The sequence below is a fragment of the Candidatus Thermoplasmatota archaeon genome, from assembly GCA_038884455.1.
Classification (GTDB): domain Archaea; phylum Thermoplasmatota; class E2; order DHVEG-1; family DHVEG-1; genus JAWABU01.
Map to the genome: position 1 here is coordinate 1 of JAWABU010000001.1, position 57,671 is coordinate 57,671.

General features: G+C 40.7%; 46 protein-coding genes, 3 tRNA genes and 3 rRNA genes (1 of these 52 running past the window's edge). 29 read left to right on the top strand and 23 right to left on the bottom strand.

The window, feature by feature from the left end; translation table 11 throughout:
* Window positions 1-923 (bottom strand): hypothetical protein (locus QXL17_00005; protein MEM4257528.1); only part of this gene is annotated, 923 nt, incomplete at its 3' end.
* A gap of 267 nt (window positions 924-1,190) precedes the next feature.
* Here QXL17_00005 and QXL17_00010 point away from each other — a divergent pair.
* From QXL17_00010 to QXL17_00035, 6 genes are all read left to right on the top strand, one after another.
* The gene (locus QXL17_00010) at window positions 1,191-2,408 is read left to right on the top strand and encodes a hypothetical protein (GenBank protein ID MEM4257529.1); all 1,218 of its coding nucleotides are present in this window, start codon (window positions 1,191-1,193) and stop codon (window positions 2,406-2,408) included.
* A 5-nt stretch (window positions 2,409-2,413) separates the two neighbouring features.
* Window positions 2,414-4,306 carry a type II/IV secretion system ATPase subunit gene (locus tag QXL17_00015; protein MEM4257530.1) on the top strand — a complete coding sequence of 631 codons (1,893 nt, stop codon included), beginning with the start codon at window positions 2,414-2,416 and terminating at the stop codon, window positions 4,304-4,306.
* Window positions 4,303-5,166: a type II secretion system F family protein gene (locus QXL17_00020; protein ID MEM4257531.1), complete on the top strand. Its 864-nt coding sequence runs from the start codon at window positions 4,303-4,305 to the stop codon at window positions 5,164-5,166. Before QXL17_00015 ends, QXL17_00020 begins: the two co-directional genes overlap by 4 nt.
* Window positions 5,166-6,065, top strand: a complete 900-nt coding sequence (locus QXL17_00025) for a type II secretion system F family protein (protein ID MEM4257532.1) — start codon at window positions 5,166-5,168, stop codon at window positions 6,063-6,065. Before QXL17_00020 ends, QXL17_00025 begins: the two co-directional genes overlap by 1 nt.
* 80 nt (window positions 6,066-6,145) lie before the next feature.
* Complete coding sequence (locus tag QXL17_00030) at window positions 6,146-8,887, top strand: laminin G domain-containing protein (GenBank protein MEM4257533.1); 2,742 nt, start codon at window positions 6,146-6,148, stop codon at window positions 8,885-8,887.
* Between the two features lie 5 nt (window positions 8,888-8,892).
* The gene (locus QXL17_00035; GenBank protein MEM4257534.1) at window positions 8,893-10,869 is read left to right on the top strand and encodes a choice-of-anchor L domain-containing protein; all 1,977 of its coding nucleotides are present in this window, start codon (window positions 8,893-8,895) and stop codon (window positions 10,867-10,869) included.
* Between the two features lie 13 nt (window positions 10,870-10,882).
* On the opposite strand, the gene QXL17_00040 is transcribed toward QXL17_00035, so the two are convergent.
* A complete protein-coding gene (locus tag QXL17_00040) occupies window positions 10,883-11,611 on the bottom strand; it encodes a hypothetical protein (protein MEM4257535.1) in 729 nt (242 codons plus the stop codon).
* Between the two features lie 117 nt (window positions 11,612-11,728).
* On the opposite strand from QXL17_00040, the gene QXL17_00045 reads away from it, so the two are divergent.
* Window positions 11,729-11,801, top strand: a tRNA-Asp gene (locus QXL17_00045).
* A gap of 62 nt (window positions 11,802-11,863) precedes the next feature.
* On the opposite strand, the gene QXL17_00050 is transcribed toward QXL17_00045, so the two are convergent.
* From QXL17_00050 to QXL17_00115, 14 genes are all read right to left on the bottom strand, one after another.
* Window positions 11,864-14,932 (bottom strand): DUF2341 domain-containing protein, encoded by a 3,069-nt coding sequence (locus QXL17_00050; protein MEM4257536.1) that lies wholly within the window; start codon window positions 14,930-14,932, stop codon window positions 11,864-11,866.
* A gap of 43 nt (window positions 14,933-14,975) precedes the next feature.
* Complete coding sequence (locus QXL17_00055; protein MEM4257537.1) at window positions 14,976-17,657, bottom strand: hypothetical protein; 2,682 nt, start codon at window positions 17,655-17,657, stop codon at window positions 14,976-14,978.
* 331 nt (window positions 17,658-17,988) lie between these two features.
* Window positions 17,989-18,107 (bottom strand): 5S ribosomal RNA (gene rrf, locus QXL17_00060).
* A 47-nt stretch (window positions 18,108-18,154) separates the two neighbouring features.
* Window positions 18,155-21,083 (bottom strand): 23S ribosomal RNA (locus QXL17_00065).
* Between the two features lie 187 nt (window positions 21,084-21,270).
* Window positions 21,271-21,342 (bottom strand) — tRNA-Ala (locus QXL17_00070).
* A 123-nt stretch (window positions 21,343-21,465) separates the two neighbouring features.
* Window positions 21,466-22,933: ribosomal RNA gene (locus tag QXL17_00075) — 16S ribosomal RNA — on the bottom strand.
* The 16S, 23S and 5S rRNA genes sit together here with 1 tRNA gene alongside, the layout of an rRNA operon.
* A gap of 495 nt (window positions 22,934-23,428) precedes the next feature.
* Window positions 23,429-23,776 carry a hypothetical protein gene (locus QXL17_00080; GenBank protein ID MEM4257538.1) on the bottom strand — a complete coding sequence of 116 codons (348 nt, stop codon included), beginning with the start codon at window positions 23,774-23,776 and terminating at the stop codon, window positions 23,429-23,431.
* A 213-nt stretch (window positions 23,777-23,989) separates the two neighbouring features.
* Window positions 23,990-24,061 (bottom strand) — tRNA-Ala (locus QXL17_00085).
* 56 nt (window positions 24,062-24,117) lie between these two features.
* On the bottom strand, window positions 24,118-25,356 hold the full coding sequence (gene pgk, locus QXL17_00090) for a phosphoglycerate kinase (GenBank protein MEM4257539.1): 1,239 nt from the start codon (window positions 25,354-25,356) through the stop codon (window positions 24,118-24,120).
* Between the two features lie 114 nt (window positions 25,357-25,470).
* Window positions 25,471-25,707, bottom strand: a complete 237-nt coding sequence (locus QXL17_00095; GenBank protein MEM4257540.1) for a DUF5654 family protein — start codon at window positions 25,705-25,707, stop codon at window positions 25,471-25,473.
* A gap of 70 nt (window positions 25,708-25,777) precedes the next feature.
* The gene (gap, locus tag QXL17_00100) at window positions 25,778-26,824 is read right to left on the bottom strand and encodes a type I glyceraldehyde-3-phosphate dehydrogenase (protein ID MEM4257541.1); all 1,047 of its coding nucleotides are present in this window, start codon (window positions 26,822-26,824) and stop codon (window positions 25,778-25,780) included.
* A 32-nt stretch (window positions 26,825-26,856) separates the two neighbouring features.
* Complete coding sequence (locus QXL17_00105; GenBank protein MEM4257542.1) at window positions 26,857-28,107, bottom strand: tRNA (N(6)-L-threonylcarbamoyladenosine(37)-C(2))-methylthiotransferase; 1,251 nt, start codon at window positions 28,105-28,107, stop codon at window positions 26,857-26,859.
* A 33-nt stretch (window positions 28,108-28,140) separates the two neighbouring features.
* Complete coding sequence (gene lysS, locus QXL17_00110; protein MEM4257543.1) at window positions 28,141-29,691, bottom strand: lysine--tRNA ligase; 1,551 nt, start codon at window positions 29,689-29,691, stop codon at window positions 28,141-28,143.
* 39 nt (window positions 29,692-29,730) lie between these two features.
* Window positions 29,731-30,312 (bottom strand): orotate phosphoribosyltransferase-like protein, encoded by a 582-nt coding sequence (locus QXL17_00115; protein MEM4257544.1) that lies wholly within the window; start codon window positions 30,310-30,312, stop codon window positions 29,731-29,733.
* 197 nt (window positions 30,313-30,509) lie between these two features.
* Here QXL17_00115 and QXL17_00120 point away from each other — a divergent pair, with 197 nt between their 5' ends.
* Window positions 30,510-30,680: a preprotein translocase subunit Sec61beta gene (locus tag QXL17_00120; protein ID MEM4257545.1), complete on the top strand. Its 171-nt coding sequence runs from the start codon at window positions 30,510-30,512 to the stop codon at window positions 30,678-30,680.
* 10 nt (window positions 30,681-30,690) lie between these two features.
* On the opposite strand, the gene alaS is transcribed toward QXL17_00120, so the two are convergent.
* Complete coding sequence (alaS, locus tag QXL17_00125; protein MEM4257546.1) at window positions 30,691-33,429, bottom strand: alanine--tRNA ligase; 2,739 nt, start codon at window positions 33,427-33,429, stop codon at window positions 30,691-30,693.
* Window positions 33,430-33,592: 163 nt separating this feature from the next.
* On the opposite strand from alaS, the gene QXL17_00130 reads away from it, so the two are divergent.
* Entirely contained in the window at window positions 33,593-34,291 is a 699-nt protein-coding gene (locus QXL17_00130; GenBank protein ID MEM4257547.1) for a helix-turn-helix domain-containing protein, read from the top strand.
* 6 nt (window positions 34,292-34,297) lie between these two features.
* Window positions 34,298-34,444: an orotate phosphoribosyltransferase gene (locus QXL17_00135; protein ID MEM4257548.1), complete on the top strand. Its 147-nt coding sequence runs from the start codon at window positions 34,298-34,300 to the stop codon at window positions 34,442-34,444.
* A gap of 8 nt (window positions 34,445-34,452) precedes the next feature.
* Here QXL17_00135 and QXL17_00140 read toward each other — a convergent pair whose 3' ends face one another.
* Window positions 34,453-34,818 carry a response regulator gene (locus QXL17_00140; GenBank protein MEM4257549.1) on the bottom strand — a complete coding sequence of 122 codons (366 nt, stop codon included), beginning with the start codon at window positions 34,816-34,818 and terminating at the stop codon, window positions 34,453-34,455.
* A 164-nt stretch (window positions 34,819-34,982) separates the two neighbouring features.
* Here QXL17_00140 and QXL17_00145 point away from each other — a divergent pair, with 164 nt between their 5' ends.
* The 11 genes from QXL17_00145 to QXL17_00195 all read left to right on the top strand — a co-directional run bounded on the left by QXL17_00145 (window position 34,983) and on the right by QXL17_00195 (window position 45,247).
* On the top strand, window positions 34,983-36,182 hold the full coding sequence (locus QXL17_00145; protein MEM4257550.1) for a hypothetical protein: 1,200 nt from the start codon (window positions 34,983-34,985) through the stop codon (window positions 36,180-36,182).
* Between the two features lie 210 nt (window positions 36,183-36,392).
* The gene (locus QXL17_00150; protein ID MEM4257551.1) at window positions 36,393-37,778 is read left to right on the top strand and encodes a HAMP domain-containing sensor histidine kinase; all 1,386 of its coding nucleotides are present in this window, start codon (window positions 36,393-36,395) and stop codon (window positions 37,776-37,778) included.
* Window positions 37,779-37,803: 25 nt separating this feature from the next.
* Window positions 37,804-38,985 carry a PAS domain S-box protein gene (locus tag QXL17_00155; protein MEM4257552.1) on the top strand — a complete coding sequence of 394 codons (1,182 nt, stop codon included), beginning with the start codon at window positions 37,804-37,806 and terminating at the stop codon, window positions 38,983-38,985.
* 98 nt (window positions 38,986-39,083) lie between these two features.
* Window positions 39,084-40,286, top strand: a complete 1,203-nt coding sequence (locus tag QXL17_00160; protein MEM4257553.1) for an aminotransferase class I/II-fold pyridoxal phosphate-dependent enzyme — start codon at window positions 39,084-39,086, stop codon at window positions 40,284-40,286.
* Window positions 40,287-40,333: 47 nt separating this feature from the next.
* Complete coding sequence (locus QXL17_00165) at window positions 40,334-40,579, top strand: hypothetical protein (protein ID MEM4257554.1); 246 nt, start codon at window positions 40,334-40,336, stop codon at window positions 40,577-40,579.
* A 317-nt stretch (window positions 40,580-40,896) separates the two neighbouring features.
* On the top strand, window positions 40,897-41,187 hold the full coding sequence (locus QXL17_00170) for an MTH1187 family thiamine-binding protein (GenBank protein ID MEM4257555.1): 291 nt from the start codon (window positions 40,897-40,899) through the stop codon (window positions 41,185-41,187).
* A gap of 84 nt (window positions 41,188-41,271) precedes the next feature.
* Window positions 41,272-41,850 (top strand): 2-oxoacid:acceptor oxidoreductase family protein, encoded by a 579-nt coding sequence (locus QXL17_00175; protein MEM4257556.1) that lies wholly within the window; start codon window positions 41,272-41,274, stop codon window positions 41,848-41,850.
* Complete coding sequence (locus QXL17_00180; protein MEM4257557.1) at window positions 41,847-42,119, top strand: 4Fe-4S binding protein; 273 nt, start codon at window positions 41,847-41,849, stop codon at window positions 42,117-42,119. The genes QXL17_00175 and QXL17_00180 overlap by 4 nt, the downstream gene beginning before the upstream one ends.
* A complete protein-coding gene (gene porA / locus QXL17_00185) occupies window positions 42,116-43,276 on the top strand; it encodes a pyruvate ferredoxin oxidoreductase (protein ID MEM4257558.1) in 1,161 nt (386 codons plus the stop codon). Before QXL17_00180 ends, porA begins: the two co-directional genes overlap by 4 nt.
* Before the next feature lie 2 nt (window positions 43,277-43,278).
* Complete coding sequence (locus QXL17_00190) at window positions 43,279-44,184, top strand: thiamine pyrophosphate-dependent enzyme (GenBank protein ID MEM4257559.1); 906 nt, start codon at window positions 43,279-43,281, stop codon at window positions 44,182-44,184.
* Window positions 44,185-44,311: 127 nt separating this feature from the next.
* Window positions 44,312-45,247: a type IV pilin N-terminal domain-containing protein gene (locus QXL17_00195; protein ID MEM4257560.1), complete on the top strand. Its 936-nt coding sequence runs from the start codon at window positions 44,312-44,314 to the stop codon at window positions 45,245-45,247.
* Between the two features lie 6 nt (window positions 45,248-45,253).
* Here the strand turns inward: QXL17_00195 and QXL17_00200 are convergent, their stop codons facing one another.
* The 4 genes from QXL17_00200 to QXL17_00215 form a co-directional block, all read right to left on the bottom strand.
* A complete protein-coding gene (locus QXL17_00200) occupies window positions 45,254-46,117 on the bottom strand; it encodes a pantoate kinase (GenBank protein ID MEM4257561.1) in 864 nt (287 codons plus the stop codon).
* Window positions 46,118-46,123: 6 nt separating this feature from the next.
* Window positions 46,124-47,329, bottom strand: a complete 1,206-nt coding sequence (gene coaBC, locus QXL17_00205) for a bifunctional phosphopantothenoylcysteine decarboxylase/phosphopantothenate--cysteine ligase CoaBC (GenBank protein MEM4257562.1) — start codon at window positions 47,327-47,329, stop codon at window positions 46,124-46,126.
* 27 nt (window positions 47,330-47,356) lie between these two features.
* Window positions 47,357-47,797, bottom strand: coding sequence for a universal stress protein (locus QXL17_00210; protein MEM4257563.1), 441 nt, complete (start codon window positions 47,795-47,797; stop codon window positions 47,357-47,359).
* A gap of 63 nt (window positions 47,798-47,860) precedes the next feature.
* Window positions 47,861-48,370, bottom strand: a complete 510-nt coding sequence (locus QXL17_00215) for a Holliday junction resolvase (protein MEM4257564.1) — start codon at window positions 48,368-48,370, stop codon at window positions 47,861-47,863.
* Between the two features lie 76 nt (window positions 48,371-48,446).
* On the opposite strand from QXL17_00215, the gene QXL17_00220 reads away from it, so the two are divergent.
* The 6 genes from QXL17_00220 to QXL17_00245 all read left to right on the top strand — a co-directional run bounded on the left by QXL17_00220 (window position 48,447) and on the right by QXL17_00245 (window position 55,059).
* Window positions 48,447-49,001 (top strand): CBS domain-containing protein, encoded by a 555-nt coding sequence (locus QXL17_00220; protein ID MEM4257565.1) that lies wholly within the window; start codon window positions 48,447-48,449, stop codon window positions 48,999-49,001.
* A 43-nt stretch (window positions 49,002-49,044) separates the two neighbouring features.
* The gene (locus tag QXL17_00225) at window positions 49,045-49,833 is read left to right on the top strand and encodes a CBS domain-containing protein (GenBank protein ID MEM4257566.1); all 789 of its coding nucleotides are present in this window, start codon (window positions 49,045-49,047) and stop codon (window positions 49,831-49,833) included.
* Window positions 49,834-49,869: 36 nt separating this feature from the next.
* Complete coding sequence (locus tag QXL17_00230) at window positions 49,870-50,259, top strand: hypothetical protein (protein MEM4257567.1); 390 nt, start codon at window positions 49,870-49,872, stop codon at window positions 50,257-50,259.
* A 168-nt stretch (window positions 50,260-50,427) separates the two neighbouring features.
* Complete coding sequence (locus QXL17_00235; protein ID MEM4257568.1) at window positions 50,428-53,193, top strand: C45 family autoproteolytic acyltransferase/hydrolase; 2,766 nt, start codon at window positions 50,428-50,430, stop codon at window positions 53,191-53,193.
* Window positions 53,194-53,940: 747 nt separating this feature from the next.
* Window positions 53,941-54,447, top strand: a complete 507-nt coding sequence (locus QXL17_00240; GenBank protein MEM4257569.1) for a type IV pilin N-terminal domain-containing protein — start codon at window positions 53,941-53,943, stop codon at window positions 54,445-54,447.
* Window positions 54,448-54,564: 117 nt separating this feature from the next.
* Complete coding sequence (locus QXL17_00245; protein MEM4257570.1) at window positions 54,565-55,059, top strand: type IV pilin N-terminal domain-containing protein; 495 nt, start codon at window positions 54,565-54,567, stop codon at window positions 55,057-55,059.
* A 265-nt stretch (window positions 55,060-55,324) separates the two neighbouring features.
* Here QXL17_00245 and QXL17_00250 read toward each other — a convergent pair whose 3' ends face one another.
* The gene (locus QXL17_00250) at window positions 55,325-56,587 is read right to left on the bottom strand and encodes an ATP-binding protein (protein ID MEM4257571.1); all 1,263 of its coding nucleotides are present in this window, start codon (window positions 56,585-56,587) and stop codon (window positions 55,325-55,327) included.
* 29 nt (window positions 56,588-56,616) lie between these two features.
* Between QXL17_00250 and QXL17_00255 the strand changes: the two genes are divergently transcribed.
* Together QXL17_00255 and QXL17_00260 are read left to right on the top strand one after the other, a co-directional pair.
* The gene (locus QXL17_00255) at window positions 56,617-56,775 is read left to right on the top strand and encodes a hypothetical protein (GenBank protein ID MEM4257572.1); all 159 of its coding nucleotides are present in this window, start codon (window positions 56,617-56,619) and stop codon (window positions 56,773-56,775) included.
* Window positions 56,776-57,056: 281 nt separating this feature from the next.
* Window positions 57,057-57,671: the start of an ATP-binding protein gene (locus QXL17_00260; protein MEM4257573.1), read on the top strand. Its footprint extends 669 nt past the window's final position; 615 of the gene's 1,284 nt are visible here — the first part of the coding sequence; it begins with the start codon at window positions 57,057-57,059; its stop codon lies off the right edge, out of view.

Sequence of the window (57,671 nt, forward strand, 5' to 3'; positions counted from 1 at the left end):
GCATCAACCACCAACACCGTCACCGGCGGCGCAATCGCCACACCAGCAACCGTAGCAGTCGGCTGCTGCGTAATACTCATAGAAGCAGCACCAGCAGCAACTACATTGAAAGCATCCGACGTCACATTACTAATACCACTCACACTGAAATTCAACCGATACCCAGTACCCGCAGTATCAATCACCAGATCATTAAACGTCGCAACACCATTCCCAGCTGTCGTCCGAGTCGTCGTACCAGAAGCAAACGAAAAATTACCATAATACGGAGCAACCACAACATTCACACCAGACACCGGATTCGAAAACGCATCAACCACCAACACCGTCACCGGCGGCGCAATCGCCACACCAGCAACCGTAGCAGTCGGCTGCTGCGTAATACTCATAGAAGCAGCACCAGCAGCAACTATCGTATAACCTACCGATAATACAGATACTGGTTCTTTGCTTGTATTAATCGATAAATTATAGGAACCAGCAATAGTCGGATTCGTGATTCCTTTTGTGAGATTTATCCAAATCTGACCACCATTGGATACGTTTATAGGCATGGTGATGTTGAGTGTGTGGTCAACGTCAACGATCGTGAAATTCGTTTCAATAGGTCTGGTCGTAGTATCATGGGAGACGGTTCCTTCCAGATACGTGTTGTTCAAAATTGTACCTGCAGGAAACGTAATGTTTACCCAATCTTCATTCAATGTTAAGCCGCCCCCGGCTCCAAGTGTAAATGCTATATTGTAGGTTGCATTTTCTGTTCCTGCAACTGGAGGAGTAACGCTGACCGTTGCAGCCGACACATCCGCAAGCGCTGTTGGCATAAAACCGACAAGCAACGCTGACATGGTTGACAACAGTAGCATAGCCGATATAAGTGGTGAAAAAAACTTGCCTGATATCTTTCTAGTTGTATTATTCATATTTTTCTCTCCTTCTCCTTCTGCCCCCTAAAAAGGGAAAATCTCTAGGTAAGAAACAAGTATTCATTTATAAAAATTTGCTTAAATCATAAAACGAAATTCTCAATGAAACTGAAATTCGTTCGGAATTCTCAAGAAGATATGCTGATACTGCAACGAAATATTTATACCACGAAACCTGCTTACTAGCTTTTGAAAATATTGTTGGGATGCAAACAAAATACTATAAGAGTGTAGTATCGAATAGTACAAAGGATGGGAAAAATTATGAGTATCGCACTCTTTAAAAAAAATAAGACACCTGAAAAAAAAATCGAAACTATGGGGACCTCAGTTGATTTCCATGTTGAAATGGTGCAGAAAGTTGATCAAATATTAAAAAATCATCCAATCTTTCAAGAACACCTCCACACCGGGGATCACACTGTTTGTTTCTCAGATACAACTTCTTTTGTTGAACAACGAATGCCTCTTGAAAAAACGATAACTATATCTAATCCCCAACTCCAACGAGAACATGAATCCCAAAGTAACCCTGAGCACGTTGAACATCATCAGACGTTAACACCGCACCAACCTACAATTCCTGAAGAATTTCAACCGGAGATTCCTGGTTCTTCTTCACCGTTTCGATTTATTTCAACATTCCCAGAAGAACTAGAGCAAAAAGACGCACTCAATCTTAATGATACTCCCCGTGTAGAAATCATTAACCTTCGTACCTTCATGAAACGTGACTTCACAAGTACTATGCTTTTGAATGACCAGCAAAATCGGCAAACTACTATTCTAAAAAAGCAGATCGAACCAAAAATACCTATAGAAAAACCATCTGATGCTCATGTTGAAGTTGTAAACATACGTGCATCGCGAAAAACCGCAGATACGATAAAAAACTGTTTTTCGGAAGCATTGCAAATGAGCGACAGCAAATCGAAGATTTTTTATTTAAACAGTAAACGACATGCTGATAAAATCTTACAAAAGTTAGAAAAGGAGCAAGCATACATCCCCATTAATCTCGAAGAAAAAGCTTTAAAACTAAAAGAACAACGCCAACAACAAGTTTCTGAGATAGCAAAGACCGACAGTGAACAAAAACAAAATGACCAAGAACGTAAGAAACTACCAAAAGAATCCAAAGAATTAAAAAAATTACGAAAACTTGAAGAAAAAAAGAAAAAACAGGAAGAAAAACAGCGGAAAAGAGAAGAGAAAAAACAAAAAAAATTGCAGCTGAAAGAAGCAAAGAAACAAAAAAAGATGAACATCGAACAAAACCCTGAGATCAAAGAACACAAAAAATCTATTGAACAGTACACGGAAAATCAGGTCGATGTTTTAGATGAAGATGTAAAACAAGTTCTTATGATTACTGATGAGCTGCTCGGCAAGCTCCCCGAGAATGTTATCGAAGATTTTGCACAGTCAAAGGATTTTGAGATTTATGAACGAGTGATGAGTAAATATAAAATCAAATCGTGACGTGTATGGGTCTTTTAGAAAAAGCATACCAGGTAAAAAAACCACAGCCTTCTGAAGAAAAAGTTTCAGAGATAGCTAAAGTAGATCACATCGTTAAGAAACCGAAAACGACTTCAAAAAAAAAGCAGAAAAAAACACAGGAACAACCACAAAAAACAGAAATCCTTCAAGAAAACACAGCTCAGGGTCTTCTTGCGAAAGCAAAACTCCAAAAAAACAAAACAGCTGAACCATCTTTAACAATCTGCCATGACGGCGGTCTTGAGATACTTGAGCAAAGTGAGGGTTATGGTTGGAAAAAGATGGGGAAGAAACGCATAGTCTTTGACCATACAACAAATACATATCGTTATGAGGTCATCGAGCCGGAATTGACAAATGATGAAGCTGAATTGAAAAAAGAACTCTCCCATCTCTTCAAAATGCTTGCAGATATTAACACATTTGATATGACGTATGAAGAGAAAGAAAAATTTTGCCTTGAGACACTAGAACGAATTATCAAAGATAACAATATCACATTTGATAAAAAAACTCTAAAAAGAAAATTATCAAGCACCGAGCAAAAACCAAAACCAGAGAAAAACAAAAAGATCAAAGAACACCAAGACAAGAAAAAATTCTTCTCATTGAAAAAACAAAAAATAGATGAAAGCGAAACATCTGGTTTTTCTGAAAATTCAAAAGATAAAATATTTTACCATATCTTCCGTGACTTTCTCGGGTATGGACGAATTGACATCCTCATGCACGAAGATGGGATTGAAGATATTTCCTGCGACGGACCGGAAACGCCAATCTTTATTCACCATCGAAAATATGAAGCAATAGATACCAATATCTACTTTGAAAGTGAAGAAGAACTCAATAATTTCGTAGTACGACTCTGCCAAATCTCAGGTCAACAAATATCGATCTATTCACCCATCATCGATGGAAAATTACCTGATGGTTCACGATTACAGGCAACCCTTGCACGAACCGTTACGAAAGGATCTACATTTACAATTAGAAAATTCAAAGAAAACCCACTCACCCCAATTGATCTTATCAAGTTTAAATCAATTTCACTAGATATGGCTGCATATTTTTGGATGGCAATCGAAAACGGAGCTTCGATTTTATTCTGCGGGGGAACTGCAAGTGGAAAAACATCAGCATTGAATGCCTTACTGTTGTTTGTTCCAGAATCACATAAAATCGTCTCCATCGAAGATACCCGAGAGGTCAACATTCCTCATAAAAACTGGATTGCAGGAACTACCCGGAAAGGATTCAACACCAGCGAAGATAGTAAAACTGGAAAGGATATCGACATGTTTGATCTAATCCGTGCGGCACTCAGACAGCGGCCACGAGTAATTATCGTCGGTGAAGTCCGAGGTCGAGAAGCATACAGTCTTTTTCAAGCAATGGCAACTGGCCATACTGCGTATGCAACAGTTCATGCAAGTACGATTCATACACTTATCCAACGATTAGAAAATCCGCCGATTTCTCTTCCCCGAGCATTACTTACCTCATTGGAAATCATCGTCTTTCAAAACGCGGTAAACATTGGGGGAAAAATGGTTCGACGGATGACGAGTGTTACCGAGATCATAAAACTAGATAGTGACACAAACCAGCTCATTTTTATGGCGCCATTTACCTGGGTTTCAAAAACAGATGACCGTTTTGAATGTAGTCGAACGAGCAAGGTTCTTAATACGATCAAACAGCAGAATGATTGGACTGATGAACAACTTGAAGAAGAACTCGACCGCCGGAAGTTGATTCTTGAATGGATGGTAAAAAAAGACATCAGGGACTATAAAAAATTCGGTGAAATCATTGCATTGTATCGGAAATTCCCTGAGAGAGTACTCGAACAGGTTTATAAGGATATGAAACCATGAAATCGACGAAGTACACACGGTTTTGTCGTCGGGTATTTTCAGGTGTTTTTGAAAAAATGAATATCAGTGAAACCAGTAAAAATCGGTTGTTAGAAAAAGCAGATATCAGCATGGTCTACCAAGAGTATTACTCTATGGTTTTGATGAATATTCTTATTGGATTTATCGCTTCGTTTTCAACAACGCTGTTTCTGTATCTGTTAGTTCCACATCCAACAACTGCACTATTGTTACTTGTAGTCACTTCTCTGGTGCCAGTGCTCATCGGTTTAATCTATATTCAGCTTCCTGCTTCAAAAGCAAAAAGTCGTGGTAAAAACATTGACCGATATCTCCCCTATGTTGCTAACTTTGTCAACACCATGTCTGCTGCAGGTATCTCTCCATCTGAGATTTTTGGCACGCTCGCAGGTATTGAACTCTATGGTGAAGTTCAGAAAGAGGCAAAAAAAATCACGACTGAGATTGAACTTATGGGTATCGATACCATTACAGCATTAAAACATGCAATTGCGATTTCTCCATCAAAAAAATTTAAAGATTTCATCCAGGGGATTATCGGTGTTATCCAATCAGGAAGTGAACTTGGGCCGTATTTCGAACGATGCGTAGAACGATATATGTTTGATGATCTCGAAGAACGAAAAAAGAATCTTGAATCTCTGGCGATTATGGCTGAAAGTTTTGTGGTAACCGTGATTGCGTTTCCATTGTTTCTGGTGATTATAATTTCTATTATGGGGCTCACTAGCGGCGGCATCTCATTTAGTTTTCTGTACATCTTGTCACTTGTGATTCTTCCAATGGCATATTTTGGTTTTTATGTAATGATGAAATCAGGAATGGGGGAATCAGTATAATGAAAAAGATTTTTGACAAACCATACGACATTAACAAGCGTTACGGGAAAGATATCACCGTTGATATCATTATCTGCGCCTCAATTGGTTTAGCAACCATATTTTTTATTCTTGGTTTTTTCGCATTGATAAAAAAGCCAATTATTCCAACAAATTTCTTTTCAGCGATTGACTATTTTGTATTTGGCGTCCTCGGATGTATTGGCCCTATTGGTTTTTATAATCATCTTAAGATGAAACGACGGAAAGAAGTTGAAGACCATCTTCCTGATCTGCTACGTGATATTGCCAACTCATCTGCATCCGGTATGACGATTTATGATTCGATACGTATAGCATCTGAAGGTGATTACGGTGGTCTCACCTCAGAATTGAAAATGATGACCGCACAGCTTTCGTGGGGCATCCCGATCAACGAAGCATTGACGAATTTTGCAAAAAGGGTGAATACCAACGAGGTTAAACGTCTTGCAATTACAATAAATAAAGCATTGGAAATCGGTGGAAACACTGCAGCAGTTTTTAACTCAGCTGCCAAAGAATTAGATCAAATTAAACGAGTTGAACAGCAACGGCGTGTCGAAATGTCGATGTACAGCATTGTTATTTTTATTAGTTTTTTTGTGTTTCTTGCAGTGATCATCGTCATCAATACGACGATTTTTTCAGCTATTTTTGATATTCAGGGGAAGATGGCTGGAAAAGCAATCGGTGGACTTCGGATTGCACAGATTGATCCCACCGCGGTTCGTGATATGTTTTTTACGTTTGTGTTCGTACAGAGTATGGGCGGCGGATTGCTTGGTGGTTTTATGATGGAGGGAAATATCTCTTCAGGTATCCGCCAGGCGTTTATCCTCGTACTTGTCTCGCTAGCAGTGTTTAAAATCATGTTTTAAGAGTCTTTTTCCATTCTGACAAAATGTCACAGAATCCTTATAAAGGAGAAGTGCCAGAAGAATATATAAGGTTGGGTGAGATGGTAGATAGCATGATTCGTGCTAACAATATAGCTGAGTCAGAGATTATTGCTGCAATGCTTTTACTTATTATTGCCGTCGTAGCAGCAGGTGTAATCTACAATCAAGTACTCCCAGTACCACTCCCACCAAAAGAACCAAACGTTCATCTCGTCGGATACGTAACGAGCGACGGAACTGCAATCATTGAACACATGGGCGGACCCTCTCTATCAAACTATGAAATCTATGTCGATGGTGAACTTATCTACAAATCCACGGGATCACCATGGGAGATCGGAGGTAAAACACCTCCTTCACTCCTCCCAAGTCTCACCAACCCTGACGACAAAGTACGAATCACCGTCTATACCTATACAAATACGGGGACAAAAACCGTTGTCTTCGAAGGGATTCTCGAAGGACGTGAACAAAAAGAACCAGACACACCAGCATTATACTCGATGCCCATCTCCACCCTTCGAACCAACAGTCCTGACGAAGATATAATCTGTTATTACCATTTTGTACATCCAACCATCAACCCAATAACCTACATCTACAATTGGATGCTGAAACCAAGCGGAGGACAATTTAAACCATTCGCTCAACTGATCATGCCGTTTGACACGTTTGATAGAACACAAACTCGTGATTACTCAGGAAATGATAACCATGGAGCAATTGCAGATGCCATATGGACCAGCATCGGTCGTGTCGGTGGAGCATATCAATACTCTGGGAATCACTACATTTCGTTTCCCTATTGTTTCGATGATGAGTACCTTGGAAAAATTACTCTTGAGGCATGGATAAAAACCAGTACTTCATCAGGAACTATACTTTCGTTCAACCGTGAAAAATACCTAGAACTTGCAATATCTGATGGATTTGTCAAATGGACCACGAAAGCAGCCGATGGCATCAGTGATATCCTTGGAAACACCAGAGTCGATGACAACCTTTGGCATCATATTCTGGTCACCTACAATTCGGTTACAGGTAACGGTGCAATTTACGTCGATGGATTACTCGACATACAACAACGAATGCACCTCCCAGGATCAGCGCTGGGCACCGGAGAAACACCTATTGGATATATCGGGAAAGGATACGCTGCAGAAAACAGAAAAAACCTGTTTTCAACAGATTTCGAAAATCGAGAAGAACGAAATTATTGGAGTGAAGACACCTCAGGAATTATGACCTCAGTGTATGACAACGTTGACACCGCAGCAAGCAATGTTGACGGTGTTGCAGACAAAGGTAGTGAAAGTAACTTTCCCAATGCCCAGAGCATCTCCGTTGACAACAATGTCATGACCATCCAAGAATCAGATCAAGATGCAGGCACAAGTATCCTAGGAAAAAATTCAGGAAGCGGATCCTCATATGTCACCATCAACGGAAATCAAATGTACGGCCAGGTGTTTACAGCAACATCAACAGGAGAAATCTACCAGGCAACCTTTTATGGAAGGTCAAACACCGGGACACGAAATGCAAAAATCATCATCTGTGATTCCTCAGGAAACATTCTCCCCAACGGCATCAGCACCTCATTTTCAGTCAGTTCAACAGCAGGAAATAAAATCGGAACCTGGCCAGCAGGGTCACGACCGATTGTCACCAATGGTCAACCCTACTGGATCATGGTAATAACCGATGCCAATGCTCTCTATCTGTACTACTCATCAACATCAGGTGGATTCAGCAAAATAGATACAACAAATAGTTATTCTTCACCGACCAATCCAACCGATGCCACAACAGGAACATACAATTACCGCGTCTTATACGCCGATATCAACAACCTCAAATATCAAATCGACTTTGAATATCAATGGACATCAGCCACATACACCATTGTCAATAAAGAAATATGCATCTATGTTACCTCACACACCGGTTCTGAACACCTTCAAGTAAATTACTGGACCGGGTCAATGTGGTCTCCATTAGGAACAATAACAACTACAGGCTGGTCGAATTTTACCGCAACAGGACTTATCTCCTCAGTTTATACCATCCAGTTCAAAGGAACCTCAGAAACAACCGATGCATCACAAGACCGCTGGGATATCGACGTTATCCTCCTCCACCTCTGGGCAGATCAAGGCATCTTTGACATCTTTCCATCAGCAATGATCAATCCCCATAGCGGTTCAAACTCTCTGGGAGGAACCGGTGATTTCGATCCATACTCTACCGCATTTAACAGAAACCCCATCGATGTTACAGGGTACGATGATATCATCATCTCATTCTGGTATAGCTACAAACAATTACAAACATCTGATTCCTTTGGTGTATATTACCGAGATGGTACAACATGGGTTCCGTTGTTTCAATTAAGTACTCCGCAACCAGGAGAACAACAAACCCCATGGATAAAAGTAGAAGCAATAGTACCTGATACTATCGACTCAGTGGTACTCCAATTCAGATGGACAAGCTCATCTCCAAATGCCTATATCGTCATTGATGATCTTGAAATAACCGGTATCCCAACAGGTGAAGAGAAAAACTTCATCGGACTTATTGATGAACTCCGCATCTACAATCGAATTCTTTCTTCAGAACAAATCTATCAGAACTACCTCAACCAAAAAGATGGAACGACGTTAAAAAACGTTATCGTAGCTGAAGAAACAAGTCTTGGTCAAACCTGGAAATGCATCGTCACACCAAATGATAGCACCCAAGATGATGCTTCCACCGAATCAGACATCCTGTACCTCATAAGCTATGGAGGAGGATAACAATCATGATAAAAAAAATACCGCATGTACTTCTTCTCATGATCTGCATGCTAGTAATAGTACATAGTATGATGCCACTAAAAACAGTTCATGCAGGAACATACAATGGTGCAGATCTTGCTGCTGCAATCCTTGTTGATCCAGCAACCCTCATCAGCTCATCGTACACTGATACTGATTCCAGCGGAACCAGACAAGCATGCGTATCAACCGGTCTTGGCATCATACAACCAACCCATGGCTCGTCATTTGTACTCTTAAGTACCGGCATCGCAGGAATCTACCCAGTAACATCGAATGGATTAAATCCTGGCAGTGAACGAGGAAACTGGTTCCGAGGAGGACAATACGGAACTCCACGAGATCGTGCAACACTCACCTTAACGTTGCAAGTACCAGCATTCATGCATTATCTCTACTATGACGTTCAGTTTTTCACCACTGAATACCCTGATTATCTCAACAGCCAGTATAACGATCAGCTAACCATAACTGTCCAATCACCATCCCAAGGAACCACAACATATATCATCAACGTCAACGGTGGTGACTTTGTTCTCAATGCAAACGACATACTGGGAAGTGGATTTGATGTGTTTGCAACGAGCGGCAATCCGAGCGATGTTGACTGGCTAACTACAACACCAATTCCTGGCGCAGCTGATGCAGGTGCAACAGCGCTCACCGGTCGAGAACACCCAGTATCACCAAACGAACAAATCACAGTTACCTTTGATATCGTTGATGTCGGCGACAATCAATTTGACAGTACCGCATTTATTGACAATCTCCATTTCACTGGTTTTGCCCAGGCAAACCTCATCGCACGAAAAACCGTTGTTGATCTCAACGGTGATGAACCGGAACCTGGGGATATCCTCGAATATCGAATCACCATCAGTAACATTGGAACTGCACCGCAAACCAACAACCCTGGATATGAATTTGAAGATTTAATCCCACAATTCACCACCTATATCCCAGGTTCAGCAACAAAAAGCTCGGGAACAATAGCATATAGCGCATCTCAGAACAAAATCACCTGGGATGGTGGTATCCCTGCACAAAGTAGTGTCATTTTAACCTTCAGAGTTCAGATTAATCAATCTCTTGCTGATGGAACAATCATCTCAAATCAAGGAACGGTATTTTGGGATAGTAATGAAGATGGAATCAACGACAAAACAGAACTCAGTGATGACCCAAACGTTGATGATGGAATCGACATTGATGGCGATGGCGACACTGGTGATGATGACCCAACCATCGTCATCGTCTCATCATTTGAAGTACCCGTACAACTCATAGAAAACTTTGCAAATGATCCAACTGGTGAAAAAGCAACGCAAAGCTACGAGGACATACTCTGGTTTGAAACAACGACACAATCGATCCAAAGTGCATTTTCGGTTGCTGGTGATTACCACTATCACACGCCAAAATCCTTTAAAACAAAACTGCGAAGCTCAACCGGCTTTGAATACTGGAATTATTCACTGCGTGCATTAAACTGTGATGTCACTGCATGGGAAATTTGGTTTGCCTGTGGAAACACCAGTGAACCCTATGATTTATACCTTGAGTTCAAAAACACTGCAGGGACAACCATTGCAAAAATCAAAATACTCTACAGCAATGAAGGAACTGAACTGCCCTTAGAGTATCTTGCAAAAATATACTACCTGGCACCAGGGAACACGTGGATACAACTGAACTCCAAATTCACTAACGGTGCTCTATATGGAGGAGTTCTCGGTGACACGTGGTGGTATAAACTAAGAATTGAAAGAACCAGCAACGAACAAATCACCTACAAACTCTATCAAAGCAACCAAGGAGTTGTTGACGATCGCACCTCAGGAACTCTGGGTACACCATTCTCAGATCTCAGCAGCATCAAATGGAGTACTACAGCTGATCCAATTGTTTGTCCCATCTTTTTCTGGGATGATCATCTCCTTGAACTCCAACCACGAAACTAATTCTTCTTCTTTTTTAGGTTCCTGGTTTTGTTCGATCAGTCTCAAAAAACGTATACTCATTAATCTGCTGCTTCAGATTGTTATACATCTGAACTTGTTCTTGATACAACACCAGAGTTTCATTAAACAGCACAAGCAACATAGAAACATTCGCCGTAGCACCTATCGACAGATTTTCGGCGATCTGTCTGAGGTAATTACTTGCATTGTATCGAAGATACGTAATATTTTTTCCCGCATCAGCAAACTGCACATAATATCCTAACACTTCAAGGTATTTTGCTTTCGAAGTATAATTCTGCGCTTTGACAAATCGTGGTCTAGATTCACCAAACCGAGTATAGGAATTCCAATAATTCTGCAGTGCATTCGAACAATTCTCAATACAGTTATCAATTGTTTCATTCCGAGATGATGAATTCAGTGTAACCAGCGCAGTACTATACCAATACAACGCAAAATCAAAATAATAATTACCGACCTCTCGAGCCTCACGAGCCGCATCCATCTTTATCGACCCTTGGAGGAAAAAATCAGTGAAATTTTCATTGGTACTCGTAATCGTCGTAATCTCTGTTGCATGCTCAATTCTAATCGTATCAATGGTCGACCGATTGACAATATCAGCAACAAAATAAGTAATAATAATCGCACCAATCATAATCGACACAAGCATAATAAACATATTTTTTGTAAATTCACGAGCCATAGCTACCTCACCATCATTGTTTACTAGCATCATAAGCATCAACTAGCTGCTTATAAAATCATCTATCAGCTCATCAAAAGATTAAAAAAAGAGCAGGGTTTTACCCTCCTCTGCAATCAACCACTTTTTACAAGTGTTACAAAAAACCCTGCCCCGGTAGTGTAGTGGCCTATCATGAAGCCCTGTCGAGGCTTCGACCTGGGTTCAAATCCCAGCCGGGGCGTTCCAACTCTTCTATACCAGATAGAACTGTCTTCGAATTTTGAGAAAAACTGATGTGATGTATTATCCTTGTAGTATCACCACGAGAATTTTCTTGATCAACACCACAGATCCAACCTGATGCTGATCTGCGTCATACAACCGTGCAGATAACTCATAAAAACCTGACGGAATACTGAGATTTACGATTGCACCATCAGAAACATTCGTATCCCAGCAGGTATACGTTTTTTTAAGAAACTGTTGCGTTGCAACAAACTCAACAGCAACAGCATTGTCAGGAATTTCTGCAGCAGCACATACTAAAACATTGAAATCAACTACAACTGCAACACCAAGACGAGTAAGCAGGTGTACGGGTCCGATTTTATCATGGTTCGTAATATAAAGATACCCAATTTGATAGATCCCCTTCTCCGAACAACGCACAGTTCGACGATCAATACCCCGAAGCCCTGCCTGATCAACACTAATCACCAAAATATCATATGTTTCTCCATACGACGCAGAAAAACTGGTGTCAAACCATTTGATTTTCTCTCCAGTATATGTTGCATTGAACAGTATATCACTCCCACGTCTGATCTCAATGCGTTGTATCCCAGATCCAGAAGCATATTCAGTTACCGAACCATTAATTCGAATTAACCCTTGAAATACCAGTTCAGGAGGTTTCACAATTGTGACCATCGGAGGACTTCGGTCAAGCGCAATATTTGTTATCACATGATGCGGTGTTTCTTCATTCTCAGCAGTATCCTTTGACCAGTACTCAATCATATTATCAGGCCGTTCAGACGTAATAAACGGCGGGTTTGCTGGATCATACACCTTTGTCTCACCTTGGTTCATCCGATAGAACGTCGTGATATTACTTGGAGCTGAATCATTATCAGACACCACAAACGTACATCGAATTGGTTTGGTATACCAATTATTACTCCCATCAGGAACCGCAGGGTCGAACAAAATCTGAGTATGTGGCGGTTCCATATCTGCATATCGATACCAGCTGATATTCCATGCGTCAACAACAGGTGAGCTTGTTGGTACGGAACGGGTAAGCGTTGCACGAAGTCTGCAGCTCCGCTCCGACATCGCTGATAAATCCTCACCGGGATTCACATCTGCACGTAAAACAACAGTCCCATCAGCATTCAAAATATCAAACCGGACAACACCAACTGGAACTGTATATGCTGCAGAAAAACGATGCCAGCGAATAAACTCACTATCTGGAGTGATCACCGTTGATGTAACCACTGCATTGGTAATCAGTTTATACTCCTCTCCAAGAGCATAACTGACAAATGGTGATCCGACCTTCTGGGTGATACTCCACACCGATCCAAATGCATCAGCATACAATGAAACCACATCTCGCTCATCCTCCCAAATACAGAAAATATTACCCTCACCGACTGCAAGATTATTCCAATCAACATTCTGCGACGACCCATCAGTCAGCTGCACCTCAGCACCATGGATAACTCCTGAAGATGAGACAAGTTTTCCCCAAATCCCAGTACTTCCCCCAAGAATGCTATCATACGAAACAAAAAACATACTGTTAAAAAACGGCACAACATCAGTTCGAATGTTACTCGTTCCCGGTGTTATAATAAAATTCGTGATCACTGTTGCACCATTCACATCAAGGATTTTCCCCCAGATATTACCATCGTAACTCGAACGAACTGTAGGATCAACACTGATATCAGCATCATTCCACGTTACCAGATACCGCTGGGAAACCGGATTGTAAACAACCGCTGGGAAGATATGATCAACCGTCGAACTACCAGTAGCAATCGATATCGTTGAACCATTTTGTACTGGTTGTCCTCCAGGACCTGTTGGAGAAAAACGTCTTGCCTTCAAACTAAACGGTCCTATCTGAGGATCATACCCATCTTCATAGACAACGAAAAAATTCCCCTGTTCATCAGAACATACCCATGGATCAGACTGACAATGCACTTCCCCAGGGGTGACACAAAACTCAACATAGGACGTCCCACTGGGAAAATAGATTTTCCCCCAGATGTCATAGTTATCAGCACCAGCCCGTGCATCCTCCCATACAACCATAAAGCGATTCGTTCTAGCATCATAGCACACATGCGGATCATACTGCCCGCCATCAGCATTGCTACAAATTGTAAATCGCGAAAGCACGGTTCCATTGAGTGCGACAAAAGCTCCTTTGATATCTGATTTAAATCGATCAGCAATTGTTGCTGGATTTTCCTCCCAGCAGACAAAAAATTTACCAGCGCCATATGCAATCGATGGGTTCTCTGCATGATACGAAGTATCATCAGGTCGTGAAATTCTGATATCTCCGGTTTCTTTTGGTGGCTGCGGATTTGATCCATTCACATCAAAGGTTCTACCTAGGATCACTGAAGGAAGCGAACGTTCGAGATAATAACCAAGATCCTCGGGTCCAAGTCGTTCCTCCCAAGCGGTCAGAAAACGTCCGCCGCCATAGGCAACATCTGGATCCCATGCTCCTTCATTTTCATTTTTATACGAGATCATAACATCAGGTTGCGTGAGGTCCTGCCACGTGAACACACTATTAAAATTTCCTTGATCAACCGCAGTTGGATTTCCATAAAACAAATACATCGTTATGGTTTGCTGCGGAGCGATATATGGAATTAACACGAGGACACGTGCTGAAACACCCATAGTTCGCTCTAAAATCCAATACTCATAGGAAATTCCCTGAGCGTTTGTAAAACGAAGATCATCATAATCAGTCTGCATGTCAGAATCATAGGGAATATTCAGCTCAAGAACATAGTTATGAAGACCAACCAACCCGGTATTTGTAATATTGATGGGACGCATTCGCGTAAACGATGGATTCGTCCAAGCTGCATACGTATTCTGCATTGTGATAACTCCTGCTGACGTATCAATTGAACAGTTTCTCGTCAAACCAACATCGATTCGACCAGTATCAAAAAAATCATCGTGCCATACAACTAAGGAACCACCACGATCCTGAAAACCTCTAGAAAGCATCGTCGTTTCCACAGATCGAATCTGGGCTACTGACAAAAGCATTCCCAGACTAAGGAGAACGGTACTGACAATTGTTCTGAGTTTTATTTCCCCCATGTTTTCCTCATTCTCTTCTTTTTCAGAGAACTGCTTAATTTTTTTACGGCCAGGGCACTGTATACCACTGATGTTTCCATAAGATCTGCAACGTCCAATCACCCGGCAGTGGAGTGTCACCAAGAATCCAAATACGAATCAATTGTCCATTCTGAGCATGCCATTGAATCGTCCGAGTAATATCAATAAAATTCTGACCACTCAGTCTGAATCCATACCAATAATTACCACTCTGTGAAGGGTCAAAACCAGCCTCAAGGTTGAACTGATCACCAACCGGTTGACCAAACGTATGAATCGTCACATATCCAGTTTCCTGTAACGACCAGGTAAATTTTACCTTTCGATTTGCAAAAAACGAAACAGACCCCTGGAGTTTAAATCCTGGTGTTGTTGTGTTTACAAAAGTCACTGCAACATTTTTATTTACCTGCAACTCCAGCATCCCTGATTCACCAATGTTCCATGTTGCGGCAATACTCAACAGATCACTATCAACATGTACCGAAATATCAACTGCATCTAAGGAAAGAATACGACCTGACCACTGCAAATTTCGAATCTGATTCCCAACCTTATCCCAAGAAATCATGAGATGATCACTGGTTTGTATCCCAAGACCAAACCTCAGCATCAGACTTCCTTGATCATGCACGGTAAGCGTAGTATACAGCAGCTGATCACCACCGGTAATCACCGAAAGAACACCATGATTGTTCTGCGCATCAGGAAGATCCCAGACAAGCTCAGTATGATTGTTTTTTAACTCCAACGTATTTGTAATTGTCCATCCTGCATGACTTACAGAAAACGTCACCGTTGGTTCGCCACCAACTGCAGTACTCCGCATCATAGTAATATGACCTCTTCGATCAGATCGGTTGACATCCCATGCTATTTGAACAAACGTCGTACTCAGTTCAAGTGTTTTTGAAAACACCCAATCTTTGTACTGAATCGTTGTCGTAGAAAGCAATGACGCCTCAGGGCTACGTTCAAGAGTTATCATTCCCGTCCCCTGTAAAATCTTAATATCCCATGAAAGTTTTACAAATGCACATGCAAGAATAAACGTTTTTGTCACGGAAACCTCACCAAAACGCAACCCTACATCGAGCGTTCGCGGTTCATCGTAATCCCGTACAATATGAATATATCCAGTTCCTCCTGCAACATCAATAAAACTGTCACATCGAATCATCTTTGGCACCTGCGTGATTCGCATAAACGGTTCATACACCCCAGAGAAATACAAACCAAGCTCTTCAACATCAGACGACATATTCAGTTCAGCGAAACTTTGTGCAGACAGATCACCAAGCACACCCAATTCAAGACCCCATGCTGCATGAATGCGCTGTGGGAGATTACTGACTGCAAAACAAACAAGTGTACCATTTTGCTCTGAATCAAGGCTATAAGAGATGTCATATGGCCGATCTGACTCATAGAGAAACTCTCGAGATCCAAGAATAGTTAAATCAAACTTCATGTAACTTGGCAACGGGTCGATCACAAATCGCTGAATAATAGCATCAAGAATACCGCCCTCTGCACGAAATGAAATTCTTGTTGACACACCAGCGCTTTTGCCGAACTCATATGAAATGGTTGCCTGTGTAGGAACCGCGGTGATCGTAAGTTCAGTTGCAGGATCAAATTCAACAGAAAAACATCGAGAAAACACTTCATGACCCTCACCATCAACAGTCGTATACTGGGTAAAAAACGTTACCTGGGAACCAGTCTCAAGAGAATCAGGTTGTATTATTAATCGAACAACCCGGGGATCATCAAGATGCTCTCGGCCGACAAAAAACGATGTCGTCACCTTATTGATACCATCTCCAACCGCAGTGGATCGATACCCAATTTGCGTACTGAAAAAAGGATTATTCTTGGTATCAAGCTCACCACCGGAAAGAAGGACAAACGGAAAACGAACCTCTAACGAAGCCTCATAATTTTTCGACGTATCACAGCTGGTTTCAAGATGAAATCTCGTTTCAATAACATTCTCAGAATTCTGTGTTATCTTTGTTCGGGTGAAACGCAGCTCAACAGCTGTATCATCTTTTGACTGCATACTTGTAAGAAAACGCTTCGTTTCACCAGTTGTAAGCATCGAGTTAAAATCAGCGATTCCGAGATTCAACGGTGTCCTAAGCGTCATACCATTATCATACCGAGTATTGATCCACACGCCAAAATCATCACGACCTATTTTGACAAACAAGACTTTTATCAAATCGCGAGCACATTCTTGATCTTGATCATCAAAACCATACACCCGAATCGTATACAACCCAGATGAAAGCCCCAGATCCATTGAAAAACCATTAATAGTGTTATAATCCCATCGTTCAGTTTTCCACCCTGTTGCCATCTGCGTTGCCTCAAATCGTACATGATGCACATCGACTGATTCAGTGTCAATAGTAAGACTCCGACCGACAACCACAGCAAGACCAAGATGAAAGATATTCGGTAACTTCATCGGGCGAAGACGAAAAAGATACAACTGACCAGCGACAGGATATGTAATTACAAGTGATGACTGCAAACCTACGGTTGCAGATCGTTGAGATTGCACAACAATTGGTTGTTCTGGTTGATCAGAAAGCAATTCATATTGAGTGAGATGAAAAACAGCAGCGCGATACGGCGTAGAAAACATCAAAAAAACCAAACAGAATAGTATTCCTCCTACTACCCTCTTTTTCATGAATCATTCACCTCTTCGTATGCTCCAGAGAGGTATCCCTCTAAAAAATTAACTCTCTTCACATATATATTAGGTGAAACAGGTATTTAACATTTATGTAAAAAACAGGATTTTTCAGCAATCTGTGAAATCCTAACAGCGCAAACATGCAGAAAAAACATCAAAAATTACCTCAAGAAAAAGATACACAACTCATGCAAATACTATAAGATTTGTAAGAGTGGTTTGACAGCGTACCAGGAGCCAATAGATTTCAAGCAGTGAAGCTTACCCCATAAGGTTCCCGAAGGAACCAAACGAGGCTCTCCACCTAGTCTAAAGGTTCCAGCCCTCTTCAGAGGGTAGTCTTCCCATGGGTTCTCACACCATAGTACCAAAGATTACGCAGGTAGGCTTAACTGCCGGGTTCGGGATGGGACCGGGTGTTTCCCCACCGCTTTGACCGTCAAACCACTGCTACTCTGAATGTATGAAATCACATGCAACCTGTTTAACGATTGAGCCAGATGATGAGCGATTAGTAACTATAGGCTGAACATGTCGCCGAAGCTTCATGCGTACACCTTAGTCCTATCAACCGAATCTTCTATTCGGGCTCTATGATGGCTCGTCTCAGGGTGGGTTTCATGCTTAGATGCTTTCAGCATTTATCCCTTACAGCGTGGCTACCCAGCACTGCCTTGTCAGACAACTGGTAAACTAGAGGCTGCAGACCCTTGTTCCTCTCGTACTAAAGGGTCTTTCCCCTCAACCATCAACGCTTCTAGAAGTTAGCAACAAACCTGTCTCACGACGGTCTAAACCCATCTCACGATCCGCTTTAATGGGCGAACAACCCCACCCTTGGCAGCTGCTGCACCGCCAGGATGCGAAGAGACGACATCGAAGTAGCAAGCCTCCAGGTCGATATGGGCTCTTGCTGGAGACGACTCAGTTATCCCCGGGGTAACTTTTCTGTTATCAATCACCCTCACAAATAAGGTAGATTGGTTCGCTAGGCCCTACTTTCGTAACACGAATTGTTATTGATCCAATTCGTGTAAAGCCACCTTTTACCCTTGCATTCTACAGGAGATTTCTGAACTTCTTGAGGTGACCTTTGGGCGCGCTTGATACCTTTTCGAGCGCGTGGCGCCCCACCCAAACTACCCACCTATCGGTGTTCTTTTGCAAGTTAGTTGTACGGTCAAAGTAGGGTGGTGTCCCATTGGCGCCTCCACCTGAACTAGCGTCCAGGCTTCGACGGCTCCCACCTACGCTGCACAACCAAAACCGTACAACAGCGACAGGCTGTAGTAAAGCTCCACGGGGTCTTCGCTTCCTTCTAGAAGGTACTGGACTGTGCGCCAGTAAGTCAATTTCACCGGCTTCCAAGCGGGGACAGTAGCGCTCTCGTTAAGCCACTCATGCAAGCCGCCAATTAAGCGGCAAGGTATTACGCTACCTTAAGAGGGTCATGGTTACCCCCGCCGTTTAGCGGTCCTTCGCCCCATTGAAATAGGTTTTCAGATACCGCCACTGGGCAGGATTCGGCGACCATACACATCCTTTCGGACTTGCGGTCTCCTACGTTTTTATTAAACAGTCGGAGCGCCCTAGTCACTGCGACCTGCTTTCTGCAAAGCAGGCACCCCTTCTACCGAAGGTACGGGGCCAATTTGCCGAGTTCCCTCGCCAGGATTAAGCCGATACACCTTAGCTTTCTCAGCTAGGAGCACCTGTGTCAGTTCTCGGTACGGATCGTCAAATTACATCTCATATTTTTTTTCACGGGCACTTGGGCTCGATTCAATCCGTCTAAAAACGACAGACCATTCACGCCTTGATCTGGTTCTCACCATAACGGTACTCCCCAGATTTATCTCGCTTAGACAGACAGACAAGTCTGCAAAATCTACCCACATGCGTCAAAATATGAGCAAATATTTGACGAGTACAGGAATATTAACCTGTTTCCCATTCGGCAACGTCGATTAAGGGTTGCCTTAGGACCGACTAACCCTCGACTGATGAACATCGTCGAGGAAACCTAGTCCTTTCGGTGGTAAAGATTCTCACTTTACTTTTGATGCTACTCTTGCCAGGATTCTCGTTCGAACGCGGTCCACTTGACCTTACAGCCAAACTTCTACCCGCGCACGACGCCCCCCTACCCAATCACCTTGTAGGTGTGCTTATGTATCGGTGGTTACCTTAGCCCCGTCCATTTTCAAGGCATATAACCTCGACCAGTGAGCTGTTACGCTTTCTTTAAAGGATGGCTGCTTCTAAGCCAACCTCCTGGTTGTCTGAGGATATAAACACTCTTTAACTATCACACTTAGATAACACTTAGGGACCTTAACACAAGGTTGGGTTGTTTCCCTTATGGACACGAAGCTTACCCCACGTATCCTCACTACCCTGAATCTACGATGATTACGCATTCGGAGTTCAACAAGGTGCCGAGGAATTTCTTCCCCTAAGCACCCAATTGGTGCTCTACCGCGCAATCCATCTCATCAGAGATCTACCTGCGAGTAGTTTCGGGGGGAACCAGCTATCCCCAGTCTAGATTGGTCTTTCGCCCCTATACGCAGCTCATCCGAACGATTTGCACATCAGCACCGGTTCGGTCCTCCACCCCATTTTCATAGGGCTTCAACCTGGCCACGCATAGATCGATTGGCTTCGGGTATCGTGGTAATGACTACAGGCGAGCACACCTTGTCCCTCGTTGCCTGCGGACATTTGCTTTCGCTACGGCTCCAGATTCTCCATCTTTAGCCTCGCCATCACCAGGAACTCCCTGGCTCGTTTTTCAAAACGAACGATAAGACATTGCTCCACCAACTAAGTTGGTTTCGTCGCTTTCATGCCATTATCAGTCTGTAACCATTTGATTTCATGCTCTTTGCACCTCCCGCAAGGGGTACTTTGCAACGTTCACTCGCGCTACTATTGCGCTATCGGTCTCGAGGAGTATTTAGGGTTGGAAGTTTATGCCTCCCATATTCACACGCGATTTCCAGCGCATGCTACTCTGGATACCTAGAAATCTCCCACTAGCTTACTCCTACAGGACTATCACCCTCTCTGGTGCCTCGTTCCAGAGGACTTCGGATTCCCTAGTTTGGGAGTAAATAGGTCCAAACTCCACATCTCCCTATATTCATCATATAAGGATTCGGTTTGCCCTGTTGGGTTTTCGATCGCCTTTACTCACCCAATCTCAGTTGATTTCTTTTCCTCTGCCTACTAAGATGTTTCACTCCGGCAGGTTCCTTTTCGCTGATGCGAATACCGTCAAAGACGGTAGGATGTCCCATTAGGTGATCTCCGTATCAAAGGCTCCTTGCGCCTACACGGAGTAATATCGCGGCTTGGCACGACCTTCATCAGCTACTCGAGCCGAGCAATCCACCAAATGGCGTAGCACTGGCTCAATTTACGTCCAGGTTGCATATGCACCCATTACCAAACAACATCATCATTATTCTGGTAATGGAACGTTCATCGACACAAACAACCACATGTCTAGACATGCGGCGGTCTCCGTTCTTATCAACTTATGTGCATTTCACACAAGCTGACGTTGAATTTCATGAGAGTATCTTTTTTAGGAAAATCGCAATGGACCGGATGGGATTTGAACCCATGGCCTCCTGCTTGCAAAGCAGGCGATCTTCCGCTGATCTACCGGCCCTTTCTATAATATAACTATCTATATTATATTAGGAGCCGATGGAATTCAGTTACCCTTAATATAGTTTTCTTTTTGATCGACGTGCGATTTTTCAGTGTCTACTACATCTGCCGTTATTTTCGTAGGAGGTGATCCATCCGCAGGTTCCCCTACGGATACCTTGTTACGACTTAACCCCGCTCACTAAGCCTAAGTTCGAATGTAGCAAGAACCACATCCTTACTCAGACCCAATTCGCATGGTTTGACGGGCGGTGTGTGCAAGGAGCAGGGGCATATTCACCGCGGAATGTTGATCCGCGATTACTACGGATTCCACCTTCATGAGGGTGAGTTACAACCCTCAATCCGAACTAAAACTAGGTTTCGGGATTGCCTTCACCTTTCGGTGTCGGAGCCCATTGTCCTAGCCTTTGTAGCGCGCGTGTAGCCCGGGGGATTCAGGGCATACTGACCTACCGTTGCCCTCGCCTTCCTCTGACTTATCGCCAGCGGTTTCTCTAGTGTGCTTCGTCAGCGAACCGACGAATTGCAACTAAAGATGAGGGTCTCGTTCGTTGTCTGACTTAACAGAACGCCTTACGGTACGAACTGACGACGGCCATGCACCACCTCTCGGAAAATCAGGCAAGGTCATCAGCCTGGCCTTCATATAACCGTCGCCCCCGGTGAGTTTTCCGGCGTTGAATCCAATTAAACCGCACGCTCCACCCGTTGCGGTGCTCCCCCGCCAATTCCTTTAAGTTTCAGTCTTGCGACCGTACTTCCCAGGCAGCTCGCTTAACAACTTCTCTCCGACACTAGCTGGGCTCGAAGCCCGGCTAACATCAAGCGAGCAGCGTTTACACCCTGGACTACCGGGGTATCTAATCCCGTTTGCGCCCCAGGGCTTCGTCCCTCACCGTCAGACCTGTTCTAGCTAGACGCCTTCGCCACCGGTGGTCCCCCGAGGATTACAGAATTTCACCTCTACCCCCGGAGTACCTCTAGCTTCTCCCAGTCTCAAGTCCCGCAGTCTACCCGGCATTCGTATCGTTAAGCGATACGATTTACCCAGGCATTTACAGAACCGGCTACGGACGTTTTAGGCCCAATAATAGTGGCCACCACTTGGGCTGCAGGTATTACCGCGGCGGCTGGCACCCGTCTTACCCAGCCCTTACTCTCTCTGTTTTTTAGACAGAGAAACAGCTAACACTTACGTGCTAGCACTTGGGATCCCCTCGTCGTGCTTTCGCACAGTGCGAAGTTTTCGCGCCTGCTGCGCCCCGTAGGGCCTGATATCGTGTCTCAGATATCATCTCCGGGTTATCGCTCTCACAACCCGTATCCGTCGAAGGCTAGTCAGGTCGTTACCCTGACTACAACCTGATAGTCCGCGGACTCATCCTTAGGCGCCGAAGCTTTCAATTTAAGTGCATTCCAGCATCCTAAATCTATGGAACGTTATCCTCAGTTTCCCGAGGTTATTTTCCACCTAAGGGCAGATTATCCACGTGTTACTGAGCCGTCAGCCGAGGGCCGAACCCTCACGACTCGCATGGCTTAGTCGAATCCCAATAGCGGTGACCTACGGCAGGATCAACCGTAGTCTCGCACACTATTATTATTGTCCTATACAACTTTATTTGAATTTGGCAGGTGTAGTAAATATCACCAAATTGCACGTCAATCGTCGGGTTTAAGAGTGCGCAAGTACCCTCTTAAGATACTTGATTTTCTTAAACCTCCACATCCATATGTTGCCCAGATGTGAAACGACCTACTCACAGACAATACAATACTGTACTCTTATAGGTCAACCGGAATAATCCGGGCAGGTAACTAATTGAGGTAAACACACCGAATAGAATTATGATATATAAATCTTACACTGACTTGGCCTGCGATGTTCAGTGCTCATACGTCTATTAAGCTATCACTAGTAGTTTATATCAATTTTAAGAGATTCAAGGTTTTCATCAAACAAATCCTTTCAATGATTTTCTTGAAAATAATCACTAACTAATGTCTCTGTAAAAATTAGATGAAAAAAACCAAAAACCTCAAAGTGAGAAGCAGTATGATACCAAACGAAGAACTACGAGTTATAGATATTGAATAACTTCTGTTATCCGAGGATTACGGATACCTTGTCGTCGTATTGGCACAATGGTTTCAAGGAGCTGAAGTTCTGAAGCATATCCCTGAAAACGATCGTTAAACCGTTCAACAAATCGTTTTGCTGTGACGATACTATCTGCTTGGAAGGTAAAAATGCCGTCAACACATCCATGAACATATTCAATGTTTTCAATGCGGATTTGTCCAGGTGGGAGAAGATCATCTAACTGTGTGTTCATAATTTCATTGAGTACTTTATCATCAAGTGGCTTTGTCGTTCTTTTCATTAGCATGATAAAATGTTTTCTTTCAGAATACTCGTCGTCGACCACGGCAGAATATCCCCAAATGACTTTTTCTCGTTCCAGTTTTTTAATGATACGCCATACTTTCTGATGTGAAAATTTACATTTTTTTGCGATGACATCAATGCTTTCTTTCGCCTCAGTTTGAAGAACATCAAGTACTTTTTTTCATCTTGATGTATCTGTCTACTACTACTTCGTCCCATATATTTTCCCCACGATTTCGTTTTTGGAACAGTATGGACTGGGCGGGATTTGAACCCGCGGCCTCCGCCTTGCGAAGGCGGCGATCTTCCGCTGATCTACCAGCCCTCAGCGAGATTGCACGGCAAGGTAAGGAGGCATCTCTATTTGATTGTTTCTCTTTTTTATTTACAGGTGACCAATGGTCTGTTTTTTGCTTTTTTTAACGCTTCAACAACAGCAAGTTTTTCCCCCATCATAAATTTTTCAAGGGCACCGCCACCAGTACTGACATGCGATATTTTTTTATTGAGTTGAAGTTGTTCAAGTGCAGCAACCGTATGACCACCACCTGCTATCGAAAAAGCTTTTGATTCCGCTATAAAGGTGAATATTTCTTCAGTGCCTCTGCGGAAGAGTTGGTTTTCAAATACACCGCAGGGTCCTGAAACAAATATGGTTTTCGCAGTCGATAAAATCCGTTTAAACTCATCAATCGTCTTTGTACCTATATCAAAAAGATTGTAGTTACAGGGTAGTTCTTTTACCGACAGCTCTCTTCGTCGCCCATTCTCCTCGTATGCAAAATCACTGGGAAGAACAATTCTTTTTTGGAACTTTGTATATATCTTTTTGATATCGGCAAAGACTTCAGGAGTTCCATCCTCACCAAAAGCTTGTTCGTTTTTTTCACCAAGCTGGACACCTTGTGCTTTGAGAAACGCATTAGCAGTTAAACCTGTAAGCAGAACAGTATCAGCAATATTATTAGTTAACACTCGGTCAATGGTAACAACAACATCAGCAAATTTTGCTCCACCAAACATAAAAACTGATGGTTTTTCAGGGTTGCTTACCGCCTTTTCAAGAGTTGTAAGTTCTTTTTCAAGAAGTCTGCCTGCTGCTGAAGGAAGCACCACCGTGAAACCGGTTAGCGAGCATTGTGCGCGGTGTGCTGCAGCAAAAGCATCATTGACGTAGAAATCAGCAAGAGGATACAAGTTTTGAACAAGCGGTGATTTTGCATGTTCCTCGGGTGGTTTTTTTTCTGTTTCACCTGCAAATTTTCTCATGTTATCTAGAAAAATAATTTCACCTGGCTTCATCTGTCGTATTGCGTTTTTCGCTTTTTCTCCAAATATGTCATTGATAAAGGTAACTTTTTTTCCGAGGAGTTGTTGTAGTTTTTCTGCATGTCGTTGCATGTCAATAAAATCCCAACTCCCCTGTTTGCCTTGATGCGCGAGAATCACGATTTTTGCTTTTTTCTGGATAAGTTCCTGAATGGTTGGAAGTGCCAATCTAATTCGTGTATCATCAGCAATATTGAGTGTTTTCTTATCAAGAGGCATGTTGAAATCAACACGCAGTAATACCGTTTTATTTTCAAATTGAAAATCATCTAAGGTGTTATATGGTTTCATAATATTTCTTCCTCCTCAAGTGGGACATATCGCATATGCATTATTTAAACCTTTAAGTTTATTTGATAAAAAAAAGAAAAAATAGATGAAAGACCTCTCGTTTTATGAGGGGGGTTATTGTTTAATTTTTGATGCGACACGTGCAATCCATATCGTCATAACTACTGCGAGTATGGTAACGATGATTGCATAGAGCCATGGACCAAACTGCGTAAGTCCAAGTTGATCGATGGCATTTTTTATTGCTTCATTCCATGCAAGTGCCGCAATCAAACCAAATGCTGCTGTGATCAATGCCGCCATTTTATCAATAATTTCAGCTTTGATTGACAATTCTCTTTCCTCCCGCATAGATGAGAACTCTGAGGTCCTTATTAAACCTTTTTTTATTTTTTAGTTTAGAAAAAAATTGGGGAATGTATTAATGTTTTACTGGTTCTATAGTGAGTACTGCTTCACTGAACATATAATTGATGAGATCAACGATCCTACAGGAGTAACCCCACTCGTTATCATACCATGAAAATATTTTAACAAGATTGCCTTGTTCGCCCATAACTTTTGTGCTGAGTCCATCGATGATCGCTGAATGTGGATTACCAATAATGTCAACTGATACTAACGGTTCCTCAGAATACTGCATAATTCCTTTGAGATTTTTTTCTGATGCGGTTTTCAGCGCAGTGTTAATATCTTGAATACTAACCTTCTGTTTCAAAGTACAGGTAAAGTCAGTTAATGATCCATCAGGAGTTGGTACACGAAGTGCGATACCATCAATTTTCCCTTTGAGTTCAGGCATAACCAGTCCAACCGCTTTTGCCGCACCGGTTGTGGTGGGGATGATCGACACTGCAGCAGCACGTGCCCTCCTGAGATCTTTATGAGGAAAATCAAGGATACGTTGATCACCGGTATACGAATGAACTGTGGTCATAAAACCTTGTTCAATTCCAAATTGCTGATGAAGTATTTTCACAGGTGGTGCAAGGCTATTGGTTGTGCACGATGCCATTGAAATAATATGATGTTTCTCAGGATTATAGGTTTGTTCGTTTACCCCGAGAACAATTGTTGCATCAGGATCTTTTCCAGGTGCAGAGATGACAACTTTTTTTGCACCGGCTTGAAGATGTTTATCTGCGCCTTCTCGAGTTCTAAAAATACCTGTTGACTCAATGACAACATCGATGGCTAAATCTTTCCACGGGAGCTTTACCGGGTCAACTTGTGAAAAAAATTGTATAAAATGACCATTTACCTCAATTCCGTTTGATTTAACGTTGATATCTCCTTTAAATTTACCGTAGATCGAATCGTATTTTAACAGATGGGCGAGAATCTCAGTACTTCCCAAGTCATTTATCCCGACAATTTCAAATTTCTTTCCATATTGTGAGTGTTGAAAAGCTGCTCGTAAAACATTTCGTCCTATTCTACCAAACCCGTTGATTCCTACGCGTATCATCCTCTACCACAGCAACCAAAGATGCATCGTTTCTATATAAGCTTTCCGAAAAGGTTGATTTCTGACGAATCAATAATTTGCACTGAGACAAACTCCCCAAGGTGCACCTGCTCATGGAGAACAACAGGTTTGTACGTATCAGTTCTGCCAAAAAACGTATTATTTTTTCCGAGTTCTGTAATTAGAACCGTATATTTTTTTCCATGAAATTTTTTATTTTTCGTTCGTTGAAGTTGTTTACAAAGCTCAGAAAGATATTGGGATCGCTGCTTGATAACCTTTGTTGGGATGCGACCAGACATTGTTTTTGCTGGAGTGTTCGGCCGCGCTGAAAAACGAGTGATATTCACAATATCTGGATTAATGTTCTTAAGAAATGTACACGTATGATGGAACTGATCATCGGTTTCTGTCGGGAATCCTACAATAACGTCGGTTGAAAGGCTGATATCAGGTATTTTTGCTCTGAACGTAGTTACCATTTCTCTGAACTCTTCAACGGTGTACTGGCGATTCATTTTTTGGAGTATCGTGTTGTCACCTGACTGAACTGGAAGATGGATAAATCGATACACATTTGGATGACGGTAACAGGCAAGAATATTACTGAATCTTTTTCTGACGGTGTACGGATTCATCATACCAATTCTGATACGAAAACAATTCGGTTTCTGAGGTATTGTTCCGACTAATTCATCCAATGAGCTGTTCAAATCATACCCGTATGCAGCGGTATCTTGTGCCGTCAGTTGAATTTCGGTACATCCTTGACGAAGTGCTTCCTGTATGTATGCGATGATGTGTTGTTTTGGATAGCTGTGCAGAGATCCTCGCGCAAGACGTGTAATGCAGTACGAACATTTCTGAAGGCATCCCTCTGCAATCGTTATCGGTGCATATTGAGAAGTATAACGTGCTGGTAACCAAGAGGTATTGTTCTCTTGCGTAGTTGTTTTGTTTCCTGATACAATATCGACAATTGTACTCAACTCTGAAGGTTTAAGGAGGAACGCATCAGGGAGTATCTCTGTGATTAGTGCTTGCTGGACTGCGGACATACAACCAGTTACGATCACGGGTTTTTTGGTTTTTTTAAAAAATCTGAAACGAGATACCATTCGCTGTTCTGTTGTTCCAATCACGGTACAGGTTACAATAATAAGGACATCTGCCTGGTGAATATCCTCAACAGGTTCATGATGATGACTGAGGAGTGCTCCCCTAATGAGGCTTTCGTCACTTTTATTTGCAGTACAACCATAGGTTTCAATATACCATTTCATACAATTAACGGTTCAGCATGAAGAACGATTACGTTATTTAAGTGCTTCTGTCACTCGTCGAAGAACAAATGTCTTATCAAGATTTGATAAAAAATATCCGAGTCGAGGTCCTTTTTCTTTGTTTAACAACAGTTGATAGAGTGTTTTAAAACAGATTTGTACAGGAACGTGTACTTGTTCTGCGATTTCATAGATAGTATTGTGAATTGTTTCAGCAGTCCAGGGACTCTGTGAGAGTTTTTCTTCCAGCATCGTTAAATATTGACGCTGTTCAGATGTAAGAGAAATCGATGGAAGGTTTTCTTGAATCTCAAATTTAACTTCATCTGGTGCAAAGGTTTCAAGCCAATATCGTACATGGTCGAGGCGCTGCTGCAAATGTTCCTCATCAGATTTTGAAATAGTGTTTGGTATTTGCTGTGTTCGGATCAATATTGCTTTTACCTCACTCCATGTTTTTCCAATTTGAAGAAGGGTTACAAGATGCCGATACGGAAGCTGCAGTGGCAGTTTTTTTGGAATATGATATGGTTGTGAAAGTTCATAGGTTTTCCTAAAATCTTTCATACCTTTATTTTCTTCGTACATCCCAAAATATGTTGCTTCTGCCTGGTCATATTCATCAACAAGAGAAAGTAAACCAAGCCCTGAGTCAAAAACAATATGTTTGTTAGGTTGATTTTTCATAATAAGAAAGCGCAACACCTCGGGTGGCGTCATCCGCAGCATTTCTTCGCTACTAAGTGCAGTTCCTTTTGAGCTATGCATTGCGCCTTTCCCTTTCAGCATGATAAATTCATAAACCTGGAGAGCAGGATGCGGATAGTTGAATATTTCTTCAACGATTTTCGCACCTGTTTCTCGTGCGCCTCCAACAGTTGCAAGATCTTTACCACAAGGTTCAAAGGTTACCCCAAGCATCTTCCACCGAGCAGGCCAGTCAATCCGCCAAGGTAGTTTTCCAACGCCACCGTCATTGATATTAATCTCACCTTGATAGCCGCATGAACAACTGTATTCAATGGTTGGATATTCATACAACACCGGTGAAGTCGTTGATATCTTTCCACAGTTTTGACATTTCACATTGAATGGAAGCCAATTTTTCGGCAGAACTCGTTTTGATATGGTTTCAAGAATTGTTCGAATTTTTTGTGTGTTTTCTAAAGCAATTTGTATTGACTCGATATAATCACCACGGCGGTACATGTCACTCGCACGGTAAACCTGTGGGTTTACACCGATTTCTTTCAGTGAACCAAGAAAAGACAGGAGAAAATGATCTGCATAACTTTGATGGCTGCCGCAGGGACATGGAAGTTCACAGATTGGTTTACCGACGTGTTCCTGATAATTTTGTGGAAGGTAGGGATATACCTTTCTGAGAGGATCATAATCATCACACACATAGATAAAATCAGCATCTCCTCCTTTCTCAATTAAACATCGATATACAGCATCAGTAGTTAGAATCTCACGCATGTTCCCAATGTGAATTGGGCCTGATGGTGTTATTCCTGTGGCGAGTACATGCTTTTTCTTTTGTTGATAGAGTTGTTCTGCTAAAACTTCTGCCCAATGCATCTGAACCACGCAGAAAAGTATGATGAAGATATGCTTTGGCTAAATTGCTCGTGCTCTGATTAATGCACGCAGAGGAACTCCCTGAACGTCGTTGTGTGATTTTTTGTTAATGATTGCAACACATAAAACTGGAGTTGCTTTTTCATTTTTCAATGCTTTTATTGCACGTTTAAAGGTTTCGCCACTCCCAACAACATCATCAATAATGACAACGTTCTTATCTTTCACGGTTGCATAGTTTGACGAAAAAGCTCCTGACTTGTCATGACTTGGTCTGAAGACTGCAAGTTCTAAACAGAGAGCATCTGCGATATATAATGCATATGGAATTCCATTGATCGCAATACCAACAATTGTATCAACTTGAAGGTTTTTCTTTTCAATTTCTTCAAGAATAATGTCAGTTAAAGCATCAGCGATCGATCGGATACGATTCGGATAGATTCCAATTGAACGCCATCCGATTTTAACTTCACCTTCTGGTTTCTCCTTCTTCCCTCGAGCAAGAAGCCAAGTTGCCGTGTCTTTTGAAATATTGAGTTCTTCACCAATTTCATAATCTGATAATCCACTCTCTTTATATTTAATTGCTTTTGCTATCAGAGTATCTATTTCTTTCATGTTTGATAACACCCTTAAATAGTGGTATCGATGATGCATATTTAGATGTTTGCTCGTCTCCAGAATAAACACTAGTATCATCGTAAATCACACACTTTGTTTTTTGATAAATAAAACAGAGCATACAACAATCATAGGAGCACAGATGCATCGTAAACCTAAAATAGTCCTAGGAGATGTGAGGATACTGTGATGCTATGGCACAGGAAAAAAAAGGAGAAGGCTTTCATTCGGCAGCAGGATTAATTCGTTACTTTGATGCAGAAGAAAAAACAGCGCTCAAAATTCCTCCGTGGCTGGTCATTGCAATGTGTGTTGCAACAGCTGTTATTGTTGTAGCAGTCCATCTGTTAAAACCACTTTCATAAAAAAGCTTTTTTATTTTTGTTGTGACACAACTTTCTCCTTGGTTAATTCCTTTGCAACTCGTAATGCTTGCTGTACGTTTTCTTTTTTGGGTCCTCCGCTCTGCGTTAACGCTGGTTTTCCACCGCCACTTCCACCAAGAATCTTACCAAGTTCTGGAGCGATATCTCGTAAATCAAAAGAGATATTTTCAGATACTGCTGAGCAGATTTTTTTCCCATCATAAATATGAACAATATAGTTCGTCTCTTTGATCAGCGTTGTAGCAACTATAGTTGCATCATAGGTTGAAGAAGTTGCAATAACTTTGATATCAGTTCCAGGAATTTGTTCAGCAGTAGCATATATCTTTTTGATTTCATCAACCGGTATTTTTCTTCCTTCTTTTTGTTGTTCTTTCCAGAGTTCAAATAAAAGTGTACACGCATCAACAAGCGTTTCAACCGTATTTCTCTTCGAGATATTTGTGTCACTGAGAAAACGTTGTATTGTTTTTTCTAGTTGATCAACAGGTACTGAGAAAACTTTTGCCGATGCTCGCAATTGTTCTGTTTTGTCTGAATGATTTGTTACATGAAAACTATGCTTGCACATCGTGATAATTCGCTCAAAAAGAGCATCATCCTGTTGACGTTGTGCATCTGCTGCGCGTCCAGCTGCAAAAATAATTCTGTTGACGCCATCCTGTATTCTTTCAGCTTTTAGGATTTTTATTTTTTCAATTTCTTTAATATTGTTGAGGTGGGTTCCACCGCATGCCTCAACATCAATACCTGGAATGTTGAGAACCCGTATTTCATTTCCTGGCGGCACGCCACCCTGATACAGTCGAAAACCGTACGTTTGTTCAGCATCATTTCGAAGCATGACTTTTTTTTCAACGGATGCTCCTTTTTGGATAAACATATTAGCGATACGTTCTATTTCCTTCAGTTCATCATCAGTGATCGGTTTATAATGAGAAAAATCAAATCGAGCTTCTTCGGTACCAAGCTGGGATCCCGCCTGCCAGATGTGTTCCCCAAAAAGTGTGCGGAGTGCTGCATTGACAACATGGGTTCCGGTATGATGTTTCATGAGAGCATATCGAGCATCCCAGTTAATTTTACCATGAACTAGTGTCCCAACAGGAAGACCACCACGGACTGTATGTATAACTGCTTTTCCCTTCTTCTGAGCTGATACAACAGGGATGGTTGTACCGTTGATAATAAAAACTCCGGTATCCGAAGGTTGTCCTCCTCCTTCAGGGTAAAAAGCAGTTTGGTCAAGAACAACAAGCGTCCCATCTTGATTTGGTTGTGCCCACATAACGGTTGCATCAAATTCTTTCATATAATGATCTTCATAATAGAGTAGATGGGTTTCCGGAAGTTGTTCTGCAGTCTCAACAGTTGTTTCTTCTTCAGTTTCATGAGAATGAAGTTCTGCGATCATTGAATCAAAATTCGCAGGAATGTCGATGTGTATTCCTTCTGTTTGGGCGATATTTTTGACGATATCAGGTGGCATACCATGTGTGTCGTAGAGACGTACTAATGCAGTGGTGTCAAGTGTTTTTTTCTCTTTAAGAAGACGTTTAACGAGTCCTTCTCCTTTTTGTCGTGTGTCACTAAAGCGTTTGGTTTCAATGTCAAGGATTTCATCGATTTGTTTCTTCCGGGTAATCAGTGAAGGAAAATCTGATTGGAGTAACGTAAGTTGGAGATCAACTAACTCTTTGAGCGGGAGTGAAATGTTGAGTTTTTCTAAAAACCGTAGCGATCGTCGTATTATTAATCGAGCGAGGTATCCTGCTTTGACATTTGAAGGAACAATACCATCGCCAAGCATAAAAGCAAGACATTTGGTATGATCTGCTAATGCATAGATACTTGGTTTTTCATGAGCATACTTGGTCTGATTTTGAATAAATCGAATGACCTCAGGAAACACTGTATCATATACTGTCGGTGTTCCTTGAGTAAACCAGGAGATACGCTCCAGACCGTAGCCAGTGTCGACGATATTGAGTGGGTTTTGAGTATATTTTTTCCCTTCAAGTACAATTGTCCCTTGAGGATCTTCTTTCATATTCATAAAAACAAGCGTTGCAATTTCAAGACCACCTGCTAATACTTCGATACAAGGACCTGCATTTCCTCCCCCGATCCATAAATGTTCTTTGTAATTTATATATTCTCGAGGGATTCCAATACGTGTTCTAAAAAATTCATCACAATAGGAAACCGTTTCTTCTTTCCAATATATTTCATCAGTATTTTTATTGAATGCATGGTGGCCCATCATTTCAAACGTTGTCAGATGACGTCCACTGTATCCAACCTCATCGAGATCGTTAAGCCGGATACACGGTTGTGAGATAACCAGCGGATTTGCTGGCGGAGGTACCTCTCCGGAGGTGACATGCGGTTGAAAATCAGCAATAGAGGCAATAGTAAGATAGATATCAGATCGCCAACGAGCGATAACTGGGCATCGCTCACCTGTTTCAGGATATCGAATTCGCTGATGATTGTTTTCTTCAAAGAAAGTTAGAAAATGATGTCTTACTTCTGAAAGCGATAGTTTTTTTCGTGTTAGTGGTTTCGTTATAAAACTAAATGGTACGCAGGGTTGATCACCACATTTTTCAGCTGTTTGGTCAAGGGTCCAGAAATAGCTTCCGCAAGAGCTACATTTTTTACGTACGAAACCGTTTTTATGGAAGAATGCTAGGTCGCATTCTTTTTTCAAGAGAGCATCAATCATGATTCTAGTGTGGTAGGTATGTAGAAATGGTATAAAGGTTTATCCAAGAAAGCTGGTTCCCAAGGGAATAAGAGATCGATCATGAAGATAATAGAAACTTTTTTACCTTTATCGTCGATATCTTTTTCGGCAACAATAGTAAACAAAGGAATAGGATAAACCTATGGGAGTACGAGATGTTTTAGCTGAAAAAATTGCCGGAGAAATTACCCTCAGTTCGAAACCAGGAGAGACGATTCGAAAATGGAGAACTATTTTTAATATCTCACAAACAGAACTTGCTACCATGTTGAAGTTGTCACCCAGTGTGATCAGCGACTACGAGTCAGGTCGACGGAAGTCTCCTGGAATCAATACAATTAAAAAAATTATTGAAGCTTTTTTAAAAATTGATGAAACAAAAAATAATTCAAAAATTATGAGAAGTTATCAGTTTATCACAAAGAATCAAGAAGGCATTATTGATATTATGGAATATTCGTATTCAATTCCCATTATCAAATTTCTCAAAGAGATACATGCAAAGTTGTTAACGTCAAAAAAACATGCTGATACTCACATCAAAGGCTTTACGCTGGTTGATGGTATTGAAATAATAAAAACATTAAATTCAGCAAATTATTCGAATCTGTATGGTTGGAGTACTGAACGTGCATTAATTTTTACCGGTGTTCATTACGGTCGAAGTCCTATGATTGCGATCCGTATTCATCCGGTAAAACCTTCTGCTGTAATTTACCATCAACCTGGCGGTGTTGATCCGTTAGCGGTGCAGCTTGCTGAGCAAGAAAAAATACCGCTTGCCGTCACCCAGATGCCAATGGATGATTTACGAAAAAAACTAGTTATTATTGGGAAGTGAACAGGCATGGTTGATCTCTTTGGACTCTGCAGTATGTGCGGGAAACCTGATGCAATGTACACCTGTCATCTCTGCGGTCAATTGGTTTGTAGTCGTTGTTTTTCATTTGAACATGGTATCTGTAGAAAATGCGCATTTCGTGCTCAAAAATAATATGTGTTTTATGCGTGGAGAATACGGTCAATACTTGCTTTTAAGTGCATGATATCAAAGGGTTTGGTAATGTATTCAACTGCAGCAAGATGCCCCATGCCAATGCTCATTTCATCGCCTTTTGCAGTAAGGAAAACAATGGGTATCTGTTTCCATCGTTGATTTTCTTTGATTCTTGCAGCAACATCCCATCCATTCATCCCTGGCATCATAATGTCAAGAATGATAAGATCAGGAATTGTTCGTTCAAGCTTTTCTAGACATTCGAGACCGTTGTGTGCTGTGATTACCTGGTACCCGCTGACCTCAAAGAGTTGGCCGACTGACGTTCTAATATCTTCTTCATCATCAACAATGAGAATTGTTTTTGTCATAGAATCATCGTTTTTCTTTGTGGTGTACATCTCATTCAACCTAAAAAAGATTATGTTCATAAGTCGCCGTGGGAATATAAGAAATTTTTAATAACAAATGAATGATGCAATAGTTGGTACATTTCAGCAGATGTTGAGAGCGATCATATATAGTTGATGAGCATATGTTCCAACGAGCAGAATTATGTGAAAAACTATTACAAACAATGATAGATATTATTAGTAGACGAACGTCGCAAGATTATGCGTTAGTTATAATTTACAGTGCAACAAAAAATCTCGAGGTAAAATATCCTTTTTTCAAAGCAGTGACCATTCAGAACGTTCGTTTTTCAGAATATGATCGATTTGTTTCTGTTGCACCAACACTGAACACGACGAATGGAGCAGAACTTAGCGCAGGTTTACAGGAATTGATTACCTCCATTGTTACGTCCATGGGTAGTCATGCTGGTTTTTTTTTCATGAAAGAATTACAAGATAAACTTGGTCCAATATACAGTCAAGAGATACGTGATCTTGCTCTTGATCTGAATTTGTTGCAATCACAATTAACTCTGGATCGACAGCAAGATAATACCTCAACAAGCAACCATCAAGACTTCATTAAAAAGATGTTCAAAGCAGTTATCGAGATTCTTGAGAAAGATATGACAACGACTGAAGCACTTGAATTTCTTCGTAAACAATGTGCCCAACATTCTGAAGAACACCAATGGCTGCGCTATATTTCATTAGTCAACGTACGTATTGTTCAGGGTGTGGATATGGTTGTCGTTGCTCCTGATGTTGATTCTGTTGACTGTTTTGAAATTGGAAAAACATTCAATGATCTGCTCAACGATCTACGTACACAGCTCGAACACAAAGGAGGAAGCTACTTTTTTGAGGAATTTAAGAAAAAATTTACATCAGAATATTTGCAGTACATGCAGGATATTGGAATTCAGTTTAAAAAATATCAAGCAAGTTATGAAGATGTTTTAAAGGAAATCATCAACGCGACGCTCATTGTTTTAAGTAAAGCAAGTACGCATCAGTATGCAGTGTTCGCGGTGAATAATTTTTTACGAAAAATTGAATCTCGTTTTACGTATTTTAAATATATAACTGTTGTTCCATCTCAAGAACCTGGAAAAAATTATGATATTATTATTATGGAAAATCTAGATCAGATCAGTGAAACCGATACGAGGCGAGGAATTCAAAAGCTATTAAATGAGATCTGTACCTGTCTTGGTGCTTCGTTACGAAAACAATTTATTGATGAGTTTAAAAAATCACTTGATCCGGTATTTTTAGAACGTATCGAAGAGATGGGAATCAATCTGCATATGATTCAATTAAGACAAGAGTTTCTGTAATGTTGTACCTTTTGATTACGTTAGATAAAATCTTTATAGATAAAAAACGATACTGTTTTCGAACACAAAGGATAAGATATAGCACTATCAACATATTAAGGACTGAACGTAGGATGGGAGTACATGAAAATTTGGCAAAATGATATTCTCTTTAAAAAATGAATATATATCTTTTTGTATATATTTAATTATCCGAGCAGGTGGAGCTGTGTGATAAAAAAAATTCCTGATCCAAAAACTTTTCTTTTTGGAAAAATCAGCAGAAAGTTAACCTTGGTATTTCTGCTCGTTGGTATCGTTGCACCAACAATTAGTATTTCATATTTTTATGCATTATCAACGTCTTTTTTATCGCAACAGTCAACGATTATCTATCATCAAACAACTGTTCTTCGATACACGGCACTACTACTTATTATTCTCATTGCAATAGATACTGCGCTTATTGGTTTTTTTGTCTCCAGAAGCATTTCAAAACCGATCACGTTTCTACAACAAGCAACTCAAAAAGTAGAACGAGGTGATTTTTCAATACAAACAAACATAAAAACCGGTGATGAACTCGAGCAACTCAGTCATGCTTTCAATAAAACGACACTTGCCTTAAGTAAAATGGAATCAGAGCGAAAAGAGATTGACAAAGCAAAGTCAGAGTTTTTAAGCATCACATCCCATGAATTACGAACGCCAATGACACCGATGAAAGCACAGTTACAAATGCTTGAAAATGGATTTTTTGGCTCTTTAACAGACAAGCAAAAAGAAAGTATACGAATCATTATGAGAAATGCAGAACGACTTGACAAAATTATAGAGGATTTTCTTGAAATTTCTCGTATTGAAGCCGCACGGTTAAAATTTGTATTTCGTAAAGTAGACCTGACCCAGATACTTCATGATACTGTCAGTTTTTTAGAAGGGTTTGCCCGTGAAAAAAACATTACCTTGAAAATTCATACAACTCAGTTACCAATAATCGAAGTTGATCCTGATCGGGTAAGTCAAGTTCTCCGTAATCTTGTTCATAATGCGATCAAATTTTCTCCAGAGAACAGCGTTGTTGATATTGATGCTTACGAAAAAGATGGATACATTCAATTTAGCGTTGCTGATCATGGCGTTGGTATGAAACCTGCAGATCAGATCAGAGTTTTTGAACCGTTTTATCAAATTGAAGATCATCTGAATCGGAAACATGGTGGAACTGGCTTAGGTTTAACTATCTGTCGAGGTATTGTCGAAGCCCAAAAAGGAAAAATCTGGGTTGAAAGTGAAGTTGGTAAAGGCAGTATCTTTTATTTTACGGTACCGCTCAAGCCGGTTACTGAAATAGAACCCATTAAAGTTTTATTTTCATCAAAGAAAGAAATTGAAAATAAAGTACAAGAAATATTCACTGAAATACTTGGGCCGATGGGCACTGTTGAATTTTCAGAACTGAAAAATAAAAATGCTTTAGGCAGAAAAGATATATTAGACTATATTGATACCTTACATCAACAACATATACTTCATGATATACAAACGACAGTATTTCGACAGGCGGTAGATTCGATCTTTGGAACGAAAACAAATCCTGAAAAAAATGATATATGAATGAAATAAGAAGAGGGAAGATGGGATGCGGCTACGAGCATTACTCATCGTCATGTGTCTTGCAATTGCAATGATCCCGATTGGAATCATCAGCGGTTTTTTAGGTTTTGAGATTGCATCTGCATATTTTATTCTAATTGTTGGTATTACTTTTTGTGTGAGTTACGCGATTGCATATTTCATTACTCGCCCCCTTGAAAAATTAACAAAAACGATCAATGAAATCAGCCGGGGTAATCTTGATGTTACTCTTGAAAAAAGCGAGATTCTTGAGATCAATGCATTAACTGAATCATTAAATCGTGTTCTAGCAAGCTTAAAACTAGCGATCCATAAGGTTGGTGTGAAAAAAGGTGAAATATTTGAAGAAACGGTAAAAGCAAAGGAAGCTGCTGAGAAAAAATATCAAGATTTGTTAAATACGATTGATGCATGGGCGTGGGAAACAGATGCCCGTGGCATATACACGTTTTGTTCTCCGAAAGTCGCAGATGCACTCGGCTACAAACCTGAGGAAGTTGTTGGAAAATCGATTTTTGAATTTATGCCTCCTGATGAAGCAAAAAAAGTGAAAATCGGGTATTATGCTGTTAACAAAAAGCAGACGCCGATGCAGCAGCTTGAACAGTATTATTTTCATAAAAATGGTACACCTGTTCGTGTGTTTACCAACGCCGTACCAATTTTTGATCATCTTGGGAATTTTTGTGGATATCGCGGTGTTCATCGAGATGTAACAACCCATGAACCTTTCGAACATAAAATCGAAGAACTAATTTTGAAAAATATTAAAGTAAAAGAGTGGAGAAAACGCGCTCCTCATTTATTCAAAGAGTATACTGATATTGACACAAATCAGCTTGATTTCCACGACATCAAAAAACAACAAAGGAGTACTGAGCTATCTGATTATTCGTATATCTTTGACGACCATGGAAATATCATTGATTGTACCGGTAAAATCACAGAAAAACTGGGTTATGAAAAAGAAGATTTCTTAAATTTGTCTCTCAGTGATTTTGATACCTTTGAAGATCCTCAAGAATTCAAAGATCGGTTAAATACTGTCCGTCAGCATGGCGAGACACATGTCAAAACGATTCATAAACGGAAAGATGGCTCACTGATTCTTGTCAGTGAAACAATTGAGTATTTAAAAGATAAAGGGTTGTTCCGCTGTATAGTAAAAGAAGATTTTCTGATCTAGCCCTTATGTATTCTCGATATTTTTATTTTTTTCTGTTTTTATTTTACCAGCAAGTATTTATGTTATTTCCTCATGTCCGGTTTCAGAGTTGATACACTATGATTCGAGCGTCAAAACGTTCCCATTCTGTTTCATATGCAATTCGTGATGTACTACTTCCAGCAAAAGAACTGGAAAAAAAAGGAATTCAAGTCTTAAAATTAAACATCGGTGACCCGAATGCATATGATTTTGATACACCACAATATATCAAAGATGCTTTAATTCAAGCCGTTGAAGAAAACTTTAACGGGTATGCTCCTTCAGAAGGTTATGTTGAATTACGGCAAGCGATTTGTGATCGTGAAAAAAAAAGAAACAATGTTACGTATTCACTTGATGATATTTGTGTGACCACTGGTGTCACAGAAGGGTTGCAAATCCTTTTGAATGCATCTCTTGATCCAAACGATGAGTTATTGATTCCTGGTCCAACCTATCCTCAATATACCTTGATTACCCGGGTAAACGATGCAATCCCGATCCCGTATCGATGTATTGAAGAAGAAGGATGGCAGCCTGATGTTGACCATATCCGGAAAAAGATTTCAAATCGAGCGAAAGGGATTGTTCTTATTAATCCAAATAATCCAACCGGTGCGTTGTATTCAAAAAAGGTAATCAAAGAAATTATTGATATCGCTGGTGAATTTCAAGTGCCAGTTATTTCTGATGAGATTTACGATGACATGGTTTTTGACGGAAAGCAATGCGCTACAGCTTCACTTGCAAAAGATGTACCTGTAATTACCTTTAATGGTTTCTCAAAAGTATATTTGATGCCTGGGTGGAGGATGGGGTATGTGTTGTTCCATCATAGCGGGGAGCTTGATGAGATTCAGGATGCTTTTATGCGGATTGCTCGATCTCGGCTGTGCGCAAGCAGTATCTGCCAGCGAGCATGTATCACTGCATTGAAAGGACCTCAGGATCACATCGATGAAACAAATAGGAAATTACGAGAACGTCGTGATTATGCATATAAACGACTTAATGAAATTCCAGGTCTTTCAACAGCAAAACCTGCAGGAGCGTTTTATATTTTCCCGAAAATAGAAGCGATGCGTTCTGGGCTTTGGAATGATGACAAAGAATTTGTTTTAGATGTACTTCGTGAAGCGCATGTATTAGTTGTCCATGGGTCTGGATTTTGTTCAGTGTTTGGCAAAGGTCATTTCCGAGCAGTGATCCTCCCACCGCTGGAAATGCTTGAGAAGGCCTTTGATCAACTTGAACGGTTCATGAAAATGCGGCTCAAATAATTAATCATTTAAAGGATGAATGCATTACAAATGAGAGGTTACTTGGTATGGATGAAACGCAACAACCTGAATCACGAGGTGTTTTTAGTCTTGCCTTGAAAGAATACAAAACCATGGAAACAAAACTTTATGGCGAGCTTATGAAAACATGTCGCAGTTACAGTAATAAACTAAATATTATTTCTATTGTTGGTATCCTTGATTTAGTGAAACAAGAGATGAAAGACCTTGATAAAACCGATTTTCGGTTCACCAAATACGGAACATCAAGCGACGAGACAGATACTCTGTAACAACGCTGTTTGTAACTTCTATAATCTACTCAGCTGGCTTGATCATATCAACGGGCGTTCTAGTGATGCCCTGCTTCTTGTTACGAAGGAAAATTACGAATAAAATTAAAATTAATTAAAAATTTATCATGTAAAAAGAGTATTATTTATGTATATTTTTGTATATATTATTATATCATATTGTAATACATCTAAATATGTATAAATAGATATTTTTATATATATTATAAATATACCTTTTCGTATATTACTATATATATCTTACAGTACCTTTATGATACCTTACTATATCACGTACACATTAAGGTGACAACAATATGATTATAGCACAACTAAGTATTGCTCCTCTAGGAGAAGGTACAAGCGTAGGTCATTATGTAAAGATCGTTCTAGAAGTATTGAAAAAAGAACACATTCATTTTGAAACAAATGCGATGGCAACAGTACTTGAAACTGAGGATCTAGCAACTCTTTTTCAAGCTGTTCAAAAAGCACATCAAGCAGTCGCTGATGCAGGGGCACAACGAATTATTACAGAAATAAAAATCGACGACCGCCGCGACAAACCTGCCACAATTCGATCAAAACTTGCATCACTAAAAGCATAAAAATACTGGTGCTCTCAGAAGAACAACACATACAAAACAGTTATATGTACCATGTTCATTTCGAGGTTCGGGACGGTAGATATTGTGTCAACAACATCACTTGTAGAAATCATTTTCCATGGACGTGGAGGCCAAGGAGCAGTAACCGCAGCAAATCTACTTGCAGCAGCAGCATTACACGACGGAAATAAAGGAGTTCAAGCATTCCCTGTTTTTGGTGCAGAACGACGAGGCGCACCAATACGAGCATTTGCACGCATCTCATCAGAAGATGAAATCCACCTGCGAAGTGAGATTTACGAACCAGACATCGTCATTGTGCAAGATGAATCAATTATGGAAATCGTCGACGTAGTAAAAGGATTAAAAAAGAATGGAACAATTTTAATTAATACTCAGAAAAAACCAACCGATTTCCGTTTTTCAAAAACGTATCGAGTTGCAACCGTCGATGCAACAAGTATTGCCCTAAAATATGAAATTCTCGTCGGAGGAATCCCTGTTGTCAATACACCGATTCTCGGAGCAATCCCAAGAATACTTGACAAAGTATCTCTAAAATCAGTTCAGGAGGTTGTTCGATCAAAATGGAAAGGTGAACAAGGAATCGCAAACGTTAATGCAACCCAGGACGCCTATGATTCTACCGAGGTGAACAAATGAAGAAATACCAAGTCATCTCAACAATTTCATATCCAAAAATAGGCGCCAATGGAAAAACCGGAACGTGGCGAATTTTCAAACCAATTCTTGACAAAGCAAAATGCGTTAAATGTCTTCGTTGTTGGATTTTCTGCCCGGAGAGTGCAATACTTCGGAATAACGATGAAAGCATTGACATCGACTATGATTATTGTAAAGGTTGTGGTGTCTGCGCCAAAGAATGTGCACTAAAAGCGATAACGATGCGACGGGAAGGTGACCAAGAATGACCATCATGATTGATACTGGCAATTATATTGCTGCTAAAGCAGCAGTCATGGCAAAACCTGATGTTGTTGCAGCATATCCAATTACCCCACAGACAACCGTTGTTGAAGGAATTGCAAAATACTACAGCACCGGGGAATATGCTGGCGAATATATTTGCGTTGAATCAGAACATTCAGCAATGAGTGCCTGTATCGGTGCAAGTGCAGCAGGTGCTCGAACATTTACTGCCACATCATCCCATGGATTATTACTTATGCATGAAATGCTCCATTGGGCAGCACTCGCACGATTACCAATAGTTATGTGCAACATCAACCGGGTAGTTGGACCAGGATGGAACATTTGGGCTGATCAAAACGACTCAATCTCTCAGCGTGATACCGGTTGGATTCAGTTCTATTGTTCGATCAATCAAGAAATTTTTGATACCGTCATCCAGGCGTTTAAACTTGCAGAACATAAACAGATACTGTTACCCGTGATGATTAACTATGATGCATTTGTGTTATCACACACGACCATGCCTGCAGACATCCCAGATCAAAAAGATATTGATCATTTTTTACCCCGCTATGAACCACAATGGAAACTTGACGTGCACAATCCAACAACGTTTGGAAACATCATCCTTCCGCAAGCATATTTCAAAGTTCGAAAAGCAATGCAAGATGCACATGAACATGCAAAAAAAATGATACCGAAAATTAATGCTGAATGGGAAACCATAACTGGAAGAAGCTATGGTGGATTATTCGAAGAATATCGATGCGAACATGCAGAACATATCCTCATTGCAAGTGGTGCTCTGGGTGCAGAAAGCAAAATTGCAATAAATCGATTACGAGAAAAAGGTATGAAAATAGGTCTTGCTCGACTGCGGGTTTTCCGACCATTCCCAACTGAGGAGATCATCCGCTATGCAGAGCAAGCAGATCTTATCGTGATAGATCGAAATATTTCTATTGGGAACGAAGGCGCGATGTGTACCGAAATCAAAGCAGCGTTGTACGAAAAATCTGATGCACAGGTGACCGGCTTTGTTGCAGGTCTTGGTGGAACCGATGTTACGTATAAAGATATTGAAAAGATGTGCACACAGGCCGTACAAGGAAAAGCAAAATCAGGTGCTTGGTATGGCTTGAAGGAGGATGTATAGCTATGGCAATTAAAGATATGCCGATTGAAGAATGTATGCTTGCTGGAAATGCTGCATGTCCTGGATGTCCAGCAACCATGGCGTTACGAGTAGTATTGAAAGCACTGGGAAAAAACACAATTATGACCGTCCCAGCATGCTGCACTGCAGTTATTGAAAGTTTGTATCCCGATACCTCGTTTGATATACCGGTGATGAACATTGCATTTGAAGCAGCAGCTGCAGCTGCATCAGGTATCGAAGCAGCATTACGAAAACAGGGAAAAACAGATACCACAGTTGTCGCGTGGGCAGGTGATGGTGGAACCTATGATATTGGACTGCAAGCGTTATCAGGTGCATTAGAACGTGGAACAAACTTCATCTATATTTGTTATAATAATCAGATTTATTCAAACACGGGCATTCAGCGGAGTGGTGCAACACCCTATGCAGCATGGACGACGACGACAGTTGGTGGAAAAACAGAGTTTACCAAAAAAATGGGTGATATTATCCAAGCACATCATATCCCGTATTCTGCACAAGCCTGCATCAGTTTTCCCGAGGATCTATACAATAAAGTTGTGAAAGCAAAAAACATTAAAGGTCCGAAATATATTGAAATCCTTGCACCTTGCCCGCCGGGATGGCGGTTTAGCATGGATCGAACCGTTGAGATGGGGCGTCTTGCAGTCGATACCGGAGCATGGGCATTGTATGAATGTGAACATGGTGTCGTAACGTTTAATGGAAAAAGTAAATTGATCCTTGAGAAAAAGGTTGAGCGAAAACCACTTGAAGAATGGATTCGGTACCAAGGTCGTTTTAGCCATCTGTTCAAACCTGAAAAAAATGTAAAAATCCTATCAATGATGCAGGAGCATATCGATCAGATGTGGGAACGTTACCGAAAATGCTTTCAGTAAAAACATTCTATATTGATTCTTTTTTTCAATCAGAAAGCATCTCCTGAGATGACATTTTGCCATTTTGACAATATTTTCAGAAAAGTATTTAGTTTATAACCTACAAAGTATAACTTGAGGAGAGTGCGTGAAAGCAAATCATAAATTCCAATCTTCTACTTCTGCGGTTTCAGAGGTGATCGGTGTTATTCTCATGGTTGCCATCACCGTAACGATCGCTGCAGTTATTTATCTCTATGTCAGTGGTATTCTTGGAAGTTCATCAAGCAGTATCAATAGTTCTTGGAAAACACTGCAAGACCAGTTAGACAAACTCCGTGGCGGAGATTATTACAATTCCCAAGGAGGCCCAGATGGTCCTGGTGGTGCAGTACCTGCCGGTGGTTCTGACAACCCCGGGGGTGATTCTGATCTCACCCCCGATGATCCTGATGATGGTGTATGGTCTGACACTCTCCTAATCTCAGATCCAAATCCAAAAGACAATGAAATCGTTGAATATTCTGAAAGTATTACGTTTAGTGTGTATATCACACATGCTACAGAAGACGAAGATGGCAATATTTACTATGAAATCAGCTGTTCAAATGGAGAATCAACCAGTCAAACAAATGTCAACAGCGGCCGATACTCACTTCAACTAACGAAACTACAACCTTCAACCATCTACCGGATATCTATTATTGCAATTAACATGTTGAATGGAAGATCAACCACTGCTGAGTATCAATTTCAAACTACGGCACAACCACAACCACCACGACTTGGTGAACCGAATATTCCTGATTATGCAAAAAATCAACCATTGTCCTTAACCTGGAGCATCCCCATAAGTGATGATGACAGCTTGTTTAGCTGGAGTATCGAAGTGCGAAGTGCAAAAGGTCAAACGTTTACTGAAAGTGCTACCAATGATATTTCAGGTATTAAATCAATCACACTGAAAAATCTTGCAGAAACAACAGAGTATACTGTGACGGTTACTGCAACTGATGAAAGCATGCTTGGAGCTATCGGTTTTTATCACTTTACAACAGGAAAATCTGGAGAGATCGAAAAATAAAGACATTTACATGAGTTCTGCTCCTTTGGATGAAATTGAACAAACATACGTTTTTCCAAATGACTGAAGTAGGGTACATAGTTGTTCTGTTCGCCCAATTGCAAAAACAGAATTTCCAAGCATACACATACTTGCCATTCCAACTTTATTTGCTGCAGTAATCGCTTTCAATACCTCTCTTTGAATTAATCCTGTCTTGTACGAAAATTCCTGAGCAAGCCTGAACAAATTTTCCAGCGAAGGTTTTTCTAAAATTTTTTTTGTACAATACCTGCCAAGAGCTGCGATTTCTTCAAGTTTGTTTCGATCGGTGAGAATTTTTTTTGTTTCAAGTTTTTCTCCAACGACACAAATAACAACATCATGGCATGCTGGGATGTGTTCAAGCATCCCCCATGGTGGTAAACCTGCCTCCCGTCTGATTTCAACACCTCCAAAACTACACGCGATAACATCACCAAGACCCGTATGATTTTCAATTTCTGCCTTATGAGCTGCTCTGATTGCGTCACTGTGTGGCCGTTGGAGAATTTTTGCTACTGCAAGTGCTGTGCTGAGCGCCCCTGCTGCACTCATGCCAAAACCTTGACTTAATGGTAAATCAAGCGTTGTTTGCACGTTGACATTAAATGGTGCAGTTCCAATAAGATTAAGAACTGTGTGTGTGGTTACCGGTGCCTCTGATTTTTGATTATTGATATAAACCGTGATGTGTTGTTGTTCAGCGAGTTCAAGAGACACGGTGGTTGTCGCCCCAAGCGTGATACATATACCTGCACCTCTCGATCCTGATCGATATACATCATTTGGATGATATTTTGGTTCAAAAAAAGCTGAGATATGTCCTGGTGCAAAAGCTGATGCATTCATACCTCATCACAGCAAAGTTGCGAGAATGTCAAAGATATCTAAGACGATGTCTTCTTTTCTGCCTTTTTTCTGATAGATTTTGCCTTGTTTTGTCACAATTATGATGTCAGAAACAGTATGTCCCATGGTTTCAACAGTGTTTCCAACAACGGCATCTAGCTTGTGGTCTTGAAGAAGTTGTAGTGATTTTTTTTCTAACGTTTTTTTATTTGGCTCTAATTTAAATCCTATAAGTATTGCATGAGGTGCTTTCTTCCGGATTTTGTGGAGGATTTTTGGTGTTTGCTGCAGTTCGAGGATGAGTTTTTTTTGCTCTGAACTAATTTTTCCTAATTTTTTTGTCAGAGTGTAATCTGCTATAGCAGCACAAACAATAATGATATCAAAAGATTCGAGTGCTGTTTTTTGTACTAATGTTGTAAGATCAGCATACGTTTCAAATCTAGTTGTCTGAAGATATTCAGGAACTGGTTCAGAGGCACAGCCATACCAGAAATCCACGTCGCCTCCTTGTTCAAACGCTGTCCGGGCAAGTGCAACTGCTGTTTTCCCAGAACTTTTATTCGTAATAACTCGAATATCATCGATTGGCTCAGCCGTGCCACCACCAATAATCAATACCTTTTTCCGATGAAGTTTCTGATTTCCAATTGTTCTGATGACCTGCGTAACGATTGTTTCTGTTTTCGGCATAGTTGCCTTATTTTTTCTAATTCTTGGTTCAAGGAGAACAAGTCCGTCTTTTCTTCCGAGCATGATATTACGTTGAATAACAGGATGCTGATACATGGAGAGATGCATCGCTGGAACAAGGATAATGGGTATCTGCGATCCGAGTGCAGTTGTTGCAAACGTTGTTACTGCAGTATCATCAATACCATGAACAATTTTTGATAACGTGTTCGCTGTACACGGAGATATGATGAGAAGGTCTGCCCGGTTTTTGGTTAAACCACACCAGGTTACATGTTCTGTTTTTCCACTGAGTTCGACAATTGGTGTATGTCCCGTTGCAAACTCTAATGCGTCAGGATGAATAATGCGCGTTGCAGCAGGAGTCATCACCGGGATAATGTTTGCGCCGTGACGAATGAGTTCACGAGCGAGTGCAATAGTTTCAACTGCAGCAATACTTCCCGTTACGCCTAAGACAATTGTTTTGCCAGCAAGTTTTGTACTACTACTCCCCCGAATTTCATCTGCAGGATGCATTCTGTATCACGAAATAATGAAGATTTTTTATCGGACAACAAGAACCGATTTACTCGCATGACGGACAACCTTATCGGTAACACTGCCAAGGAGAAATCGCCCTTCTTTTCCATATCCTTTATACCCTAGGATGATGATATCAACATCATATTTTTTTGCAACGAGAAGAATTTCATCGGCAGGATCTCCTGCTTCAACGGTTACCTCAACTTTTCCGACTTTTCCTTCGATGTCTTTTGCAACTTTAGTAAGATTTTCCAGTGCCTTTTCTTTAAAAGAACCTGGTTTGACAATACTGCTAAGATCAATAGTCGGAAGCAACATGTTCGTAAAGGTTGATTCAACAAGTTCAGCAGGAATAACCGTAAGCATGACGATTTGATCTTCTTTGGTTGAACATTGTACAGCAACGTCAATTGCTTTTTTTGATGCTTCAGAACCATCATATGCAATGAGGAGTTTTTTCATACCAATCACATTCCAGTATGACATAGGATTCGTAGTATTAAGGTTTTGTTTTTACCTGCGTTATCACCTACATATATAGGCAATAAATTCTGCGAGGGGTAAACCATCATGAAAACGCATAATATAATTCCCGTTTATACTTTGTGCAAGTTTAGGAAGTCGATTATGAACAATTTTGAGACGTCCTTCAAGACAAGAAACATCAAGGGTGAATAATCGCCAGCAATCTCCTCGAAATCCTTTCAGACGAAACGCATAAATCGGCAGGGTTTTTGTTGTTTCGCAGGTGCGATGCATCCATTCTGCTTGCCGTTGGAGTTTTCCATCAACGCTACTGAAATGAAGAACATCCTCAACGCTTGCTTTGATTTCAATGAGAAACGAGACATCACCTCGAACTGCTACGAGATCAATACCAAATGAACCAGCTGCTCTGATGACGATAAACGGTTTCTTCGTGATACACAGATACTTCGTCTTTTCAAGTATGTCGCATGATTTTGTAATCTTTTCAAGCAGTTTTGTATCTCCTTCAAGAATTCCTTTAAGTTCACGTTCATAGACACTACTCATACTTATGCAAAAGGTAAAATACTGCGTACTCTTTTAATGGTTTGGGCTGGTTTCCATCTAGGTGGGATTGATATCTATGAAAACAGAAATCCTGGTCAAAGAAGTCATGAAAACGAACCCGGTGATCGTGAAAGCAACAGCAACTGTATTCGAAGCAGCACGACACATGAAACAGAAAAAAATTGGGAATGTCATCGTCGTAGAGAACAAACAACCCATCGGAATTTTAACAGAAAGTGACATTTTAAGAAAGGTTGTTGCAGAAGGTAAAGATAGTGACAAAGTGCTCGTAGAGGAAGTTATGACTACGCCGGTGATTGTTACTGATCCATATATATCGATAGATCAGGCAATGAAACTTATGGGGAAAAGCAATATCCGACGTTTACCGGTTGTTGAAGATAACAAGCTGATTGGTATCATCACCTTAAGAGATATTGCACGTATCTCACCAACGTTTCATGAAATCATGCGAGAATGGAACGATATAACACCACAGGAACGGATATTTTTTGAAGAGCAGAGTCTATCAGGTAAATGTGAGGATTGTGCTACATTATCAACCAGTCTTAAAAATATCCAAGGTCGTTTAATCTGCGAGGAATGCGCTGAAGAATATAAAACTGAATAACAACATTTTTTAAAAAAATATTGGAGAAAGGATGGAACTACATATGAAAGTCAAGGATGTTATGACAACAAATGTGATTACCGTTGCAAAAGATGATCATCTGAGCCACATACTGGATTTGATGAAAAAACATCGGATTACCAAAATTCCTGTGGTTGAGGGAAAAAAACTCCTCGGAATTGTAACCGATAACGAGATTGCATATAAACTAGGATCAATACGAAAACGGTTCGTTTCAGCGTCTCGTTTGCATGCATCATCGGTAACCGAAAAAGATGTGATGATTGTATCACCAGAAACTGACCTCTCCGATATTTTAAAAATGGTTGGAGAGCCTGGACCAACCATGCTTCCAGTTCTTAACAATGAGAAATTAGTCGGGGTGGTGACGAAAGCTGATCTTTTACCTTTGGTAAAAAGCGGAAATCAGCTTCGAAGTATCATCCAACATCCTGTTCATATGATTGCTCCTGATGATCGAGTGGTCCATGCACGTCGAAAGATGATTGAATATAATATTGCCCGATTACCAGTTACCGATGAAAAACACCGATTACGCGGCATTATTTCTGATTTTGAGATAGCAGTTGCCTTTGCAGAAATTAAAAAATCGTTTTCTCTGGGCCGTCAGAAACATCGGCTCGATCAGCTACTTGTTGCTGATGCGATGAAAACACCAGTTATTTTTACCAATCCTGACATGTCGATTGCCCATGCAGCTCGGTTAATGCATGAAGAGGGTGTTGGCGCTTTGCCCCTTGTTCAAAATGATGCTGTTGTTGGTATTATATCAAGGACCGATGTATTAAAAACCATATCGATAGAGGCATAAAAAGATTTTAAGTACCCTCATTGTTCTCATTATTGTATGCCCTATCATATTGCTTCTGATGACATTGTGGTAGACGCCGTTGTTCATGTACTCCGTCAGTATAGAACAATCCCTTCGCAACGTGTCCTCAAACATCTCGTAGAGGCGCATCTTCAGACAGAACACCAGGTTTATCATGTGAGCGAGGTGCGGCTTCGGAAGTTAGTACTCAAGCATGGTATTGCAACCGTTGAAATTCAGAGCAGGGAAGGTGATCCTGAGAAGGTTCTGACAAAATGTCCTGTCTGTGAAACCATGTTGAAACGGGTGAAAAATCAGACGATTTATGGTGGTGAGGTAACCATTGAGTACCACTGTGATCTGTGCGGCTACTGGACCGGAAAGAAAAAACGAGTTCCAACACGATATATTTTTCATGGAAAATGAACGGTTTTTCTCCAGAAAAATCTGATAACAGTATCAAGGGATGCAGTGCTTTTCTTTTGCTGCTGTTCAGATGCAAATCATTATATAATTAGAAAGATAATATTCTTTAGGAGTACAAAAACCAAACTGATTCCTATGCGCAGAATTCCTGCATGTGTCATACTGAGTATGCTGTGTATATCGACAGTTGGATATGTTGGTTCTTCTATCCCTTCAAACCTGAGTACTCCTTCAGTTGTAAACCCAGCATCGTATACTCAAGGATATCGATATAACATTCAGGGATGGATCTATGTCTATATCAGGGGAGACGCCTATGAACGAGGATATCAACATGGGTATCTGCTTGCCGCTGAGATTGTTGATATGTTGAATCGTTGGAGTTATATGATTCATCACTATCCCACCATAGAACAGATCAGCCCTCGTCTTTCCGATGAACGATTTCATCGTGTTGCACAACAATGGTGGGATTTTTGCGTTCAGAACTGCTATCGAATGTACTGGGATAAATACCCGGGTGAATACCGAGAGGAAATCCAAGGAATTGCTGATGGTGTCGCTGCACGAGGTGGTACCATCCATGGACGATCGGTAACCGTGAAGGATATCCTTACCATGAATCAGATGTATGAGTTTATGTCAAAATTAACAAAAATCCCGAAAGCACTACATCCTCTCCGAAGCTTTTTTTATCAGCTACAACAGACGTTTTCTGAATTTTCAAATCTTCGTATCAACGATCTACTCGATCGGTTTCTTTCGCAGGATCCTGCACATCACTGTAATGGTTTTATTGCAACTGGAAATGCAACAACTCATGGTCAAATCGTTTTTACCCATTCGACGATCTGCGGTGGAGGGATGTGGTGGTGGACGTATTTTATTTCACTCCGATGGAATGTGATCCTTGATGTACACCCAACTCAAGGAAATCGTGTCATCATGTCAACCTCCCCCGGTCTTATCTGGAGTGATGAGGATTACTATCAAAATAATCAAGGCATCATGCTGTTAGAAACAACGCTTCCTCAAGGGTTGTACGACAACAAAGGATTGCCGTTATCAATCCGTGCTCGGAAAGCACTCCAATATGGAACAACGATTGACGACGTGATCATGCATCTGACGTACCAAAATGATGGTTCGATGAATGCTGTCTGGTTGATTGGTGATAGTACAACTGGTGAGATTGCCCGGTTTGAACTTGGATATCATGCCTCAGCAGTCTGGCGGACCATGAACGGATTCTTCTGGAGTGCAAACAATCCATATGACCTCAGCGTTCGACTTGAAAAATTTTCTATCAAAAAATATATTCAGAAGCTTGCATGGAAACTAGTCGGTATCCCAGGATATGGATATTTTTCACCCCGCTATCATCCTGAAGCCCGCGATTTGAAATACGAAGAACTCGGAAAGAAATACTATGGTCGGATTGATGTTGACCTCGTCAAAGAACTAGCGACAACCTCGCCGATTAGCGACTGGATAACTGACATTAAAATCACTGATACTGAGCTTGTGCGGAACAATGGGTTATGGATGTTCTGGGGCAATCCAGATAAAATATTGAATATCTCTCGGTTTGATACTCGAAATCAAACAATTGAAGCAGTACCACCTGCAGGGTGGGCGCGAATCTATGGCTTGCCTGAAAAACATACCTTTTCATTGATTATCCAACCCAATCAGCAGGGAAATACGACAAAACTGCTCTGGAAAACACGTATTGCTGAACAAACCAATGATTTTTACTCATGTGCAGCACACGATGGATCTGTGATCTATACTGCAACCTCGGAAAATACTCTCGTTGCCCTGAATATGACTACAGGGACGCTGCTTTGGAAAACATCTCTTGGAAAAAATCCAGTACGACCTGTTGTATATCAAGAGTACCTGTACGTTGGATGTGCTGATGGTCTGTATGCATTTACGAAGGACGGGAAAAAACACTGGGTGTTTTCCTGTGAACCGATATGTTCCCCCCCAGTTATGTATGAGGATCAGATATTACTTGGAACCCAGAAGGGACTGCTGTATGGTGTGTCTTGCAAAGATGGAAAACTGCTGTGGAAGATCTCATTTCCTGCTGCACTGTACCTCGGAAGTATCTCCAACGAAACACTCGTGGTTACGTCGGGGATGAGCTGCGCGGCATTCACCATAACGAATCGTTCAATCAGATGGTGGTGGAACACCACCGGTATCATCACCTCAGCTCCTTGTATCTCTGACACAATGGTTGTTGTCGGATCCTGGGATACACACCTGTATGCTCTTGATCTGAACACCGGTGCTCTGCTCTGGAAATATGAAACAGGATGGGGGGTTGATGTACAACCAATTGTTGATGAAACCATGGTGTTTGTAGCTTCAGCTGACAACAACTTGTATGCACTCAATAAAACAACCGGACTACTCGAATGGGTTTTTACAGCAAACGCTGCATTTCACGGCCAACCATGTGTCTATGGCGATTATATTTTTGCCGGTTGTGATGATGGTACGTATTATGCTGTGAATCGATCAACAGGAAAACTAGTTTGGAGGTATACCCCTGGTGAAACAATACCACCTGGATCTCTCCGAAATTATATTACAACTCCATTGCGTTCAAATCCAGTTGTTTTTGATGGAAACGTTATTTGTAGTGCACTTGGATCTGTTGTTGCTTTAGATGCTCAAACAGAGACCTCTGAAAATATACCACCCAGTCCTCCAGAGCATCATGGACAAGATGACGAAACACCTGATGAGAATCCTGATGAACATCAACCTGATGAACAACCACCAGCTCATGAGGAACAGGAACATCAGGATAATACCTCTCTTGATGAGTATCGTTTTATTTTTTTATGTGCTGGACTCCTCATAGGTATTGTTATAACTGCTGGATATGTACTTCGAAGAAAACAAAGATACGTATGACGATTAATGAATATGTAGATAGCAACAGTTTTTATTGGGCCATCCCTTTCAACGTCATAAATGACATGGCTTTCCCCCTTCAAGGGAAAGAAAAATGACCATCAGCATTTTACTAGTAACACCCCGGCGATCCATCCATGACATAAATGTCATAGAGATTTCTCGCTCGAATTGGTTTAACCTTATTGGTCATTTTTAACTATTTTTGACCGATACATATTTACTCTGGTTGAACCTTCGTTTCCAGATAAGAGAACATAACCTGAAAAAGAGGTTAAAAAGCATCGAAAATGAAGCGACTGCTAGGTACCAAGAATCGTCCAAAGACCTCTTGTGTTCAGATGCCAAAGAGCAGACAGAAAAAATTGAATGAGAAAAAAAAGGTTTTCTCGCAGAAAAAAATCAGGATGAATATCCTTGTTTTTACATTCATTAAAGTTCTGTTTAAGCACGAGGATTTGACAATAGAGTAAAAGCAAAATTTTCCCTAGTTTTTACTCTTGTTGTGCTAGTTTGTCAAAATGAGATTCTGCACACGAAACTTTATATAATGTTGATAAGATATTCAAGTATATACTGTGGTAACCATACTTGGATGATGAGGGAGATAACAGAAAAAGAAAAAAATTGCTGTTTCTCGAAATCATAAATAAAAATTGGAAAAAATATATATACCAAGTACGGTATTAATGCCACAACAAAAAGCCTACAAAAATAAAAAAATAGGCTAGGAGAGAATGGGAAAAAATGAAAGCAAATAGAAAATTTATAGATGGTGAGGAAGCAGTATCTGCGGTTATTGGTGTTATCCTCATGGTAGCAATTACCGTCGCCATAGCCGCAACCGTCTACGTCTACGTCAGCGGAATGATGGACGTCAGTGGTGGATCTGCACCAGTTGCAGTCATCAACATCAACGATGGAGTAGCCACAGCAAGTTCTACAACAGGAACGTACAGTGCCAACGATGAAGTATTTGTATTATTCCATTATAGTGGTGACACCATTCCAATGGCAGATGTCGTAATTGAATATATGGGTGGAGCTGTCACTTCATGGGATACACTCATTGGATCAACAACAACCGGTGGACTAACTGCTGCCGCTCCAGCAGATGGTTTCTTCCAATTTGGTGATGAAATCGTTGTTAAAGCAGTTGATGCTAACACCCAAGCAGGTGTGTATACTTTCCGCATCCGTCATAACCCAACAAGTTCATGGGTCATGCCAGCGAAAACCGCAACTGCTGTTTAAACACCATACTAACCACAATCTCAACTCTTTTTCTTCCTTTTTTCTCTAAAATCTTTTTAGAGTCTAAAACAAAATACAAAATCAATGAATCAAAAAAAATATGGGGATGGGGTATACATGAAAAAACCATGCAAAAAAAAACTTAATCAAGAAGCAGTATCTGCAGTCATCGGTGTCACTATCATGGTTGCAATTACTGTCGCCATGGCTGCAGTAGCATATACCTATCTTACCGGTATGATTGGAGGCGAAACACCAACCCCAGTTGCATCGTTTAATATCAAAGATGGAACCGCAAATGCAAATGCTATGACTAATCTTTATAATGCTAATGATCAAGTTTTTATCATCGAACATTACAGCGGAGATACCATCACAACTAGTGAAATAACCATAGAATATAAAAGCCCAACAGGTACTTGGCAAACCCTCACCAGCACAGGACAAGCAGCTGGACTCAAAGCAACTATTCCCGCACATTTACAATTCGGCGATACTATCTCAGTAACCGCTGTCGATGCTAACACCAGAAATGGTGTGTATTTATTTCGCATCCGTCACAATCCCTCAGAAACATATCTGTTGCCTCAGATAGAAGCAACCGCTATATAACACAACATTCTCCATTTTTTGTGATTCTTGTACATTTCACAATGTCACCTAAAATAACCGTTTTTACCCGCATGAATCGTTTTTTTTTCGTATCCCTCCTTGTCAACGTATTACGTTTATCGTATCTTTGGGAGTTTTTGTTCGGTTCGTTTCGTTCCATTTGGTTGTTGTCGTCGTTTCATGATTTTTTGTGAACGGGGAAGGCAGAGGCGAGGATGGAGTTATGGGCGAAACGATAAAAGAATTCTATATGAACCTGAGAGTACTACGAAAAACCAAGCAGCCATTTCCACACAGGAAGAACCTGTATCGTTTTATTCGCTACATGAATTTCTTCCTCCTGCTCTTTTGTAAGAAGCAAACCTTCTTTCAAATGAAACATTTCCATAGCTTCAAGTAAACCAGCGACCTCGCGTTCCTTATCACCTTCATCCAGAACATAACAAACCTGGATCGCCTCACAAATCCGCGTGTCTTCTTTAACCAGGAAATCACATTCGTGATGATTTGTAAAATAATACACATCTTTTTTCTGTCGTTTCAACTCAAGGAACACCAGATTTTCTAAAACCTGCCCTTTATCCGAGGAAAACGTTGTTCCAAAAACATAATGAAACGCGGGATCAACCGTGTAGATTTTTTTTGGGGCGTTGAGTTGCTTTTTAAGAGAATAATCAAAACGCTGCACCTCAAAAAACAGATACGAGTTGCACAGATATGAGATATACTCTTTAACTGTAATCGAATTCGATAGCTGTAATGTTTTTTTCAAGGAGTTGTAAGTGAAAGGAGAAGCAATCGTTGTCATTAAAATATTGACAAGTTCTTTCAAGGTTTTCTGCCGTTTAATCATATATCGGGCAATGATATCTCGATAGAGAATGTTATTATAGAGTGTGTGAAGATATTCCTTATCCCTGGTTTTCAGATATTCCGGTATTCCACCGTGAATCATATACTCATCAAACAACCGAATCAAATGAACTTTTTTTTCTGTTAGATACAACCAGTCTTTTTGTGGTACACTTTTTTTGAATCGAAGAAATTCTCTAAACGAAAACGGATACACTTCAAATGCTTTATACCGTCCAGTTAACCGTGTGCCAAACTCCTTGCTCAACAGCGAGGCATTGGATCCAGTGATGATTATTTTTTTCCCTTGATCATGAAGTCGCCGAACAAATGTTTCAAATTTATCGATATTTTGAATTTCATCAAAAAAATAGAATTTAGGAGATGGATACACCTCAAGAAGGATTTCATGCAGTTGTTCAAAATCTTTAGCGTTGAACTCAAGAAACCGTTCATCATCAAAATTGACATAACACATATTCTTGTTCTGATGTATCAGTTGTTTCAAAAGTGTTGATTTACCGCTTCGTCGCAATCCCGTAAGTATAAGAATTCTTGGATCCTTGAACCAGGATACGATGTCGTCTATATTTTCTCGAAGAACAGTTTCTCCAGGGAGAACACTATCATTTTTCTGCTGGATGACAACCTGACGAAAAACTTCCTTCGACATCATACTAAATGGTAGTTAGTATTAACATATAAATGTTTTCATTACCAATTAGCACAATGCAACATACTGAACGTGGCAGCGGCCTTGGCGAACAATCGTTTTCAGAAACAACCGACATTCTTTACCGTCTGTACGATGATCAAATCCGTAGTCTCATGGGTGACTCCTCAACCTTCCAAACCGTCATCTAAACACGATTTTTTCCACATGAATCATTTTTTCTATGTTACCTTACGCCAACGTACTCCTTTTATGCCAGTATTGGTGTTTTATTCGGTTCGTCTTGCAGAGTTGATTGATCTCGTTATTTGTGGTTTTTATGATTTTTTGAGCGGGATAGTAGCGTAGGATGAAAAATAAGGTACAGAAAAGATGGTAATGACGCAGGTATTCTAGGACAAATGCATAAAAATGGTTAATATATCGATTACAATCGAAAGATTTATAATTTTCATTCGATTACGTTAGAGTGATGAAAGAAATCTTATTTGACTGGAATCCATGGTGGGCAGAATCATATACCTTCCAAAAAGTAAAAAGGGAACTCTTCCAACGCATCAAACCATGGATTGAGAGAAAAGAAATCATTGCACTCCTCGGGGTTAGGCGAAGTGGAAAAACAACCGAACTTTTTGAGATTATTGACCACCTCATTCATGAACAACATATCAACAGAGACAATATCTGCTTCATAAAAGCAGATGACGATCGTGTGGAAAAAAAAGAGTTAATTCAAAAAGCATTAGACGAATACATCACCTGGAAAAATCCGAAAGGTAGAATCTTTCTATTTATCGATGAAATACAAGAAATACCTGAATGGCAAAAAACACTTAAAAGAATATACGATCTTGAACAAGAAAACAAAAAGATTTTCATTTCAGGATCCAACGCCTCGTTATTGAAAGAAGAACTCAGTTATCTCCTTACGGGGAGATTCGCTTATTTTGAATTGTATCCCTTTAGTTTTAAGGAGTTCCTCCTGGCTCATAATATCAAGATACAAAATGAAATGGATTTGATACAGCAGAAAAATACGATTAGGAATCTTCTCCTCGCCTATATCGAATACGGAGGTTTTCCTGAA

What these genes read in the sequence shown, in the direction of transcription:
- QXL17_00010 (MEM4257529.1), top strand. Translation starts at nt 1,191, where the DNA reads ATGAGTATCGCACTCTTTAAAAAAAATAAGACACCTGAAAAAAAAATC.
- QXL17_00015 (MEM4257530.1), top strand. Translation starts at nt 2,414, where the DNA reads ATGGGTCTTTTAGAAAAAGCATACCAGGTAAAAAAACCACAGCCTTCT.
- QXL17_00020 (MEM4257531.1), top strand. Translation starts at nt 4,303, where the DNA reads ATGAAATCGACGAAGTACACACGGTTTTGTCGTCGGGTATTTTCAGGT.
- QXL17_00025 (MEM4257532.1), top strand. Translation starts at nt 5,166, where the DNA reads ATGAAAAAGATTTTTGACAAACCATACGACATTAACAAGCGTTACGGG.
- QXL17_00030 (MEM4257533.1), top strand. Translation starts at nt 6,146, where the DNA reads ATGGTAGATAGCATGATTCGTGCTAACAATATAGCTGAGTCAGAGATT.
- QXL17_00035 (MEM4257534.1), top strand. Translation starts at nt 8,893, where the DNA reads ATGATAAAAAAAATACCGCATGTACTTCTTCTCATGATCTGCATGCTA.
- QXL17_00040 (MEM4257535.1), bottom strand. Translation starts at nt 11,611, where the DNA reads ATGATGCTAGTAAACAATGATGGTGAGGTAGCTATGGCTCGTGAATTT.
- QXL17_00050 (MEM4257536.1), bottom strand. Translation starts at nt 14,932, where the DNA reads ATGGGGGAAATAAAACTCAGAACAATTGTCAGTACCGTTCTCCTTAGT.
- QXL17_00055 (MEM4257537.1), bottom strand. Translation starts at nt 17,657, where the DNA reads ATGAAAAAGAGGGTAGTAGGAGGAATACTATTCTGTTTGGTTTTTTTG.
- pgk (MEM4257539.1), bottom strand. Translation starts at nt 25,356, where the DNA reads ATGAAACCATATAACACCTTAGATGATTTTCAATTTGAAAATAAAACG.
- QXL17_00095 (MEM4257540.1), bottom strand. Translation starts at nt 25,707, where the DNA reads ATGCGGGAGGAAAGAGAATTGTCAATCAAAGCTGAAATTATTGATAAA.
- gap (MEM4257541.1), bottom strand. Translation starts at nt 26,824, where the DNA reads ATGATACGCGTAGGAATCAACGGGTTTGGTAGAATAGGACGAAATGTT.
- QXL17_00105 (MEM4257542.1), bottom strand. Translation starts at nt 28,107, where the DNA reads ATGAAATGGTATATTGAAACCTATGGTTGTACTGCAAATAAAAGTGAC.
- lysS (MEM4257543.1), bottom strand. Translation starts at nt 29,691, where the DNA reads ATGCATTGGGCAGAAGTTTTAGCAGAACAACTCTATCAACAAAAGAAA.
- QXL17_00115 (MEM4257544.1), bottom strand. Translation starts at nt 30,312, where the DNA reads ATGAAAGAAATAGATACTCTGATAGCAAAAGCAATTAAATATAAAGAG.
- QXL17_00120 (MEM4257545.1), top strand. Translation starts at nt 30,510, where the DNA reads ATGGCACAGGAAAAAAAAGGAGAAGGCTTTCATTCGGCAGCAGGATTA.
- alaS (MEM4257546.1), bottom strand. Translation starts at nt 33,429, where the DNA reads ATGATTGATGCTCTCTTGAAAAAAGAATGCGACCTAGCATTCTTCCAT.
- QXL17_00130 (MEM4257547.1), top strand. Translation starts at nt 33,593, where the DNA reads ATGGGAGTACGAGATGTTTTAGCTGAAAAAATTGCCGGAGAAATTACC.
- QXL17_00135 (MEM4257548.1), top strand. Translation starts at nt 34,298, where the DNA reads ATGGTTGATCTCTTTGGACTCTGCAGTATGTGCGGGAAACCTGATGCA.
- QXL17_00140 (MEM4257549.1), bottom strand. Translation starts at nt 34,818, where the DNA reads ATGACAAAAACAATTCTCATTGTTGATGATGAAGAAGATATTAGAACG.
- QXL17_00145 (MEM4257550.1), top strand. Translation starts at nt 34,983, where the DNA reads ATGTTCCAACGAGCAGAATTATGTGAAAAACTATTACAAACAATGATA.
- QXL17_00155 (MEM4257552.1), top strand. Translation starts at nt 37,804, where the DNA reads ATGCGGCTACGAGCATTACTCATCGTCATGTGTCTTGCAATTGCAATG.
- QXL17_00160 (MEM4257553.1), top strand. Translation starts at nt 39,084, where the DNA reads ATGATTCGAGCGTCAAAACGTTCCCATTCTGTTTCATATGCAATTCGT.
- QXL17_00165 (MEM4257554.1), top strand. Translation starts at nt 40,334, where the DNA reads ATGGATGAAACGCAACAACCTGAATCACGAGGTGTTTTTAGTCTTGCC.
- QXL17_00170 (MEM4257555.1), top strand. Translation starts at nt 40,897, where the DNA reads ATGATTATAGCACAACTAAGTATTGCTCCTCTAGGAGAAGGTACAAGC.
- QXL17_00180 (MEM4257557.1), top strand. Translation starts at nt 41,847, where the DNA reads ATGAAGAAATACCAAGTCATCTCAACAATTTCATATCCAAAAATAGGC.
- porA (MEM4257558.1), top strand. Translation starts at nt 42,116, where the DNA reads ATGACCATCATGATTGATACTGGCAATTATATTGCTGCTAAAGCAGCA.
- QXL17_00190 (MEM4257559.1), top strand. Translation starts at nt 43,279, where the DNA reads ATGGCAATTAAAGATATGCCGATTGAAGAATGTATGCTTGCTGGAAAT.
- QXL17_00200 (MEM4257561.1), bottom strand. Translation starts at nt 46,117, where the DNA reads ATGAATGCATCAGCTTTTGCACCAGGACATATCTCAGCTTTTTTTGAA.
- coaBC (MEM4257562.1), bottom strand. Translation starts at nt 47,329, where the DNA reads ATGCATCCTGCAGATGAAATTCGGGGGAGTAGTAGTACAAAACTTGCT.
- QXL17_00210 (MEM4257563.1), bottom strand. Translation starts at nt 47,797, where the DNA reads ATGAAAAAACTCCTCATTGCATATGATGGTTCTGAAGCATCAAAAAAA.
- QXL17_00215 (MEM4257564.1), bottom strand. Translation starts at nt 48,370, where the DNA reads ATGAGTAGTGTCTATGAACGTGAACTTAAAGGAATTCTTGAAGGAGAT.
- QXL17_00220 (MEM4257565.1), top strand. Translation starts at nt 48,447, where the DNA reads ATGAAAACAGAAATCCTGGTCAAAGAAGTCATGAAAACGAACCCGGTG.
- QXL17_00225 (MEM4257566.1), top strand. Translation starts at nt 49,045, where the DNA reads ATGAAAGTCAAGGATGTTATGACAACAAATGTGATTACCGTTGCAAAA.
- QXL17_00230 (MEM4257567.1), top strand. Translation starts at nt 49,870, where the DNA reads ATGCCCTATCATATTGCTTCTGATGACATTGTGGTAGACGCCGTTGTT.
- QXL17_00235 (MEM4257568.1), top strand. Translation starts at nt 50,428, where the DNA reads ATGCTGTGTATATCGACAGTTGGATATGTTGGTTCTTCTATCCCTTCA.
- QXL17_00240 (MEM4257569.1), top strand. Translation starts at nt 53,941, where the DNA reads ATGAAAGCAAATAGAAAATTTATAGATGGTGAGGAAGCAGTATCTGCG.
- QXL17_00245 (MEM4257570.1), top strand. Translation starts at nt 54,565, where the DNA reads ATGAAAAAACCATGCAAAAAAAAACTTAATCAAGAAGCAGTATCTGCA.
- QXL17_00250 (MEM4257571.1), bottom strand. Translation starts at nt 56,587, where the DNA reads ATGATGTCGAAGGAAGTTTTTCGTCAGGTTGTCATCCAGCAGAAAAAT.
- QXL17_00255 (MEM4257572.1), top strand. Translation starts at nt 56,617, where the DNA reads ATGTTTTCATTACCAATTAGCACAATGCAACATACTGAACGTGGCAGC.